General features: G+C 34.3%; 54 protein-coding genes and 4 pseudogenes (1 of these 58 running past the window's edge). 33 read left to right on the forward strand and 25 right to left on the reverse strand.

What is annotated here, in order from left to right:
• Window positions 1-85 (reverse strand): transposase (locus tag H3U96_RS11245; protein WP_072075904.1); only part of this gene is annotated, 85 nt, incomplete at its 3' end.
• A 109-nt stretch (window positions 86-194) separates the two neighbouring features.
• On the opposite strand from H3U96_RS11245, the pseudogene H3U96_RS11250 reads away from it, so the two are divergent.
• The 8 genes and pseudogenes from H3U96_RS11250 to H3U96_RS08260 all read left to right on the forward strand — a co-directional run.
• Window positions 195-432, forward strand: a pseudogene (locus H3U96_RS11250) (IS3 family transposase); the annotation flags it as partial.
• Window positions 433-791: 359 nt separating this feature from the next.
• On the forward strand, window positions 792-3,428 hold the full coding sequence (locus tag H3U96_RS08230; protein WP_065613615.1) for an ATP-binding protein: 2,637 nt from the start codon (window positions 792-794) through the stop codon (window positions 3,426-3,428).
• 4 nt (window positions 3,429-3,432) lie between these two features.
• Window positions 3,433-4,092: a hypothetical protein gene (locus tag H3U96_RS08235; RefSeq protein ID WP_065613796.1), complete on the forward strand. Its 660-nt coding sequence runs from the start codon at window positions 3,433-3,435 to the stop codon at window positions 4,090-4,092.
• Window positions 4,089-4,652 carry a hypothetical protein gene (locus H3U96_RS08240; RefSeq protein WP_065613613.1) on the forward strand — a complete coding sequence of 188 codons (564 nt, stop codon included), beginning with the start codon at window positions 4,089-4,091 and terminating at the stop codon, window positions 4,650-4,652. The genes H3U96_RS08235 and H3U96_RS08240 overlap by 4 nt, the downstream gene beginning before the upstream one ends.
• A gap of 11 nt (window positions 4,653-4,663) precedes the next feature.
• Window positions 4,664-6,517 (forward strand): class I SAM-dependent DNA methyltransferase, encoded by a 1,854-nt coding sequence (locus tag H3U96_RS08245; RefSeq protein ID WP_065613611.1) that lies wholly within the window; start codon window positions 4,664-4,666, stop codon window positions 6,515-6,517.
• 302 nt (window positions 6,518-6,819) lie between these two features.
• Window positions 6,820-7,902, forward strand: a pseudogene (locus H3U96_RS08250) (IS3 family transposase).
• Window positions 7,903-8,013: 111 nt separating this feature from the next.
• A complete protein-coding gene (locus H3U96_RS08255) occupies window positions 8,014-8,289 on the forward strand; it encodes a DUF1778 domain-containing protein (protein WP_065561594.1) in 276 nt (91 codons plus the stop codon).
• The gene (locus tag H3U96_RS08260; RefSeq protein ID WP_370545641.1) at window positions 8,286-8,756 is read left to right on the forward strand and encodes a GNAT family N-acetyltransferase; all 471 of its coding nucleotides are present in this window, start codon (window positions 8,286-8,288) and stop codon (window positions 8,754-8,756) included. Before H3U96_RS08255 ends, H3U96_RS08260 begins: the two co-directional genes overlap by 4 nt.
• A 431-nt stretch (window positions 8,757-9,187) precedes the next feature.
• Here the strand turns inward: H3U96_RS08260 and H3U96_RS11340 are convergent, their stop codons facing one another.
• The 3 genes and pseudogenes from H3U96_RS11340 to H3U96_RS08270 form a co-directional block, all read right to left on the reverse strand.
• Window positions 9,188-9,319, reverse strand: coding sequence for a hypothetical protein (locus H3U96_RS11340; RefSeq protein ID WP_255542242.1), 132 nt, complete (start codon window positions 9,317-9,319; stop codon window positions 9,188-9,190).
• A gap of 803 nt (window positions 9,320-10,122) precedes the next feature.
• The gene (locus tag H3U96_RS08265; RefSeq protein ID WP_086356988.1) at window positions 10,123-11,355 is read right to left on the reverse strand and encodes an MFS transporter; all 1,233 of its coding nucleotides are present in this window, start codon (window positions 11,353-11,355) and stop codon (window positions 10,123-10,125) included.
• A 51-nt stretch (window positions 11,356-11,406) separates the two neighbouring features.
• Window positions 11,407-11,718: pseudogene (locus H3U96_RS08270) on the reverse strand (hypothetical protein); the annotation flags it as partial.
• Between the two features lie 337 nt (window positions 11,719-12,055).
• On the opposite strand from H3U96_RS08270, the gene gap reads away from it, so the two are divergent.
• From gap to H3U96_RS11450, 4 genes and pseudogenes are all read left to right on the forward strand, one after another.
• On the forward strand, window positions 12,056-13,057 hold the full coding sequence (gene gap / locus H3U96_RS08275; protein ID WP_034901042.1) for a type I glyceraldehyde-3-phosphate dehydrogenase: 1,002 nt from the start codon (window positions 12,056-12,058) through the stop codon (window positions 13,055-13,057).
• Window positions 13,058-13,109: 52 nt separating this feature from the next.
• Window positions 13,110-13,676, forward strand: coding sequence for a TetR/AcrR family transcriptional regulator (locus H3U96_RS08280; protein WP_034901040.1), 567 nt, complete (start codon window positions 13,110-13,112; stop codon window positions 13,674-13,676).
• A gap of 429 nt (window positions 13,677-14,105) precedes the next feature.
• Complete coding sequence (locus tag H3U96_RS08285; RefSeq protein ID WP_086356990.1) at window positions 14,106-14,282, forward strand: DUF1778 domain-containing protein; 177 nt, start codon at window positions 14,106-14,108, stop codon at window positions 14,280-14,282.
• A 600-nt stretch (window positions 14,283-14,882) separates the two neighbouring features.
• Window positions 14,883-15,110: pseudogene (locus tag H3U96_RS11450) on the forward strand (HNH endonuclease); the annotation flags it as partial.
• A 66-nt stretch (window positions 15,111-15,176) separates the two neighbouring features.
• On the opposite strand, the gene H3U96_RS08295 reads toward H3U96_RS11450, so the two are convergent.
• Genes H3U96_RS08295 through H3U96_RS08305 form a run of 3 tightly spaced genes read right to left on the reverse strand, consistent with a single transcriptional unit; the run spans window position 15,177 to window position 19,337 of the window.
• The gene (locus H3U96_RS08295; RefSeq protein WP_034901038.1) at window positions 15,177-16,016 is read right to left on the reverse strand and encodes a PRD domain-containing protein; all 840 of its coding nucleotides are present in this window, start codon (window positions 16,014-16,016) and stop codon (window positions 15,177-15,179) included.
• A gap of 5 nt (window positions 16,017-16,021) precedes the next feature.
• Complete coding sequence (locus H3U96_RS08300) at window positions 16,022-17,443, reverse strand: glycoside hydrolase family 1 protein (RefSeq protein WP_065579076.1); 1,422 nt, start codon at window positions 17,441-17,443, stop codon at window positions 16,022-16,024.
• Complete coding sequence (locus tag H3U96_RS08305) at window positions 17,433-19,337, reverse strand: beta-glucoside-specific PTS transporter subunit IIABC (RefSeq protein ID WP_065579075.1); 1,905 nt, start codon at window positions 19,335-19,337, stop codon at window positions 17,433-17,435. The genes H3U96_RS08300 and H3U96_RS08305 overlap by 11 nt, the downstream gene beginning before the upstream one ends.
• 797 nt (window positions 19,338-20,134) lie before the next feature.
• Between H3U96_RS08305 and H3U96_RS08310 the strand changes: the two genes are divergently transcribed.
• The 7 genes from H3U96_RS08310 (at window position 20,135) to H3U96_RS08340 (ending at window position 28,192) form a co-directional block, all read left to right on the forward strand.
• Window positions 20,135-21,997 carry a beta-glucoside-specific PTS transporter subunit IIABC gene (locus tag H3U96_RS08310; RefSeq protein WP_086356993.1) on the forward strand — a complete coding sequence of 621 codons (1,863 nt, stop codon included), beginning with the start codon at window positions 20,135-20,137 and terminating at the stop codon, window positions 21,995-21,997.
• 12 nt (window positions 21,998-22,009) lie between these two features.
• Window positions 22,010-23,476, forward strand: a complete 1,467-nt coding sequence (locus tag H3U96_RS08315; protein ID WP_065579073.1) for a glycoside hydrolase family 1 protein — start codon at window positions 22,010-22,012, stop codon at window positions 23,474-23,476.
• Between the two features lie 14 nt (window positions 23,477-23,490).
• Complete coding sequence (locus H3U96_RS08320; protein WP_065579072.1) at window positions 23,491-24,327, forward strand: PRD domain-containing protein; 837 nt, start codon at window positions 23,491-23,493, stop codon at window positions 24,325-24,327.
• Window positions 24,328-24,490: 163 nt separating this feature from the next.
• On the forward strand, window positions 24,491-25,771 hold the full coding sequence (locus tag H3U96_RS08325) for an MFS transporter (protein ID WP_086356994.1): 1,281 nt from the start codon (window positions 24,491-24,493) through the stop codon (window positions 25,769-25,771).
• A 14-nt stretch (window positions 25,772-25,785) separates the two neighbouring features.
• Window positions 25,786-26,649, forward strand: coding sequence for a pyridoxal kinase PdxY (gene pdxY, locus H3U96_RS08330; protein ID WP_086356995.1), 864 nt, complete (start codon window positions 25,786-25,788; stop codon window positions 26,647-26,649).
• A gap of 96 nt (window positions 26,650-26,745) precedes the next feature.
• Complete coding sequence (locus tag H3U96_RS08335; RefSeq protein WP_198196272.1) at window positions 26,746-27,213, forward strand: STY0301 family protein; 468 nt, start codon at window positions 26,746-26,748, stop codon at window positions 27,211-27,213.
• A 277-nt stretch (window positions 27,214-27,490) separates the two neighbouring features.
• Window positions 27,491-28,192, forward strand: coding sequence for an IS1 family transposase (locus tag H3U96_RS08340; RefSeq protein WP_198196274.1), 702 nt, complete (start codon window positions 27,491-27,493; stop codon window positions 28,190-28,192).
• Window positions 28,193-28,477: 285 nt separating this feature from the next.
• Here the strand turns inward: H3U96_RS08340 and treC are convergent, their stop codons facing one another.
• The 4 genes from treC to H3U96_RS08360 form a co-directional block, all read right to left on the reverse strand.
• Window positions 28,478-30,154, reverse strand: coding sequence for an alpha,alpha-phosphotrehalase (gene treC, locus H3U96_RS08345; protein WP_198196276.1), 1,677 nt, complete (start codon window positions 30,152-30,154; stop codon window positions 28,478-28,480).
• 78 nt (window positions 30,155-30,232) lie between these two features.
• Complete coding sequence (gene treB, locus H3U96_RS08350) at window positions 30,233-31,660, reverse strand: PTS trehalose transporter subunit IIBC (protein WP_198196279.1); 1,428 nt, start codon at window positions 31,658-31,660, stop codon at window positions 30,233-30,235.
• A 182-nt stretch (window positions 31,661-31,842) separates the two neighbouring features.
• Window positions 31,843-32,805 carry a trehalose operon repressor TreR gene (gene treR, locus H3U96_RS08355; protein ID WP_198196281.1) on the reverse strand — a complete coding sequence of 321 codons (963 nt, stop codon included), beginning with the start codon at window positions 32,803-32,805 and terminating at the stop codon, window positions 31,843-31,845.
• Window positions 32,806-32,904: 99 nt separating this feature from the next.
• Window positions 32,905-33,234 carry a helix-turn-helix domain-containing protein gene (locus H3U96_RS08360; protein ID WP_034901015.1) on the reverse strand — a complete coding sequence of 110 codons (330 nt, stop codon included), beginning with the start codon at window positions 33,232-33,234 and terminating at the stop codon, window positions 32,905-32,907.
• Window positions 33,235-33,368: 134 nt separating this feature from the next.
• Here H3U96_RS08360 and H3U96_RS08365 point away from each other — a divergent pair, with 134 nt between their 5' ends.
• On the forward strand, window positions 33,369-34,004 hold the full coding sequence (locus tag H3U96_RS08365) for an NAD(P)-dependent oxidoreductase (protein ID WP_198196283.1): 636 nt from the start codon (window positions 33,369-33,371) through the stop codon (window positions 34,002-34,004).
• Between the two features lie 59 nt (window positions 34,005-34,063).
• Here H3U96_RS08365 and flhA read toward each other — a convergent pair whose 3' ends face one another.
• The 5 genes from flhA to flgA form a co-directional block, all read right to left on the reverse strand.
• Window positions 34,064-36,148 (reverse strand): flagellar biosynthesis protein FlhA, encoded by a 2,085-nt coding sequence (flhA, locus tag H3U96_RS08370; protein ID WP_198196331.1) that lies wholly within the window; start codon window positions 36,146-36,148, stop codon window positions 34,064-34,066.
• Window positions 36,149-36,168: 20 nt separating this feature from the next.
• On the reverse strand, window positions 36,169-37,299 hold the full coding sequence (gene flhB / locus H3U96_RS08375; protein WP_198196285.1) for a flagellar biosynthesis protein FlhB: 1,131 nt from the start codon (window positions 37,297-37,299) through the stop codon (window positions 36,169-36,171).
• A 143-nt stretch (window positions 37,300-37,442) separates the two neighbouring features.
• Window positions 37,443-37,877 carry a flagella synthesis protein FlgN gene (locus H3U96_RS08380; RefSeq protein WP_198196287.1) on the reverse strand — a complete coding sequence of 145 codons (435 nt, stop codon included), beginning with the start codon at window positions 37,875-37,877 and terminating at the stop codon, window positions 37,443-37,445.
• Between the two features lie 23 nt (window positions 37,878-37,900).
• Window positions 37,901-38,200 (reverse strand): flagellar biosynthesis anti-sigma factor FlgM, encoded by a 300-nt coding sequence (flgM, locus tag H3U96_RS08385; protein WP_034901005.1) that lies wholly within the window; start codon window positions 38,198-38,200, stop codon window positions 37,901-37,903.
• A 78-nt stretch (window positions 38,201-38,278) separates the two neighbouring features.
• Window positions 38,279-38,905 (reverse strand): flagellar basal body P-ring formation chaperone FlgA, encoded by a 627-nt coding sequence (flgA, locus tag H3U96_RS08390; protein WP_198196289.1) that lies wholly within the window; start codon window positions 38,903-38,905, stop codon window positions 38,279-38,281.
• Window positions 38,906-39,097: 192 nt separating this feature from the next.
• On the opposite strand from flgA, the gene flgB reads away from it, so the two are divergent.
• From flgB to flgJ, 9 genes are read left to right on the forward strand one after another with little or no spacing between them, the layout of a single operon-like run.
• The gene (gene flgB, locus H3U96_RS08395) at window positions 39,098-39,508 is read left to right on the forward strand and encodes a flagellar basal body rod protein FlgB (protein WP_198196291.1); all 411 of its coding nucleotides are present in this window, start codon (window positions 39,098-39,100) and stop codon (window positions 39,506-39,508) included.
• Window positions 39,509-39,510: 2 nt separating this feature from the next.
• Window positions 39,511-39,918 (forward strand): flagellar basal body rod protein FlgC, encoded by a 408-nt coding sequence (gene flgC / locus H3U96_RS08400; RefSeq protein ID WP_086353945.1) that lies wholly within the window; start codon window positions 39,511-39,513, stop codon window positions 39,916-39,918.
• Between the two features lie 13 nt (window positions 39,919-39,931).
• Window positions 39,932-40,651 (forward strand): flagellar hook assembly protein FlgD, encoded by a 720-nt coding sequence (gene flgD, locus H3U96_RS08405; protein WP_034900995.1) that lies wholly within the window; start codon window positions 39,932-39,934, stop codon window positions 40,649-40,651.
• A gap of 16 nt (window positions 40,652-40,667) precedes the next feature.
• Window positions 40,668-41,879, forward strand: coding sequence for a flagellar hook protein FlgE (gene flgE / locus H3U96_RS08410; protein WP_198196293.1), 1,212 nt, complete (start codon window positions 40,668-40,670; stop codon window positions 41,877-41,879).
• Window positions 41,880-41,893: 14 nt separating this feature from the next.
• Window positions 41,894-42,649 carry a flagellar basal body rod protein FlgF gene (locus tag H3U96_RS08415; protein ID WP_198196295.1) on the forward strand — a complete coding sequence of 252 codons (756 nt, stop codon included), beginning with the start codon at window positions 41,894-41,896 and terminating at the stop codon, window positions 42,647-42,649.
• Between the two features lie 18 nt (window positions 42,650-42,667).
• The gene (gene flgG, locus H3U96_RS08420; RefSeq protein WP_034900989.1) at window positions 42,668-43,450 is read left to right on the forward strand and encodes a flagellar basal-body rod protein FlgG; all 783 of its coding nucleotides are present in this window, start codon (window positions 42,668-42,670) and stop codon (window positions 43,448-43,450) included.
• Between the two features lie 22 nt (window positions 43,451-43,472).
• A complete protein-coding gene (locus H3U96_RS08425) occupies window positions 43,473-44,150 on the forward strand; it encodes a flagellar basal body L-ring protein FlgH (RefSeq protein ID WP_082205218.1) in 678 nt (225 codons plus the stop codon).
• Window positions 44,151-44,158: 8 nt separating this feature from the next.
• On the forward strand, window positions 44,159-45,268 hold the full coding sequence (locus H3U96_RS08430; RefSeq protein ID WP_370545642.1) for a flagellar basal body P-ring protein FlgI: 1,110 nt from the start codon (window positions 44,159-44,161) through the stop codon (window positions 45,266-45,268).
• Window positions 45,269-45,283: 15 nt separating this feature from the next.
• Window positions 45,284-46,309: a flagellar assembly peptidoglycan hydrolase FlgJ gene (flgJ, locus tag H3U96_RS08435; RefSeq protein ID WP_198196299.1), complete on the forward strand. Its 1,026-nt coding sequence runs from the start codon at window positions 45,284-45,286 to the stop codon at window positions 46,307-46,309.
• A 291-nt stretch (window positions 46,310-46,600) separates the two neighbouring features.
• Here flgJ and flgL read toward each other — a convergent pair whose 3' ends face one another.
• From flgL to H3U96_RS08475, 8 genes are all read right to left on the reverse strand, one after another.
• Window positions 46,601-47,539: a flagellar hook-associated protein FlgL gene (flgL, locus tag H3U96_RS08440; protein WP_034900980.1), complete on the reverse strand. Its 939-nt coding sequence runs from the start codon at window positions 47,537-47,539 to the stop codon at window positions 46,601-46,603.
• Window positions 47,540-47,554: 15 nt separating this feature from the next.
• Window positions 47,555-49,198 (reverse strand): flagellar hook-associated protein FlgK, encoded by a 1,644-nt coding sequence (flgK, locus tag H3U96_RS08445; protein WP_144190094.1) that lies wholly within the window; start codon window positions 49,196-49,198, stop codon window positions 47,555-47,557.
• Between the two features lie 163 nt (window positions 49,199-49,361).
• Entirely contained in the window at window positions 49,362-50,258 is an 897-nt protein-coding gene (gene motB / locus H3U96_RS08450; protein ID WP_065579048.1) for a flagellar motor protein MotB, read from the reverse strand.
• Window positions 50,258-51,145, reverse strand: a complete 888-nt coding sequence (gene motA / locus H3U96_RS08455) for a flagellar motor stator protein MotA (protein WP_034900975.1) — start codon at window positions 51,143-51,145, stop codon at window positions 50,258-50,260. The genes motB and motA overlap by 1 nt, the downstream gene beginning before the upstream one ends.
• Window positions 51,146-51,203: 58 nt before the next feature.
• Window positions 51,204-51,809 (reverse strand): flagellar transcriptional regulator FlhC, encoded by a 606-nt coding sequence (gene flhC / locus H3U96_RS08460; RefSeq protein ID WP_086358409.1) that lies wholly within the window; start codon window positions 51,807-51,809, stop codon window positions 51,204-51,206.
• 13 nt (window positions 51,810-51,822) lie between these two features.
• Window positions 51,823-52,143, reverse strand: a complete 321-nt coding sequence (gene flhD / locus H3U96_RS08465; RefSeq protein WP_065652098.1) for a flagellar transcriptional regulator FlhD — start codon at window positions 52,141-52,143, stop codon at window positions 51,823-51,825.
• A gap of 191 nt (window positions 52,144-52,334) precedes the next feature.
• Window positions 52,335-53,051: an RNA polymerase sigma factor FliA gene (locus H3U96_RS08470; protein ID WP_065651991.1), complete on the reverse strand. Its 717-nt coding sequence runs from the start codon at window positions 53,049-53,051 to the stop codon at window positions 52,335-52,337.
• Between the two features lie 186 nt (window positions 53,052-53,237).
• Window positions 53,238-54,050 carry a flagellin gene (locus H3U96_RS08475; protein WP_034900970.1) on the reverse strand — a complete coding sequence of 271 codons (813 nt, stop codon included), beginning with the start codon at window positions 54,048-54,050 and terminating at the stop codon, window positions 53,238-53,240.
• A 559-nt stretch (window positions 54,051-54,609) separates the two neighbouring features.
• Between H3U96_RS08475 and fliD the strand changes: the two genes are divergently transcribed.
• The 3 genes from fliD to fliT are packed head-to-tail and all read left to right on the forward strand — an operon-like array spanning window position 54,610 to window position 56,795.
• Window positions 54,610-56,043: a flagellar filament capping protein FliD gene (gene fliD / locus H3U96_RS08480; RefSeq protein WP_198196301.1), complete on the forward strand. Its 1,434-nt coding sequence runs from the start codon at window positions 54,610-54,612 to the stop codon at window positions 56,041-56,043.
• A gap of 9 nt (window positions 56,044-56,052) precedes the next feature.
• Window positions 56,053-56,430: a flagellar export chaperone FliS gene (gene fliS / locus H3U96_RS08485; protein WP_034900965.1), complete on the forward strand. Its 378-nt coding sequence runs from the start codon at window positions 56,053-56,055 to the stop codon at window positions 56,428-56,430.
• A gap of 17 nt (window positions 56,431-56,447) precedes the next feature.
• Window positions 56,448-56,795: a flagellar protein FliT gene (gene fliT, locus H3U96_RS08490; protein WP_165601607.1), complete on the forward strand. Its 348-nt coding sequence runs from the start codon at window positions 56,448-56,450 to the stop codon at window positions 56,793-56,795.
• Window positions 56,796-57,134: 339 nt separating this feature from the next.
• Here fliT and fliE read toward each other — a convergent pair whose 3' ends face one another.
• A complete protein-coding gene (gene fliE / locus H3U96_RS08495; protein WP_034900954.1) occupies window positions 57,135-57,437 on the reverse strand; it encodes a flagellar hook-basal body complex protein FliE in 303 nt (100 codons plus the stop codon).
• Between the two features lie 175 nt (window positions 57,438-57,612).
• On the opposite strand from fliE, the gene fliF reads away from it, so the two are divergent.
• Window positions 57,613-57,671 carry the 5' portion of a flagellar basal-body MS-ring/collar protein FliF gene (gene fliF / locus H3U96_RS08500; protein ID WP_198196302.1) on the forward strand. 1,642 nt of this gene lie beyond the right edge of the window, so the window shows 59 of its 1,701 coding nt (coding positions 1-59); its start codon is at window positions 57,613-57,615; its stop codon lies off the right edge, out of view.

A 57,671-nucleotide genomic window follows, 5' to 3' on the forward strand; every position in this document is an offset into this window, starting at 1 on the left:
CCAACGTTAAGCTGTTGAGTCGTTTTAAGTGTAATTCGGGGCAGAATTGGTAAAGAGAGTCGTGTAAAATATCGAGTTCGCACATCTTGTTGTCTGATTATTGATTTTTCGCGAAACCATTTGATCATATGACAAGATGTGTATCCACCTTAACTTAATGATTTTTACCAAAATCATTAGGGGATTCATCAGGGCAAAGCATGAGTCGAAGAGGAACTGCTTTGATAATGCGGTTGTTGAGAGTTTTTTCCATACACTCAAAACACATATTATTCATGACTTTTACTACAAAACGAGGAAACTGCTAATAAAGCACTATTTGAATATATTGAAATCTATTATAATCGGATACGCCGTCATTCAGGTAATGGCTGGATATCACCTGAACAATATGAACAACACGATAAAATAATAGAGGCGGGCAATGTCTAATATTTTGGCGAGGATCACTCCGATATAAGAAATATATACATATTAAATAAGTAAAGAATGAAATACAATTATTTTATTATTAATTTACGTACAAATCTAAGTGCATACAACTAAAAATCACTCACAATCCATACTTTTTATTTTAGGCAGTTATGCTATATTAATAAAATACCAGAGTACTCGTAAACAAAGTAAAACTCGAGAAAAGGTCAAAAAGCTTTGTAAAGTAGAAGAAATATTGATTATGACTATATCTTCTTAAGAGATATCCGAAGCATTACCGATATTATTGAAAGTAGGTTAAATATAGTGATATTTAAAAAAAACTACTAATGTGGATAATTTAACTGGTTATAAATATGATTAATATTACTAGCAAAAAGCAAATACCTTTCAAAGTCTCAGCTAGAACGGCAAGATTAATTGGTAGGGAAAATATAGCAACATCTAAAGGCGCGATCATAGAGCTAGTTAAAAATGGTTATGATGCTGATAGTAAAATTAGTATTGTCTACTTTGATAATAAATTTTCTGTATTACACAGTGAAATTTCACCATTTTATTATGAAGAGCTGAAAAATCAAATTGAGAATCATTACACAAAATTAATTAATAGCATTTCTATTAATGCTCATAGTGAAAGATTGAAGCAAGAAAAATTTGAGTTTGAACAGCTTTTTTCTCAGTCATATATTCAAAATGAAATGGGAAATTATGTATTAAATAATACAGCCAATGAAGATTCCATAAAAAAATTAAAGCAATATTTATCTATACTTGCTACTTTATATCTTATAGATAGTGGCGAAGGCATGACATTAGATATTATTGAAAAAAATTGGATGGTAATTGGCACAGATAATAAGCATGAAAATTATGTAACAAAATCGGGGAGGATAAAAGCAGGAGCAAAAGGAATAGGTCGTTTTGCTTTAGATAGATTAGGGAACCATTGTGAAATGATTACTGTTTATAATCCTTCATATCATAAAGATTTAATTAATGAGAATGAGGCCGGTTATATATGGCGTGTGAATTGGGAGGATTTTGAGGGATCATCGAAAACAATTGATAATGTCAATGCAGAAATATTTGCACTAAGAGACGCTAATCTTAAAGAATATATCGAGCAGCTATTACCTAAAAGCGTTATTGAGCAATTAGACAAAAATATAAATTTACAGTTTGGAACTATCTTAAAAATAAGTAATTTAAGGGAAACGTGGAATGATTATTATGTAGATCAAGTTTATGCTGACTTAGAAGCGTTAGTTCCTCCAGAAGAGACAGGTGGTTTTCAAATTTATTTATTCAGTTCATTAACTCCGGATAAATATGGTTTAATACCAAGTGTTCTTTGCGATGATTTTGATTACAAAATAATTGCTAAAGCTGATAATAGTCAGAATATAAAAATTAAAATTATTCGTAATGAATATGATGTTGATAGAATACCGCCTGATTTTTTTAATCGAAAAAACTTAACTAAATATCCATATAGACTCGAAGATTTCCAAAAAGGAGAATGGGAATTACAAAAAACATTCTCTCAATTAATGCCAGGATATGAAGATGTTGATAAAGATGGTATTTTTAAATTAATAGGACAATTTGAGTTTAGTTTTTATTTTCTAAAAAAACAAAAAAGTCCAGATGCTGAAAAATTTTTCCATAAAGAAAGTTCACTCGGGTTTAGAAAAAATTGGTTAGCTAAATTTGGTGGAATAAAATTATTTCGTGATAATTTTAGGGTGAGGCCATATGGAGAAGTTAAAGATGTTGCTTTCGATTGGCTAGGATTAGGAATGAGAAAGGCCGCAAGTCCTGCCGGTATAGGGAAAAAAAACGGTGGGTACCGTGTTGAGCCAGATAATATTACTGGTGCCATTAGTATTTCACGTTTAGCGAATATTGACTTTGAGGATAAATCGAGTCGAGAAGGGTTACAAGAAAATAAAACTTTTCTCATTTTTAAACAGTTAATTATTTCTCTAATTAATATTTTTGAAGAAGATAGAGCATATATCGCCAGGGAAATGGTTGACTATAATAATGAAAAATATTCAGAGCAAAGGACAAGGGAAGAAGCTGAAAAAATAGCACAGCGTATATATGAAGAGTCTAAAAAATCTCAAAAAAATGATAATCCGAACATGGCAGATGATAGCCCTGATCAAAAAGAGAAATTCATTTTAGCTGAGTTAAATGCAAAAAAAGATGATGAGATTGAGCGTTTGCGTGAAGAACAAAAATTACTTCGTGGTATGGCAAGTGGAGGAATTGTTCTAGCTGCATTTACACATGAATTAAGCCATCTTAGTAATCAATTGGAATCAAGAGTTAATAAAATTAAGAAATTATTACTAGATAAAATTCCTGAAAATGATTATAAAAATGAGGAAGAAAGAAAAAATCCTTATATTTTACTTGAACGAATGAAAAGCCAAGATTTGAAAATGCATAACTGGCTTAATTTTTCGTTAGGAGCTGCGCGTAAAGATAAAAGAAAACGGAATCAACTGTATTTATCTAGATATTTCCAAGAGTTTAAAAATGATTGGGCAACCGTTTTAAATGAACGCTCTATTGATCTTGATATTAAAGATATCGCAAATATTAATTTGAGAATGTTTGAAATTGATATGGATAGTATTTTTAATAATTTAGTTGTTAATAGCATTGATGCTTTTACTAAATCCAAAAAGTCAAGGGATAGAGTTATAATTATAAAAGCAAAAGAAACATTAAAAGAAATATGTATAGTATATCAAGACAATGGACCGGGATTATCAAAAGATATCTTCAAACATGAAGATATCTTTAAACCTTTATTTACAACAAAAAGAAATCCTGACTCAGGAGAGGAAATAGGTACGGGACTAGGAATGTGGATCATTAAATCAGTAATTGAAGAAAATGATGGTTCTGTTAAGCTTCTATATCCTAATGAAGGTTTTTCTTTGGAAGTTAAACTTCCTGTTAAATATAAAAGATAAAATTATGTATAAGATACTATTTATAGATGAAGAAAAAGAAGTTTTTGATAACTTTCTGGACTATGTTGAGGAAACTGATAGTGACAAAAAATTTCAAGTACTAACAGAATATCCTTTAGAAAGTATAGATGAAATGATTGCAAAAATTATTGATATTTCTCCAGATGTAGTCATTACGGATTTTCAATTAAACGATAAAAAAATAGATGTAACATACAATGTTCCTTACAATGGTGTTAATCTTATAGAAACATTTTTAGATATTAGAGAGGATTTTCCTTGTTTTGTTATAACATCTTTTGATGATGATGCTATTTTAATTTCTAAAGATGTTAATAAAATTTATATTAAAAAGATATTACATGAAAAGGAACAATCAAAAGCTAATTTTCTAGATCGAGTTGAAAAACAAATTCAACACTATAAGTCTAGAATTAAAAAATCAGAACAGCGTCTAGAAGAGCTATTTAATTTACGGAAACAAGAAAAGACTACACTAAAAGAAGAGGAAGAGATTATTGCCTTGGATAGTTTTCTTGAGCACTCTATTAATAAAAAGTATGCTATACCACAACAACTTAAAAATGCTCGAAATAAAGATTATTTGCAGAAAATATTAGAAAAAGCCGATTTATTAATCAGTAGGCTCGAGGGTGATAAATGATTAAATTTAGGACAATAACCCCTATACGAACTTATCAGAAAAAACATAATAATTATAGAGATTATAAGCCATATTTGGCGGATGATTTCCATGGTCGTTGCGGTTATACAGATTGTGTTGACTCTTGGTTTGGAGGTAAACGTAATTTTCATATTGATCATTTCTTACCCAAGAAAAAGTATCCGCACTTAGAAACTGAGTATAGTAATCTAGTTTATGCTTGCTCATATGTTAATATATTAAAATCAGATGATGACGGAAATTATCTAGATCCATGTAATGAAGACTTTAATCTCTATTTTTATAGAGATAATATGGGATGTATTTATCCACAGCAAGAATGTGAGCAAGCTATTTATATGTATAAAAAACTGAAATTATACTTAGCTAGATACTCTATTATCTGGATTCTTGAACAACTTGAGTTGAAATTACAAAAATTATTCTCTTTAAAAGAAAATATCAAAAAAAAAGAAAATATAGATGAAATTAATTCTGTAATCGCTGACTTATCATCCTCATTCTTTGAGTATAAACAATATTTAAATAATAATTTTTGAGCTCAGCGATAGTGAAAAAAGATATTCTAGCATTCTTTAAAAAAAATAAATTGTTTGCTCCTGACGATGTTAATAGTTTAATTGTATCATCTTTTTTAATTTACAATAATTTAACAGTCAAATTTAATCAACTACTAATACAATGTATTCATCATCAAGTTCCACAAAAAAATGAGCTATTAAAAGGCTTGTTAGATATAATTTCGTCCCACCAAAAGCATTTTGATCTTGAGGATCTTATCCAATTATTTGAATTCGTTATTTCTCCTGTTAATCGTATCACAAACGGGGCAGTTTATACGCCACAATTAATTAGACAGTTTATTATCAAAGAAACACTTGCAAAAAAGAATAATAAACTAAATACTCAAACTAAAACTGCAGATATTGCATGTGGATGTGGAGCGTTTTTAATTGACGTCGCTCAACATATGAAGCGCAGCTTTCAATTAACTTATAAAGAAATATACTTTAGAAATATATATGGTATTGATGTAGAAGATTATGCAATCATTAGAGCAAAACTATTATTATCGTTATTGGCATTGACACAGGGCGAAGATGATAATTTTTCTTTTAATCTTTTTATTGGTAATACCCTCTCATTTAATTGGCATGTAAACTTATGTGATTTTCAAGGATTTGATTTTATCTTAGGAAATCCTCCTTATGTTGCTGCTCGACACCTAAGTCAGACAACTAAAAATCTTTTATCAAAGTTTAAAACCTGTCAAGCGGGTAATCCTGACTTATATATACCTTTTTTTCAGATCGGTATTGAAAGCCTCTCACCTTCTGGTGTATTAGGGTTTATTACGATGAATAGTTTCTTTAAGAGTTTAAATGCTAGAGGAATAAGGCAATTTTTTACTGAGAAATTACTAGATTTAAAGATATACGATTTCGGAGCTGAACAAGTTTTTAAATCTCGAAATACATATACTTGTATTTGTATTATTAAGAATAAAATTCACAAGAAAATTAGATATACAAGACTTAGCCCGACTCTTCTTAGCTGCAAGAATATAGCGTTATCTAGTATTGAATATAATAAATTAGACTCATATAAAGGTTGGAATCTAAAAAGTCATAAGTTAATTGAAAAAATTGAAAAAACAGGTAGGCCATTAGGCGAGTTATTTAGAACAAGTCACGGATTGGCTACTTTAAGGAATAATATTTATATATTTAAGTCTATCAAAGAAGATAGCGATTTTTTTTACTTAGAAATGGACAAAACAATCTACCCCATCGAAAAAACAATTTGTTGTGAAGTTATTAATTCGAATAAGTTAAGTAGAACCGTTTCACTAAACCAATTAAAAGAACTGCTTATATTTCCGTATACAAACGAAAAAAAGCCTAAGCTGATCAGTGAAAATGATTTTAAAAAAAATTTCCCTAAAGCCTATGCTTATTTAGAGGCTAACAAAATTGTTTTATCTGAAAGAGATAAAGGTAAAGGAGAATATCCAACGTGGTATGCTTATGGCCGATCTCAAGGATTAGAGCAAGTAGCTTATAAAATGTTTTTTCCTAAATATTCAGATATTACACCTCATTTTCTAATTAACTCTGATAAGCGGCTTTATTTTTATAACGGATTAGCTTTTTTCGGAAAATCAATCAGAGAATTAGCTATTTTGAAAAAAATACTTGAATCGAAAGTTTTTTGGTTTTATATACAGAATACAAGCAAACCATATTCTTCAAATTATTATTCATTGAATGGTACATATATAAAAAATTTTGGGATTTGCACTTTAACTGAAAAAGAAGAAAACTTCATTTTAAAACAAGAAACTAATACCATTTTGAATGAGTTCATAGCAAAAAAATATGATATCAATTTAAATGATTTATAGTCTAAATAAGTTATTTTATATATCTGCTCTCATGCTAAGTCAATTGAGGGGGATCCTCGCCAAAAAAGTGGACAAAAGTCGCCTCTATGATATAAACAAAAATCATAGGAGACAAATATTGTAAATACCCCAAACTCAGTACACAACTAACGTAGAAGGTTCCCCATCCTATTTTAATAATTTATATTCAATAACGTTTATGCTATTTATTTCTTCGATATTTAAACACTGTAACTATCACCTAAAATAGTACAGCAAAAAAGTAGAAAATTCTCTATGATAAAAGTAAAGGGGATTTAATTATGAAAAAAATGACTGAACATCAAATAGTAGCTATTTTAAAAGAAGCTGAAGCCGGTATTCCTGTCAAGGAGCTCTGTCGTAAATATGGCATGGGTAGTTCAACTTTCTATAAATGGCGAGAAAAATACGGCGGAATGGAAACTTCGGACATCAAACGCTTAAAGGAGCTGGAGGCTGAAAACCGTAAGCTTAAACAGATGTTTGCCGAACTGAGCTTAAAATCCCAGCTTCAGGAAGAAATCATAAAAAAGCTTTAGTGCCCACAAAGGCACGTAAAACGTGGGCACAGCAACTACAACAAAATCATTCTATTACTATTGGTATGAGTTGTGCCATTGTTGGCTTAAGCCGTTGTGCTTACTATTATCAACCTAAGTTACTGGATGATACGGTGATTGTTTCGGTGTTGAATGCTATCACAGACCGGCATTTACGGCTGGGGCTTTCCTAAATGCTTTAATCGTATCAGAAAGCTCGGCTATAAATGGAATCATAAACGGGTGTATCGGGTGTATTGTGAATTAAAGCTTAATCTCAGGGTAAAGCGTAAAAAACGTGTCCCCCCACGAACACCAGAAAAGCTATTGGTTCCTAATAAACAAGGTGAAAGCTGGTCAATGGAATTTATGAGTGACAGTAGTCGTAATCAACGTCGCTTTAGGACCTTCAATGTCATCGATGACTTTAATCGTGAGGCGCTAGGCATTGATATTGCAGTAAGCTTACCGGCAGGGAGAATTACCCGTTATTTAGATAAACTGGCCGAATATCATGGGTATCCATTAAAAATACGAGTCGATAATGGACTAGAATTTACAGGAAAAACCTTTATAAACTAGGCTAAATCCCATGATATAGCCATTGATTATATCCAGCCCAGTAGTCCTTATCAAAATGGCTATATTGAACGATTTAATCGTACCTATCGTACTGAAGTACTCGATTTATATCTTTTTAACAACTTAGCACAAGCAAGGAGAATAACCGAAGAATGGTTAACGATTTATAATACCGAAAGACCGCATGAGGCATTAAATAACATGACACCGATTGAGTATAAAACACTAAAACAAACAGCATGATTTTCTACTTGAATCTTGTACTAAGTTTGGGGTATTTACAACACCACTTCACCTGTATATCAATTTGCTATACAATGCATATTCATACTAAATTAAAAAACGGCAATTAAAATGAGAACTGAAACCAAAGAATCGCCTATTAATATTAGAGCTAAGGCATCCCAAAAAGAATTGATTGATATTGCAGCGCATTTACTATCTAAATCACGCACTGATTTTATTTTAGAAGCGGCCTGCTCAAAGGCTGAAGATGTTTTGCTTGATCAGCGTCTTTTTTTAATCGACGATGAACAGATAAATGCCTTCAATCATGCAATCGAAGCCTCTTTTGATAGTAATGAAAAAATTCAAGCTTTGTTGTCACGGAAGTCACCATGGGAAAAATAGAAGCGCCACATTTATTGAATGAACATCATGATTTTACGTCATTTAATTGTGAAGAGTTGTCTTTGAATGAATGGTTGAAGAAAAAATTCTTAAAAAATCAAAAAAGTGGTGCTTCCCGTACATTTGTGATTTGTGACAATAACAAAGTAATCGGCTTTTATTGTTTATCAACTGGAAGTATCCAACATCGACAACTAACATTGAGTAGATTTAAGCGCAATATGCCCGATCCTATTCCGGTTATTATCTTAGGCCGTTTAGCTATTGATAAAAATTACAAAGCAAAAGGATTAGGTGCGGCATTATTAAAAGATGCTATATTACGCTCGAAAGAAGTCTCTAAACAAGTTGGTTCTAGAGCACTATTGGTACATAGCTTAACAGATGAAGCCAATGCGTTTTATATTAAATTTGGCTTTGTTGATTCAGGGATTCAGGAAAGAACAATGCTAATCTCTTTATGGTAATAAAATTGAGCTTAATTGTACATTTTTAAAGCAGCTAAATTTAGGGATACAAATACGGGTACATTTTTCATCTAAATTTTTCAAATCCAGTAACCACAAGAATTCAACCCACATCTTCGATTCCGCGTCCGGGCACCAATCACCAAATCTTAAGACCTGCTTCTAGCAGGTTTTTTTATGTCTAAAGCCTTTTCCAAACTACCTTTCAAGGAATTTTCTTTGTCCACTGACGTCAACTGAGATTACCCCATATCAAGTGCAAAATCGGATACAAACCCGGATACATTTGGTTCGATAATGACGTGTATCCATAAAATAGCTTTAAAGCCTTTATTGGCAAGGGTTATAGAGAATTGCTTGTAAAATTCACGTTTCTTTATTTAATTAGAATTGAGGTTATTATTACGTTTTATGGCAGCAATCACCAAATTTTAAGATTCGATAAATTCGAGTGGATAACCATGATGTTCAGCCAGTTTATCCAGATAACGGGTAACTCTACCAGCCGACAAGCTGACTGCAATATCAATGCCTAATGCCTTACGATTAAAGCCATCTATCACATTATTGAAGTTCTAAATCGGCGTTGATTGCGACTGCTGTCACTCATAAAATTCATTGCTCAGCATTCAACTTGTTTATTGGGTGCTAATAGTTTTTCAGGGCTTCGCGGAGCGAGCAATACACTGTTTATGCTTTATCCTAAGATTAAACCTTAATTCACAATACACCCGTTTATGGTTCCATTTATAACTCAGCTTTCTGATGCGATTAAAACATTTGGCAAAGCCCCAGCGTAAATGCTTATTAGTCATCGTACTGAGTACCGATACAATCACCAAGTTTTCCTATAGCTCAAGTTGATAATAGTAAGCAAAGCAGCTTAAGCCAACGATATTGCAGCTCATGGCAATATTAATAGAATGACTTTCTTACAATTGCACTACCCAAACTTTACGTTTCTTAGTAGGCACTAGAGCTTTTTTGTAATTTCCTTCTGGAGCTGAGCTTTTAAACTGAGTTCAACAACCATCTGCTTAAGCTTAAGATTTTCAACTTCTTTTAAGATAGATATAATTTGATGTTCAGTCATTTTTTCATGGTTAAATCCTCTGTGGATTAATAAAGAGAATGTTCTACTCTTTTATTGTAATATTTTAGGGAGTAGTTACAGATTTTTTTAATATCAATAGTAAAGATTGATAATGTTTGAGTCTATGAACCTTTATACCTTTTTCTTTTAATCCATCAAATGTAGGTGGAGTATTAATTTCATGAAGAAGATGTAAATCTATATAGATAAGGACTTCGCTCCCACCTAAGGAATCAACAATATGTGATCACCAAATTTTCTAAAAAATTTATTTTAGGATTCATCGATATCACCAATAGACGTTAAAGGTTCTTTCTTTTTAGAGAAAGAAACAAAACACAATAAAGATGCAAATGTTAAAATAGCTACAACCGCCCAAACTGCTCCCCATCCATAGCCATGTGCAATACTAGATACTAGAATAGGTGTTAAAAAATATGCAAAAAATACTGTGGCACCAACCATACCCAATGCAGTTCCTGCTCTTTCAACACCAGCTTTTACAGCTGCTTCAGTATAAGCAAGACCGTGCCATGCATGTCCAAATAAACCCGTTAATACAAGAAAAGCAACACCTGAGTAAGTGTTATTCACCATTAAACAAAGTATAAAAGAAGCAATTCCACTTAGTACGGCATAATACTTCAATAAAGAAATACGATTCTTTTTCCGATCAGTATAATAACCTGACCAAATTCTGAGAATTCCACCACCTATTTGAACACCAATGAGAATGATAGAGATCAAAGTTAAATTCATATCGAGAACATCTCTCATATAAACACCTCCAAAGGTAAGTACTGCCATTTGCGGTACAGTTAGAAAGCCTGCGGCGATAACAACTTTCCAAACGTCAGCACTTCTCAGTGGTGACACGGTAAGAGTAGATGTTTTTTCTTGTTTGAATTCATTTTGTTTAGAGTTAATAAAAAACAAAACAGCAAAGCCGACAGTTAAACCTATTACAGCTAAGGCTAAAAAAGTCACTTCAAAACCATATGAATATGCTAGCCAAGGAAGTAAACCAGTACCAATTGCCCCACCTACTGGAATTGCAGTTTGGCGAACACTCATAGCAAAGCCTCGCTCACTATCATCAAACCATTGCATTACTGTTCGACCTGATGACGAGTTAATACTACCGCCACAAGCTCCAGCCATTGCCAAAGCAGCTCCTAAATGTAAATATTTAATTCCACTATTTGAATTTCCTGGTGTAAACCATAATGCTATAACGACAAATACCAGTGTTGATGACCATAGCCCTAAAATTAGAACTGTCTTATCGCCTAACTTATCCGTGATGATTCCCCAAACTATCTCAGAAGCTGCAACACCAAGTCCCATTGAACCTAAAACAAAACCAAGTTCATGCAATGAAAAATTGTAAGATTCTCGCATTAAAATTCCAGTTATAGGAATGCCAGCAAACCCCATTGCGAATGTTGCTTGTGCCAACACTCCGATTCCAAGCACAAACCAACGATAATTATTTTTTTTATTCATATATTTGTATTTCCTTAATTAAGAGTTTAAATTTAGTGTTTTAGATTCTGTTTATAGGTGACGCAAATTTTTTACTCGACTCGCTGTGCCTTTTAGCTCAAGTAGAAAAATCACAATTTTGATTAATGAAATGAACTGTTTAGTCATTTCATCAATAGATTTTGAGCAAGTGATGTTATATTTATTTGCTAGGCAAATATCATTATCTGTAGCCACGATCTCTATAGTGTGATTTTTACTTCCAACAATAGCATTAAATACAAGCTCAACATCTTTATTCAATGCCCTAGAAAATCTTGTAATTTCAGACCAAGTAATACTCCGACAAATCAATTTTATTGCTTCAAAATCAAATGTAGATGAAGCTGGAAATCCTTATTCGATATGATTAACTCCAAATGACTTTAACTTTAGAGTTATTTGGAGTTTATGTATTGGATTCATCACGTTTTGTGATGTTTGTTCCTTGTCATTTGACGTTGTATCTAAAATTGATATTTTTTTCATTTTACAATTTCCTTTTTTTCTTTATAATGAAAATACATACTATTACGTATGTTAATAAATTTACTAAGACTTGTACACTATTAAATTAAACTAGTTTTAACAAATTGATTAATAAATGTAATTTAATTTGATTATGGTTAAATAATTTAATTAATAACATACCAATAAGTATGTTTTAATTTAAAAGGAGATAATGATGACAAATGTAGCTATTAATGGTTTTGGTCGTATTGGACGAAGTTTTATACGTGCATTGCAAGAGAGTTCGAATGATATCAACGTCGTTGCAATCAATGATTTAGGCTCAATTGAGCAACTAGCTCATCTTTTAAAATATGACACAGCTTTTGGACGTTTTACTAAAAGTATCGAAGTAAAAAAAGATTATTTAGTTATTGATGGTTACGAAATTGCTGTTTACCAAGAACGTTATCCTGAAAATCTTCCATGGGCTAAACATAAAATTGATGTTGTTCTTGAATCAACAGGAATATTCAATGATGGAAAAAAAGCACAAGCACACATAAAAGCTGGGGCTAAAAAGGTTCTGATTTCCGCACCAGCCTCAAATGTTGATTTGACTATTGTACAAGGTGTGAATAACCATATGTACAATAGGAATGAACATCACATCATTTCAAATGCTTCATGTACTACAAATTGTTTAGCACCTTTAGTAAAAGTAATACATGAAAATTTTGTTATTAAATCAGGATTTATGACTACTATTCATGCTTATACTCAAGATCAGAATCTTCAGGATGGCCCACATCGAGATATGAGGCGAGCACGTAGTGCAGCTCAAAATATCGTCCCGACGTCAACTGGTGCAGCACAATCAATTGGTATAGTTATACCTGAATTAAATGGAAAACTGGATGGTGGTTCGATACGAGTTCCAGTTATCACCGGTTCAATGATAGATCTGACAGTAGAACTAGAGAAAGAAGTGACAGCACAATTAGTAAATAATACCATTAAGGACGCAGTTAAATCCGAAGAAATGGAGGGTATTCTTGTTTACACCGAAGATGAAATTGTTTCATCTGATATTATTCAAAATCCAGCTTCCTCTATTTTTGACTCTAAACTGACTAAAGTTATAGATGGTAAATTACTCAAAGTTGTTAGTTGGTATGATAATGAATGGGGGTTTTCAAATCGTTTAGTGGATACAATATTGCAAATGAAATAATTATTTAATAAGATCATACCATCTTAGGATGGTATGACGTTCTGTCGCAAAAATGAATACAAAACGAAATTCAAAAGAAAAACTAATCAAAGCTATGGCTGTTCTTTTGTTAGAGAAAGGTCTAGCCAATACAAGCCCAAATGATATTTTGACTCGTGCAGAAGTTGGTCAAGGTAGCCTGTATCATTATTTTCAGGGTAAAGAAGATTTATCACTAGCAGCAATAAAATATAATGTAGAGCAATTAGTAAATTTCAATACGTTAGTTTTAAGTTCTGATAAAAATGCATATGATAAACTTTCAGATCTTCTATTAAAATCCCGTAATATAGATAGAGGGTGTTTAGTTGGTCAACTTGCTCGAGATAGATCGATTATGGAAAATAAAGGTTTAGCTGCGGAAGTTAATCGTGGATTTGAGTCAATGAAACAAACTTTAGAAAGTATCATAAAAGTTGGGATTTCTGAAGGTACTATCTCTAATATTCTCGCTCCGTTAGAAGCCGTAACACTTATTATGTCTACTTCGCAAGGTGCTTATATTATAGCAAAAGGATTGCAAGATGATTCCTATTTCCACTTAGCTATTAATACCCTATTGAAAATATTTACTCCGTAACATAATTTTTACAGTTTCGTTTGTTTTTTTGCTTTTCATTTATCAATTTCACAAATTGCTGGTCGTGGATAAGATAAACGATCCTCGCCCGAAAAGTAGACAAAAGTCACCTCTATGATATAAACAAAAATCATAGGAGACACATATCATAGTCAAAAAATTTAGTGTCTAATTCAAACAACAATCTTTTGATTATGCGTTATATCATGCACACATTCCTATAAGTGAACTTACCAATCACTTAAGAATAGGCAAATCAACCCTAGATAAGTAGAAAATTATGCAGCTTGTTTTAATGGTTAATATTCACTGACGTTTATGCTTTTAAGTTATTTCTTTTATTTTTAAATAACACTTCAATTGTATCGCAATTTTATATACAACATATACTACATGTACTTTCATACTAAATTAAAAACAATAATTAAAATGAGAACTGAAACCAAAGAATCTCTTATTAATATTAGAGCTAAAGTATTCCCAAAAGAATTGATTGATATTGCAACATATTTAATATCTAAATCACGTACTGATTTTATTTTAGAAGCGACCAGCTTAAAGGCTGAAGATATTTTGCTTAATCAGTGTTTTTTTAATCGACGATAAACAGATAAATCCCTTCAATCATGCAATTGAAGTTTTTTTGATAGTAATAAAAAAATCCAAGCTTTATTACCTCGGAAGTCACCATGGTAAAAATAGAAGCACCACACATTATTCAATGTACATCATGATGTTACATCATTTAATTATGAAGAGTTGTCTTTGAATGAATGATTGAAGAAAAACCTATAAAAAATTAGAAAAGTAATGTTTCGGTACATTTATGGTATGTAACAATAACAAAATAATTGGCTTTTATTGTTTATCAACTGGTAGTATCTAACATTGAGTAGATTTAAGCGCAATATGCACGATCCTATTTTAGGCACCAATCACAAATTTTAAGATCTGCTTCTAGCAGTTTTTTTATATCTATAGCCTTTTCCAAGCTACCTTTCAAAGGATTTTCTTTGTCAACCGATGTCAACTGAGATTACCCCATATCAAGTACAAAATCGGATACAAACCCGGATACATTTGGTTCGATAATGACGTGTATCCATAAAATAGCTTTAAAGCCTTTATTTGTAATGCTTAAGAGAAATTGCTTGAGCGCTACCTTTTATGATCAGTATTTTTTCACACTAACTCAAATTTTTGTGAGCAGATCACGTAAAATGGAAACAACATGGCGGACCATGCATTGTAAATAATGGCTTAGCACTTTGTTCACTACATCATTCCGCTTTCGATATGGGCGCTATCGGGGTTGATTGTAATCTAAAAATCAAAGTATCAAGTGGGGTAAATGGAAACCACATAGTTGAAAAACTATTTTGGGATTTCGATGGCAAAAACATCTTATTATCTCGAATAAAAAGAGATTATTAGCAATAATCTTCTATTTTGGTATTAATTATCGATATAAACATCAGTGCTGACTTTTGTTTGCTTGATTTAATGTACAATACGAATGATATGTAGTATTAAATAGAGGATTTCTTCATTTGAAATCGTGATATTAAGCTGATTGATTAAATATTTTTTAATGACATTTGCACATTTAAACTCATCTGGATATTGCCTAATCACCTGTTGAAAAACAAAATCATTATCAGATTGTAGCTGCTTCTGCTCAAAAATACGCTGAATAAAAAACTGCATATGAGTTAAAAAGCGTGAATAATGTAACGATTGTTTATCTATTCGAATTGCAAAATTAAATTGAATAATATTGAATATATCCTTCAACATTTTAACGGACAATAACGTGTGCTGCATAGTTTGTTGATGTGATTGGCCATTAACTAAATGAAAGGCTATGTTACCTGCTTCCTCCTCAGGTAAACTAATATTAAGACGTTGGTTTATATAGGTTATGCCGTACTTTGCAACTTCAAACTCTTTAGGATAAAAGCTTTTCACTTCGTATAACAAGCGATTTTGAATAACCACTCCTGAATAATATCTTTCAATAGCATAATTGAGGTGATCTAATAAGGTAAAAAATAGCGTTTCTCTAAAGGTAGTTTGTAATGTTTTGCTCGCATAATCTAACAAAAATCTCGTTAACTCGATGTAATCATCAGGTAATGATTCAATTAAGTTAAGATAACCTTGAATATCTGTTATTTGTTGTAAAACAAAACATTTCTCAATCTGCTCAGCATCAAGCAGATCACCAACTTTAGCATTAAAACCGATCCCTTTTCCCATCAGGATCACCTCGTTATTATCACTATTTTTGGATAATACTAGGCTGTTATTTAAAATTTTATCGACTTTAAATGTTATCATAACTATTACGTCAATTTATCCAACTGACCATTAGCCTTAATTAATTTCTGATACCAAAAATAACTCTTTTTCTTGATACGTTTCATATCTTTTAAATCAAATTCGCCTCGATTAACATAGATAAAACCATAACGCTTACCATAACCTTGATGAGTACTTACCACATCAATAACAGACCATGGGCAGTAACCAATAAGTTCAACACCATCGGTGATAGCCAATTGCATTTGGGTTATATGTTGGCTAATAAAGTCGATGCGATAATCATCGTTAACAGTATTATCTGCATTAAGTTTATCTGGAGCACCAATGCCATTTTCAGTAATTAGAATTGGTAAATTGTAACGTTCATAAACTTTTCTTAAGGTTAATCTTAACCCAATAGGATCAATTACCCATCCATAAGCCGTTTTATCGACAAAAGGATTTTCTGCCGCACGATAAACGCCCTGTTCACCCAGCATGATTTGTTGATCGCCAGCTCTGGCTGATATATCGGAAGCATTTCCTTTACTGGCGGCAATTGTTGCTGTTGAATAATAATTCATGGCAATAAAATCAGGTTGAGCATTTTTTAATACAACGAGATCCTCTGCCAAAATTGTTGGGCAAAGCCCTCTATCCTGTAAATAACTTAAAAATAACGCATTATAGCGCCCCAAAATAGCGGTATCGAGGAAACTCCAACATCGAATAGTTTCCCAATTATGAGCTGCTATAGCATCTTCAGGTCGGCAAGTTTCAGCATACATTGAAGTGATATTTAATGCTGGCCCAATTTTAGCATTGGGACAAAGAGTGTGGCATAGCTGCATAGCTTTAGCCTGAGCGATAAACATATGGTGATTTTGTTGATAGAGTGTTTTCTTATCTGGTAATTTACCATTTTCAGGAACACCAATTGCACCAGGATGAAGAATCATGGTGTTTTGTTCATTAATTGTTAGCCAATATTTAACTTTTTCACCAAAATTTTGGAATAGAACTTCAGTATATCGGACAAAAGCATCAATGGTTGATCGTTCACTCCATCCCCCTTGTTTGTCCAATTTATAGGGTAAATCAAAATGATATAGAGTTACTATTGGTTCAATATCATAACGTTTAAGTTCATCAATTAAGTTGTGATAAAAAGCTAACCCTTGTTGATTAACGTCACCAATACCATCTGGAATAATACGCGTCCAAGCAATAGAAAAACGATAGGCTTTTAAGCCTAATTCAGCAAAAAGCCGTACATCTTCTTTATAATGATGATAGTGATCACTTGCTACTTTAAAATCGGCTACATCTTCAGGATGACAATACATATCGACAATTGACGGAGACTTTCCATCTTCATCCCATGCCCCTTCAAACTGATAAGCCGATGTTGATCCTCCCCATAAAAAATTTTGAGGAAACGGTTTTAATGTTTTATAGAGCATGATTATCACCTTGATTTGATTTTTTAACTAATATCAGATCATCACCTATTGCCACCATATTTTTCTTAAAATTTTCAACAAAATACTGATCTGAATGTAAAATAATTATTGGGGTGGTTGTCATATAACCAGCTTGATTAATAGCAGCTAAATCAAATTCAATTAACTCATCACCAACATTAACCCGCTGACCTTGTTCAACTTTAGCTGTAAAAAATTGGCCACCTAACTTAACGGTATCCAGTCCTATATGGATCAAAACTTCAATACCCTGATCACTTTTTATACCGATCGCATGTTTTGATTCAAGTAAACTGACAACCTTACCACTAATTGGTGCAACAACTTTACCTTGATTAGGCTCAATGGCTATACCATCACCTATCAAATTTTTCGAAAAAACATCATCTTTTACTTCTGATAGTGGTATTACTTTTCCTGTTAAAGGACTGCTTAAGATAACATTACTCAAATCAGCAGCGACAGGGTTATTTGTTGAAGATAATGTTGATTCTGTATCAATAGTTTTAGCCAAATCATCCTCATCAATTGGATCATCAAATCCCATAAACCATGTCAATACAAATGTTACGACTATCGCAATACAACATGTCACCAGAGCATGAATAATATTCATCGGGTTATCGCCTATAAAAGCAGGTAAACCAGCTAATCCTGGTGATACAAAAGCATAACGTAATAATCCAGATACCCCTGCATAAACGCCAGCAACTCCACCACCTATCATTGAAGCAATTAATGGGCGTTTTAGCTTTAAGGTTACGCCATACAATGATGGTTCAGTAATACCTAATAATGCGGTGAAACCAGCAGAATACCCAAGTTGTTTTAGATTTTTATTTTTAGTTTTGATTGCTACACATAATGTAGCTGCACCTTGTGCTATATTTGAGGCTAGCATACCAGGGCCATTAATCATTTCAGAACCATTACGGCTTAATTGTCCTGTTGCAATTGGTGTCATTGCCCAAGCTGTACCGGTAATAATTAAAAATGGCTGTAATCCGCCCATTAACATTGGAATTAACCAACTAGCTTTACTATTTATATAACCCGCCCCTTGTGCAACTAAATCATTTAGTAAGATGCCAAATGGACCAATAATCACTAATGCTAATGGCCCTGCTATCAATAGAATAATCATTGGTTTGATAAAAAATTTTATCATTGATGGAGTCACTTTTTCAGCAAAGCGCTCAATATAAGACATTGCCCATACGGTAATAATTATAGGTAATACAGAACCTGCATAATCGGCTAATTTAACCGGGATACCAATAAAAGAAACATCTTGACCCAACGCCATTAATTTTCCTAAATTGGGGTGTAACATTGCACCTGCAATAGTCATAGCTAAAATAGGATTACACGAAAATTTACTTGCAGCACCATAGGCTAACAAAATAGGCATAAAGAAAAATGCCGCATCAGCCAACATGTCCAACAAATAATAGGTATGGCTATCTGGCGATAACACCCCCATTAATTTACATATAGCTAATAACGCTTTAATCATCCCCGCACCAGTTAATGCAGGAATTACAGGCGTAAATGAAGTGGATATAATGCCAATAATATATGAAAGTATCCCTTCTTTCTTTTTGCTTCTTACCTTGCCATGTTCTTGGTTAGATAAATTTTGACTAATAGCTTGATACACTTGTTGGACTTCGTTACCAATCACTACTTGGAACTGCCCTCCACTATCTACAATACTAATAACACCAGTCAATTTCATGATTGCATCACAATCAACGATATTTTTATCAAAAAGATCAAACCGTAAACGAGTTGCACAATGAGTCAAGGAATTAACATTATCTTTTCCCCCAACTAACCGCAAAATTTGTATTCCTAACTGTTGATAATCCATATATACACTCACTCTAAAAGATCCAAAAAAAAAGACCAAAACAAAAACTCACCTTCTAGATAAGTTTTTGTTTTGGTCCTGCCTGAATTAAATCAGTAACATGCCTTAATGGATCCGATAGTATATATAACTAATATTGATTTCAAATTAAAATTCAAGAAATGTGATCTATATCTTATTTTTATATAACTTAGATAATTACATTGCTATGCGTTAATTAACCGCGAACTTTAATATTTATGCTAATTTTTAAGGAGCCTTCAATTTCAGCTTTGTGCAATCAATTGAACTCTTTATTTAATAAAATAACCCAAATAATCCACTGTGAATAATCACTAATCATCTTTAGGGGAATGTGTTGAAGAAATTACTGAATCAACAAAAAGGCAATATATATTATAATGGTGTTGAATACCCTTTACCGGAACCAGTATATTAATATCTAAGTAACCAAGATCCTCTACTCCAATCAAAACCTAAAATGGACAGATTCTATCTTTAATCTTCTGTCCTTTATTTTTAACTTCGTAAATGATTCTTTTATAGTTTATTTACTTCATATCTTAATAAATTAAAACAATTAGTTAACTTAACAGTTATTCTGCGGTAGCGATTGAGATCTAGTTCACAGTTCTTCTAAATCAAAATTGACTCAACGCCAATTGTATGTTTGTATGCTATTAAACAGGCATGTGACTGGTAGAGCAGGCAGGACCTTAATAAATTGCGTAGGTAAAACAGCATTTTATTAGGTTCTGCTTTTTTTTTACCACTAACAAAAGCAATAGGAGATAGTAATGGATTATCAAAAAATAGCCGTAACCATTCTAGATAATATTGGTGGCAAAAGTAACGTCGCGCATTTAGAACATTGTGCAACAAGGCTAAGATTTACCTTAAAAGATGATAACCTAATTAATATTGCGGCTTTAGAAAAAATTGAGGGTGTTATAGGCGTACGGCAAAACGTTCAATGCCAAATAATTATTGGTAATGAAGTGGTTGAAGTTTATAACGAAATAATTAAATTAATTGGCAACATTAACGAAAATAGCGTTAACCATCAGCCTAATAGCAAGAAAAAAATAAGTGCTATTTTACTCGATTTTCTTGTTTCAATTTTTCAACCATTAATTCCAGCAATTGCTGGCGGCGGTCTGTTGAAATCTTTTGTAATACTGTTTGCCATGCTCGGATTGATTGATGAGAATGGATCGAACTATAAAATTTTGCAATTAATTGGTAGTGCGCCCTTATATTTTTTACCGATACTGGTCGCATTTACCACCGCGAATAAATTAAAAGCGAATCCATTAGTAGCGGCATCCGCGGTAAGTGCGTTAATCCTTCCTGATATGGTGGCTCTACTACAAAAGGACAGCACCCTCTTCTCTTTGCCTTTAGAGAATATCAATTATGCGTTTCAAATATTTCCAGCCATTTTAACCATCCTTTTTTATTCTGTTGTTGAAAAATTTTTCACGAAATATTCATTTAAAGTTATTCGTCTGTTCTTTGTGCCAATGATGAGTTTAATCATTACCGTACCGGTCTCGTTACTGTTACTTGGTCCCCTTGGCTACAACGCCGGTGTGATATTTTCTAAATTTATTATATTTTTTTATACCCATTTTTCATGGATTACCACCGGATTATTAGCCGCGGTACTTCCATTTATGGTTTTTGCCGGCATGCATAAAGCAATGCTGCCTTATGCCATTGATGCAATGGGTAAAACTGGATGTGAAATGTTATATATGCCAGCTTCTTTGGCACACAATATTGCTGAGTCAGGTGCTTGTTTTGGTGTAAGTATTAAAACTAAAAATAGTAAATTAAAATCGATTGCTTTATCTGCCGGATTATCCGCCCTTTTTGGTATTACCGAACCTGCGTTATATGGTGTGACAATTGTAAATAAAAAAATTCTTTATAGCGTGATGGCTGCTGGATTAATTGGTGGCGCTTTTGCTGGCATTATTTTACTAAAAGCATTTGTTCTTGTTGGTCCCGGTTTAGCCAGTATGACCATGTATATTGATAAAGACAATGCGATGAACATAGTCTGGGCTTTTGTCACTTTTGGAATATCCTTTTTAGTCGCATTCATTCTTTCCGCCATACTATTCAAAGATAGTATTGAGATTGATGATGAAAAGATAAATAACAACACTAAAAATATAACTAAAGATGAAGTTATCCAAATTAGAAGCCCGATTAAGGGTAAAGTGATACCAATGACGGAAATTAACGATAATGTTTTCTCTACTGGTATTGTTGGTCAAGGTATCGGTATTATTCCCAATGATGGCGTTTTAAAATCACCCTGTAAGGGGGTTATCGCTATGATATTCCATACTAAACATGCTCTAAGTATTAAATTAAATAATGGCGCTGATCTGCTTTTCCATATAGGAATCGATACGGTACAACTCAATGGTAATGGTTTTGAGACACTGGTTAATGTTGGCGATATTGTCGATATTGGTGATGATTTAATTAAATTTGATATCAACATCATTAAAAATAAACAACTAGATCCTACTGTAATATTTTTAGTCACCAATCCAGAAGACTATACTATTTCTACTTTTAATGAAAATAAACAAGTCACTAACGACGATACTATTTTAGAAATTAAGCCAAAGATATTAAGCTAAGGAGAGTAACCAATGAAAAATTTAGCATTTCCAGATAATTTCTTATGGGGCGGAGCGATAGCCGCCAATCAAATCGAAGGCGCATGGAATATTGACGGCAAAGGAATTTCTGTTGCAGATATAGCAACCTATAAACCAAATCTCGATGTCAAAGATTATGTTGCCCATATGGCGGTAACTAGTGAAGGTGTAATGGCGGCGATAAACGATCTTTCTGATAAAAATTATCCGAAACGACGAGGTATTGATTTTTATCATCGCTATAAAGAAGATTTAGCACTTTTTGCTGAAATGGGATTTAAGACATTACGCTTATCCATTGCTTGGACAAGGCTGTTTCCGACTGGTGAGGAACTTACGCCTAATCCTAAAGGAATTGAATTTTATAAAAATGTCTTTAAAGAGATGAAACGACTTGCAATAGAACCTATTGTGACCTTATCGCATTATGAAATGCCAATAGCATTAAGTATTAAATATAATGGTTGGGTAAAACGTTCAGTGATTGATGATTTTGTCCGTTTTTCAACAGCTTGTTTTGACCATTTTGGGGATTATGTAAAATATTGGTTAACCTTTAATGAAATAGACAGTATTTATCGACACCCATTTACCACAGCCGGAATTATTCCGGATAAATGTAAAGACGGGCAGCTTGAACAAGATATCTATCAAGCTTTACATCATCAATTTGTAGCAAGTGCACTGGTTACCAAAATCGCCCATGAAAAAATCCCAGATTGTAAAATAGGCTGTATGCTCACTAAATTAACCACTTATCCATTGACGTGTAAGCCAGAGGATGTGGAATTGACGTTGCAAAAAACCTTAGACAATTACTTTTATACAGATGTGCAAATTAAAGGCGAATATCCAAAACTGATATTGACCAATTTAAAACAAAAAGGAATTGATATTAAGTTTGAAGAGGGTGATCAAGAAATACTTAAACAAAATACCGTCGATTTCTTATCTTTTAGTTACTATATGTCAAAAGCTGAATCGACAAATCCTGATGCTGATCGTATACCCGGTAATACAATTATCGGCGTTAAAAATCCTTACTTAAAATCCACTGAATGGGGCTGGCAAATCGATCCTAAAGGGTTAAAAATTTCACTAATTGAACTCTATGACCGCTATAATATTCCAATGATGATCGTCGAAAATGGGATTGGCGCAATTGATAAGTTAGAGGGCGATACCGTTCATGACCATTATCGAATCGAATACTTTAAAGAACATTTTAAACAAATGAAAGAAGCCATTGATGAGGGCGTGGAGTTAATTGCTTATACCAGTTGGGCACCAATAGATTTAATCAGCGCCAGTACTTCGCAGATGTCCAAACGTTATGGTTTTATCTACGTAGATCAAGATGATGAAGGTAATGGCACCTTAACTAGATATAAAAAGGAATCATTTTATTGGTATAAAAAAGTGATTGAAACCAATGGTAAAGCTATTTACGACAAATAGCTGGAGTGTGAATAATGATTTTGGTGGTAAAAGTATTAAATTCTAGTGTCGTTTTAGTTGAAGAAGAGGGTATCGAAAAAATCGTATTAGGGAAAGGCATTGGTTTTGGTAAAAAGCCCGGTGATACCATTGATGATGAGCGAGTGGATAAAATATTTTTAGAAAAAAATATTAAACTTTCCTATATCACCGATTTAGCGAAAGAAGTCCCTTTTCAATTTTTTCAGATAACCAAAGAAATCATCACATTAGCTGAAAATGACTTAAACAGAAAACTGAATAATAATATTTATTTAACACTGACAGATCATATTTACTTTGCGGTTGAACGAGTTAAAAAAGGTCTGTTTATACCCAATAAATTATATTGGGAAATAAAAAATTATTATCCGCAAGAGTTTAATATCGCTAAGCAAGCTATTGAGTTACTCAATGCAAGATATAATCTCACTTTTCCTGAAGAAGAAGCGAGTAATATTGCATTTCATCTCATTAACGCTCAAACCACGACCACGCAAAATCTTAACGCATTTCAATATGCCAAAATGATAAATTCAATAGTGAATTTGGTGAAGTATTCTGTCGGCGTGCCAATAGATACCTCATCAATTCACTATAGCCGTTTTATTACCCATATTAAATTTTTTGTAGAACGATTTTATGCCAATAATCAATTACAAGAAGATAATAACGATCTTTATCAACAAATATCCTCGCTTTATCCTTATGCGATGCATATTGCAGAAAAAGTAAAACAGTACATCGATCAAACTTATCATAGCTCAATATCTGATGATGAGGTGGTCTATTTGGGGATTCACATTAATAGACTAATACGCAATACCAAATGAATAGTCTTTGATTTTTATCTAAACAGGTTACGCTAAAGTAAGCAATCCTTTTTAGATAATTTTTCTTCTCTTATCAGATAACAAATTGTGATATTAATGGTTTTGTGTTAGTTTCTTTGTCTCAACTAACTACATTCATTATTGGCTTTGCCAAGGTCTAACTATGCCCAATTCATCTGCTAAAAAAGTTGCTTTTGCTGCTTTTATTGGTACTACCATTGAATGGTATGATTTTTATATCTATGCGTTAGCATCAGTCTTAATTTTTGGTCAACTTTTCTTTCCTTCTGATAATCAATTTGTGCAAGTTTTAGGGGCGTTTGCCTCATTTGCAGTTGGTTTTTTATCTCGACCATTAGGCGCAATAATTTTTGGTCATATTGGCGATCGATTAGGGCGGAAAAAATCACTAATTATTACCTTGCTATTAATGGGCATTGCTACAACGTGTGTTGGTTTGTTACCCTCTTATCAACAAGCAGGAATCATCGCACCGATACTGTTAGTTGGATTACGTATTTTACAAGGTATTGCTGTCGGTGGTGAATGGGGTGGCGCAGTATTAATGGCTAATGAACATGCTCCCAAAGGCTTAAAAAACTTCTTCTCATCGTTTGCTCAGTGGGGTAGTCCGGCTGGTAATATCCTCGCATTATTGGTTTTTTCTTATATCATTAGTTTGCCTACCGATAAACTTATAGATAGCGGTTATTGGCGCATTCCGTTTTTAGTCAGCTTTGTTTTATTAATTGTTGGTATTATTGCCAGAATTACCTTAACTGAGTCACCCGTATTTATCGAATCAGCTAAAAAGCAAGCTAGCCTGAAACAAAAAGAGTCTGTGCCAATTATTGAAGTGTTTAAACGGGCAACGCCAATACTGATATTAGCCATATGCGCCAATGTACTATCATTTAGTGGTATTTTTTCTAATACGCTAATGATTGGTTATACCACAATGGCACTAGGGGTTGAGAAGAAGATCATCGTTGATGCACTATTTTGGATTGCAATAGTACACTTTATAGCGCAACCGTTTATCTCTTATTTTTCAGAAAAGTTTTCAGCAACACGCTTTTTAATTATTTCAGCAATATTAGCGATGGCATCCGTATTTTTGTTATTCCCAATTATTCAAGCAGGAACAAAAACCAGTTTTATTATTGGTATTTCATTAAATGTGATCTGTTACAGTGGTTTCTATGGCGTGATAGCGGGTTATTTAAGCCGAATTTTTCCAGCTAGAATTCGCTATACTGGACTATCCATGAGTTATCAAGGTTGCGCAGCTATTTTTGGTAGCCTCATTCCATTGATTGGTGGTTATATTATCTTTACCTACCAAACTTATTGGTTACCATTAGCGCTATTTTATTGTGGATTAGCAGTGCTATCCATTATCAGCATCTATCTTTTAAGCCATTACCACTATTATGATGAATAAAAAGGCAACTACTTATGAAAACCGTTTTATCAATTCAATCTAATGTTGTTTATGGCTATGCAGGCAACAAAGTTGCCACATTAGCCATGCAATTACAAGGCGTTGAAGTCATGCCAATCCACACAGTGCAACTATCGAGTAATACGGTCTATCCCGATTATGATGGTATTGTACTTGGGGCTCAGCAAATTACACGGATCGTAAATAGTCTCGAAAAAATTGGCGTTTTAAAATCAATTGATGCCGTCATATCAGGTTACATTGGCCTTGCCGAACAAGGTGAAGAAATTATCGAAGCAGTAAAAAAGATAAAATATTATAACCCTAACGCCATTTATGTGTGCGATCCGGTTATGGGCGGAGATATTAATAAAGGCAGTTCGCTACCGCAAAATATTATTGATTTTTTCACTAAGCAAGCGATTAAACATGCAGACTATATTACGCCGAATTTATTAGAATTACAGATATTATCGAATATCGAAATTAAAACCTTTAGCGATGTACAAACGGCAATTAAAAAACTGCAAAATCAACCTATCCAAGCAATTTTAGTTAAAAATTTAGTCCATGCCGGTAAAACCACAGAATTGTTTGAAATGATATTAGCCACACCATCGCAAAGTTATCACCTTGCCCGTCCATTATATGATTTTCCTTATCGTCCATTGGGCGTTGGCGATTTAATCTGTAGTTTGTTCACTGCTCATTTAATTAATGGCAAATCACAATTAAATGCATTTGAACTAGCCGCCAATGCAGCGAATCACGTATTAGCTGTTACCAAACAAAAAGAGGCTAGAGAACTAGCGATTATTGATTCACAAGACTGGCTAAAAAAACCTGATTTACAGTATCGAGCAACACCATTATTATAAAAACAGCATTTTAAAATAATTTGATTTAGATTATTGGCATAATTAATTAACAGCGCTAATAATAGATTAATATGCCATATAAACAGGATGGATGAGATGAAAGGTTACCGAATAAATATTAGTTTGATTGTAATAGCGTGGTTGACAACTATTGGAGTAGCTACTGCTTATGAACTTGATTGCCCAACCCGAATCAATATTAAATCCGATCATCCCGAACTTGAAGCAACTCCTGAGGGTTGGCAAGTTTCAATGAAAAAAAACCGTAGTTTACTACTCAGTGGTATTGGTGTTTATTCCGATGAGCCAGTTAAATTATTTCAATTAAAACCTGAAATTGGCATTATTGATGGCAAAAAACATGACCTCACTTGGCAAATCAATTCAGCCTATGATGAAAATGGAAACTACGTTAGTTGTAGCTATAATGGCGATGAAGTCCAATTAGTAAAAAAAATCGATCCATCGATGAAAAGTTGCTGGGCGGATTATTCAAATGATAAAAACCAAGCCATAAAAGCCAAACTTATCTGTAGTGCTAGTGAATGGCAAACAGTGGAATAAATCTGGTTTTTTAATTTTAAATGCTTTGAATTTAAGTATCTTTAATAGTGTTTGTTATGCTTAGTCGGTTTGATAATTATCTCATCGACTTATCAAATTTGGCATATTTTAATCTATGCTTAGATGTCATTAATTGAACTAATAAGAAACATATCAAGATTTGTAACAAGAAAATAAGATATTTGTGGTTTTACACAATGAAAAAATTATGCCTTTTCCTGTATTCATTATGTGTAAAAATAATTAAGGAGTCTATACCATAAAAAGGTCAACGATAATGTATCATTCTCTATTACCGATTGAGCAACATCTTGCCGCTGAGCGTTTTTTGCTGGCGTTGCCGGATTTGGTGACGACAACGCCTTTATGTCGACGTTTTAAACCAGCTTCATTGTTCATAAATATTGCGCCAATGACGTTAAGCAATCAACCACATAGCTTTATTGCAGATAAGTTTAACCTTTCAGCGCGAGCAGCACGGCGGTGGGATAATGTTATCCGTCAGTTGTTAGCACAATATGAACCGGATCTTTATCAAGCGATTCTTAACCTTGCTCAAGCAAAACCAACAGAAGTTTTTCAGCAAGCTAAGGCTTTTAAATCGTGGCTTACTGGACTACTTAAGACGTCTGTCATGCCTTGCGATTATTGCCACTCTTTGAATACTATTCGCATTGGCCATCGGCTTAATTTTCGTTGTAAAACCTGTCGACGAACCTTTAATCCACTGAAAAAATATCAACTTAATAAGTTATCTCACCATGAACGATGGTTACCGTTTATTGATTTATTGCTGCAAGGTGAAACATATAAAACCATTCAGCAACAATTAGGCATTAATGCCAATACCGCAGCTAAATGGCAGCGCTATTTTTTTACATTAATGGAAGAACAAGGATTTACACTTTTGGTTAACTATTGCCGAGCAAAGCGACGCCAGCGTTATCGTCAAACCTGGTTAGATATTAATGCAAAATAATATTAATATAATTGTAAAAAATATTGAGAAGTCTATACCGTATTAATTTTTCTTAATAAGAAAATAGATGCTATAAAACACAATAATTCCATGTTGAGAATTTTTAGTTACTTTTTATAATCATATAGTTATGAAAAAGTCCATCCTCAAGATAAGGTTTGGATTAAACCGGCATTTTCTTGTGCTTGAATGACTGGCGTAATCACTTATATCAATCATGATTATTAATAAAAAAGCGCTCATTTTAATAACGGCGCTTTTTACATTCAATTTTACTAAAGATTATTATTTATCATCACCAGCCAATAAATATAATGCTTCGTATGGTCTTAATTGGATTTCAGAGTCGAATGTTGTTGCTTGCTGATAATTACTCAATAATATTTGCCAATTAGTACCTTGTAAGGTTGTTGGTAACTGCCAGTTAACGGGTTGTTCAGTTAGATTAATGATGACTAATAATTGTTGATTGTTCCAACGGCGTAGGTAGCACCAATAATCAGCAACATTGGCGGTTAAATCCTGATAATCACCTAAAATAAATATCGGGTATTCTTGGCGTAATTTTATTAACGTTTGATAGCAGTAAAAGATAGAATTAGGGTCTTCAAGTGCGGCTTTGACATTGATTTGTTGATAATTACCTGCCACTTCGATCCATGGTTTACCTTTAGTGAAACCTGCATTTAAGCTATCATCCCATTGCATAGGTGTTCGGCTATTGTCGCGCGATTTGCTCGCTAATATGGCTAAGATTTCCGCTTTATCCATACCTTCGGCTATTTTTTCGTGGTAGATATTTAGGCTTTCAACATCACGATACTGGTCAATATTATCAAAATGTGGATTGGTCATGCCGATCTCTTCGCCTTGATAAAGGTATGGCGTACCCTGTAATCCATATAGCAACATGGCAAGCATTTTAGCCGATTCTGTGTGATATTGGCTTTCATTGCCTAAGCGCGACACAATTCGCGGTTGATCGTGATTACACCAGAAAATAGCATTCCAAGCTTTATTATGCATCTCGGTTTGCCACTCGCCGATGATATTTTTTAACTGGAGTAGATCAGGTTTGGCTAATGCCCATTTATAGCCATTTGGATAATCGACTTTTAAATGGTGGAAATTAAATGTCATAGTTAGCTCTTTTCCGTCTAACGAGGCATATTTTAAGCAGTTTTCTAACGTGGTCGAAGACATTTCCCCCACCGTTTTTAGATCATTGGGTTGAAAAGCATCTCGGCTCATTTCTTGTAAAAACTCGTGGATTTTAGGTCCATCCGTGTAAAAGCAGCGACCATCCCCGTTTTTATCATCAGCAAAATCTTGTTGTTTGGAGACTAAATTAATCACATCTAACCTTAAGGCATCCACGCCTTTGTCTGACCAAAACTGACACACTTTTTTAATTTCAAAGCGAACTTGCGGATTTTCCCAATTAAGGTCCGCCTGCTCTTTGGCAAATAAGTGTAAGTAATACTGTCCTGACTGTTCATGCCATTGCCACGCTTTACCGCCGAATTTGGAGCGCCAGTTATTGGGTTCACTGCCGTCGGCTTTAGCATCTTTCCAGATATAAAATGAGCGATAAGGGCTAGATTTATCTAAGGCTGATTTAAACCATGGATGCTCGGTTGAGGTATGGTTAAACACCATATCCATCATAATGCGGATCCCTCGTTCATGTGCCTGTTTAATCAGTAATTCAAAATCCGCCATTGAACCATAAGCCGGATCGATATCGTAATAATCGGCAACATCATAACCATTATCAATTTGCGGTGATGGATAAATTGGCGTTAACCAAATGGCACTAATACCAAGTTTTTTTAGATAATCTAAGCGACTGATAATACCTAACAAATCACCGGTTGCCTGATCTTGACTGGCTTGAAAACTTTTTGGGTAGATTTGGTAAATGGTACCGTTTTGCCACCATGGGATAGCTATTTTATTCATTGCTCGCTCTTTATTTTTAATCAGTAGATTCAAATTCACCAGCGGTAAAAACCGTGGTGAATCCCCTATTTATAACCGTTATCGGATATTTAACGTGCCTTTTTTCTGTTTTATTTTGTAAACAATGGCGGTTAATACGATTGGCACCACAATCGCCACCAACATAGCCAAGGCATAAATCGCCCAGAAGACAGGTTTTATCGATAGGATACCGGGTAATCCACCGACGCCGATACCATTGGATAACACCCCATATAAGCCACAGATTAATCCGGCACAAGCTGCACCAATCATGGCGCAAAACATCGGGAATTTATAGCGTAAATTGATACCATACATCGCTGGCTCTGTCACACCTAGATAGCCAGATATTGCTGCAGGAATGGATACTTCACGTTCATTATGTTTTTTACTTATTAAGATGATACCTACTACCGCTGATGCTTGGGCGATATTGGATAAGGCGATAATTGGCCAAATAGGTGTGCCACCCATGCTTTCGGTCATCTGCATATCGATGGCTAATGTGGTGTGGTGAATACCTGTAATAACCAAAGGAGCATAAAAGAAGCCAAAAATAGCAGAGCCAATAAAGGCATAATCACCGCTCATTAAATACTTAACCACATAAGCAATACCATCGCCGAGCATGCGCCCAATTGGTCCTAAAACGAAGTGAGCTAAGACGACTGATACCATTAAGGCAACAATTGGCACGATAACTAAATTTAAGTAATCAGGAATAATTTTACGAAGCCGTGTTTCAATCCATCCTAACGCTAAACCGGCAAAAATTGACGGGATAACTTGTGCTTGATAGCCAACTTTAGCAATGGTAAACCAACCAAAATCCCATACCTTGGGAATGGCCTTACCCAAATCATAAGCATTCATCAGTTGCGGTGAAACTAATGTGATGCCTAATACAATGCCCAAAACGGGTGATCCGCCCATTTTTTTCACCGTAGACCAGCAAATAGCTACCGGTAAGAAGTGAAAGATAGCTTCACACGGTAACCATAGGAAATCGTTAATTGGTATCAGCCAACTAAAAGTGTGTATTAGCGGTTTATTGTCAATGGTTGGCATTTCACCAATCACATTACGTAAGCCAAGTAGTAAACCACCCGCAATGAGTGCAGGTAATAATGGCACGAAGATTTCCGCTAAATTAGAGATTAACCGTTCAAACCATGACATATTTTGTTTAGCTGCGGCTTTGGTTTGTTCTTTGGTTGCTTCATCAATATTTAACTGTTCAGTGAGTAATTTGTAATAACGGTCAACATCCGTGCCAATAATAACTTGAAATTGCCCAGCGTTATTAAAGCAACCTTTGACAAAAGGTAATTCTTCAATAGCTTCAACATTGGCTATTTTCGGATCAACAAGCGCAAATCTTAATCTGGTTAAACAATGGGTGACACTGGCAATATTTTCTTTTCCGCCAACCAGCTCAATTAGTTGCATAATTGATGTGGTTGATACTTTAGGTGCTTTCGCCATTGTTAAATCTCCTTATTTTCAATTTAAGCCAATATTTTGGTTTTTAGTTAAATCATTTCGCTCCTAATTTGATAGAGATTAAGCATAAATGGAATGACTATTTAAATAAATGGGAACGTTCCCTTTTTGTGATAAACCTCACAATTTTCAGATAATCACAGCTAAATGCGATACACAGAGAGTTATCTCAGTAATTGGGATGGAACAGTAATAATTTTAGCGTTTACTTGTTTTTCTAACATCAGTAATAGCTCGTTTGCTGCATAGATGCCAGCTTTATCAAAACCAAGATCAACCGTTATCGTTTGAGAAAATAAGAAATTTAGCAACTCACTACTACCGATACTAATAACAACAATATTATTTATATTTTTTTCCGATAAAAATTTATTTAAGCCTAAAGCAATCGAATCAGTAGCACAAACTATTGCTGTTGGTGAATGAACTAACACCGATTCGGCAAGCTCATAACCAGAATAATAACTTAAATTACCAAGTACGGCATTGGCTTGAATTTTATAGGTAGTACAAAAATCAATATAGGCCTGATAACGTAAACCACCGGTAGTTTGATCTTGTTTATCAACACCAATAAAACCTATTTTTTTATGTTTTTCTGATTGATATAAGTAAGTTAGTGCTTTATTTACTGCACCAATATCATCATAACAAATACAAGAATAAGCCGGAAATGGCCTAGCAATTACCACACATTTATGTTGCCAAACCGTTAACAATGAACTGTCTAATCCCGTAAAAGCAAACACAATAATACCATCAGCTTGTTTTTCTCTTAACATCATCAGATGTTCGGCGACTTTTGCGGCACTAAATTGACTCTCGATAATTATGGGATCATAGCCATTAGCATAAAAAATCGGCAACATACTTTGCACTGCATGATTTTCAGATATTGAATCAAGGCGTGTGACAATAATACCGATAACCTTATTACCATAACCGCGCATTGCTCTTGCTGATTTTGAAGGAGTGAATTGATATTGTTCAACAATTGCCATCACTTTATTACGAGTTGATTCCTTCACCATAGGATCGTGATTAATCACTCGTGAAACCGTCGATTTACTGACGCCACTTAATTTAGCTATATCTTTAATGGTTAAATTAGTTGATGATTTACTCATAATCAATTTGTTGAATGAATATCAATTAAATCATAGTAATACAGATTAAAGAAAATAGCGATAATCATATCAATGATAAGATTATCGCTAATTCTGATCTTATTTGCTGTATTTTAATTTGTAGATGCTACCCCAATCTAACATAGCATCGTGTACTTGCTTTAAACTTTCTCCGACTTCAGTTAAGGTATATTCCACTTTAGGGGGCACTTGGGCATACACTTTGCGGGTAATTAAACCATTTTTTTCCATAGTACGTAGATGAGAAGTAAGCACTTTTTGTGAGATGCCGTTGAGTGATTTTTTCAGTTCACCAAAACGTTTGGTGCCAGAAAGTAAGTCTCGAACAATTAGCACTTTCCATTTGTCACCCATTAATAATAGGGTGGTTTCAACAGGACATGGAGGTAAATTTTCAATTGCCTGCATAATAAAATTCCTTTAATTTCAACAATAGTATCTAAACGGTAACTATATTACCATTTGGTACCTACTTTACAATAGAAACTTTGGCTATTAAGCTAAAAAAATTAATTTATCTAAGTTGTAATAAGGAGAACAAGATGAAAATTGCAGTAATTGGTGCAAATGGTAAATCAGGACAACTATTGGTTAAAGAAGCATTATCACGAGGACATGATGTCACAGCTATCGTACGTAAACCAAGTTCAAATAGCGACGCAAAAGCGAAAGTATTAGTTAAAGATCTATTTCAATTAACTTATGACGATTTAAAACCATTTGATGTGATTATTGATGCATTTGGTACTTGGACACCTGAATCACTACCATTACATCAAACTAGCCTTAAACATTTAACCGATATTTTAAGCGGTAAACCTAACCGTTTATTAGTTGTTGGTGGTGCCGGCAGTTTATACGTCAACCCAAAGCATACCGTTCGTTTAGCCGATTCACCAGATTTCCCTGATGAATTTAAACCATTAGCCAACAATATGGCGAAAGCTTTAGATCAACTAAGAACCTGTGATGATGTGCAATGGACCTATTTAAGCCCAGCAATTGAGTTTATTGCTGATGGAGCAAGAACTGGTCATTATACTATTGGTGGCGAGCAATTCTTAGTTAACAGCCAAGGTAAAAGTCAAATCAGCTACGCTGACTATGCGATCGCTATGATTGATGAAGCAGAAAAAGCCCAACATATCAAACAACGTTTCACTGTTGTCGCTGAATAATCAAATTATCCAAAAGTCTTGCCAATTTAATAGGTAAGACTTTTTGGTTTATCTCTTATCTATTCACTACCAATTTGACAGGTCACTTTGATTTCACGATTATCACTAATTTCTAAATTTGATAATACCGCTAATTGTGGAAAGTTAGGTCTTAAAAACTGCGCCAACATAGCCCGCAAGGTATGATTAACTAATAAAACTGGCGGTGCACCAATTGCATCTTGTTGATTAAGGGCTTGCTGAAGCTGTTGGAGTATATGTTCCGCCAAACCTGGCTCAACATTACTGGTATTTTGTAACGCTTGCAGTAATATTCGCTCTAAACTGATACTTAATCCAATCACTTTTACCGGCTCTGTTCCCGGAAACCACTGCTGAGTAATCACTCTACCCAATGCTATTCTAACAATACTAAGTAACTGGTAAGCATCATTTTGGTTAGGTGCTTGTTCACAAATTGTCTCAATAATCGTGCGCATATCTCGAATAGAGACTTTTTCGGCCAACAAGTTTTGTAAAATTTTATGAAACGTGGTTAATGGTACGACACCAGGAATAAAATCCTCGACTAATTTAGGAATATCTTGTTTGATGCGCTCCAGTAATTCTTGCGTTTCTAAACGCCCTAATAGATCACTGGCAAATTGATGCAATAAATGATTAAAGTGAGTTGCAATCATAGTACTGGTATCAACCACGGTATAACCTAATATTTGGGCAGCTTCTTTATTATTGGCATCTATCCAAACCGCAGGTAAACCAAATGCGGGTTCAGTTGTAGCAATTCCATCAATTTGTTCGGTCACTGTGCCAGGATTAATCGCTAACCACTTGTTATTCATAATTTCACCTTGACCTATTTCACCACCCTTTATAAAAATTTTATATTGATAAGGTGATAATGAGAGGTTATCGCGAATATGTACTTGCGGTGGTAAAAAACCTAATGTTTGGGCAAACTTTTTGCGTAAACTGCGAATTCGGCCTAATAATTCACCATTTTGGTTTTGATCGACCATAGGGATTAAGCCATATCCGACTTCCATCGCTAAAATATCTTCAATATTGACATCAGACCATGAAGCGTCAACATTTGACGGTTTAGTTGCTGCTACATTTTTTTGCGGAGTAGAGACTGACTTTTCAAGTTTCTTTTGTTTGCTTAACCACCACGAAATGAGCGATAAAATAGCCGTAAACATTAAAAATACTAAATTTGGCATACCCGGAATAAGACCAAGTAACCCAATTACAACCGCAGTTAAGATTAATACTTGTGGATTATTAAATAACTGCTTTAACATTTGGTCACTGATGTTTTCTTGTGAAGTGACCCGCGTCACAATAACACCAGCAGCAGTGGAAATAATTAGGGAAGGAATTTGCGCAACTAATCCATCACCAATAGTTAATAGCACATAGGTTGTACTGGCATCGGATAATGTCATACCATGCTGCATCACCCCAACTAATAAGCCACCGACAATGGTAATCGCCATAATCAATAAACCAGCGATAGCGTCACCACGCACAAATTTACTTGCCCCGTCCATAGAACCATAAAAATCGGCTTCTTGAGTAACTTCTGCACGCCGAGCTTTAGCTTCATCCTCACCGATTAATCCTGCATTAAGGTCGGCATCAATAGCCATTTGCTTACCCGGCATACCATCTAATGCAAAGCGAGCACCTACTTCAGCTATCCGACCCGCGCCTTTAGTGATTACCATAAAGTTAATAATAACTAAAATGATAAACACAACAATACCAATGGCAAAATTACCACCAACTAAAAAGTGGCCAAAAGCTTCAATTACTCGACCAGCCGCATCACTACCAGTATGGCCTTTTAGTAACACCACTCTAGTTGAGGCAACATTAAGGGATAAGCGTAATAAAGTTGCAAACAATAAAACGGTGGGAAAAGCGGCAAAATCAAGAACTCGCTTAGTAAACAGTGCCACAATCAAAATGATAATGGATAAGGCAATATTAAAAGTAAAAAAGAGATCTAAAATAAATGCTGGTAAAGGTAATACCATCATCGAAAGAATCAATAAAATCAGCATTGGTCCAGTTAAAATTCGATAATGACCGTTTTTTAAGCTATTTATTGATAATAGATTAGTTAATTTTGATTTCATCATAACAATTGCAATTACCTTTATTTATTCACAGATAAAGATTCTGGGATTGATAAATTGGTTGGTTTGAGTGGTTTTTCACCACCATATCTATGCCATCTTTTTAATTGATAAACCCAAGCGAGAATTTGTGCTACCGCAGCATAGAGCTCTGCTGGTATTGATTTACCTATCTCACCATGGCGATATAATGCTCGAGCTAAAGGTGGCGCTTCTAATTGTGGGATCTGATGCTCTTGAGCAATTTGTTTGATTTTGCTCGCTATATTATCGGTACCTTTAGCCAATATCTTGGGAGCGCTCATGGTTTTTTCATCATATTGCAGAGCAACCGCATAATGGGTTGGGTTAGTAACAATAACATTAGCTTTTGGGACATCTTTCATCATCCTACGCCTTGCTATTGCCTGCTGCATTTGTCGAATACGCCCTTTAATTTGCGGATTACCTTCTTGCTCTTTAAACTCATCTTTCACTTCTTGCTTCGACATTTTTAACTTTTTCAAATTGCTCCATATTTGGTAAAAAATATCAAAACCTACCATTGGTATTAAGGCTAATACAATCAATAAACTAGCATAAATCAGCAATTGCATTACCTGAGATAACGCATTATTTAAATACATACTGGGTAGTGCCAGCATATTAGGAAATTGATGTATCAAAAATAGGGCAGCAGCAAAAGCGATTAAAACCACTTTAAGAATACTTTTAAACAGTTCTGAAAAAATTCGCAGACTAAATAACCGTTTAAATCCACTAATAGGATTCAATTTGCCTAAATTAGGTTTAATCGATTGTAGGCTAAACAGCAAACCACCAACACTAAGCGGAGCAATGATAGCGACAATAACTAATCCCACAAAAATAGGTAAAATCGCCCAAAATCCAGTGGTTAATAAATTAATTAAATTGAAAATAATCTGTTTATCATCATCGGTTCGGTGGGCAACTAACATGGCTTGTTGAATAATTGCTTTTAATTTGCTAACAAAATGTGTTCCCATTATCCAAAACAACATAATGCCAACTAATAATATAATTAGCGATGTTAACTCACGAGATCGAGGAATTTGCCCCTTTTCCTTAGCTTTTTTTAATTTACTATCGGTGGGTTGTTCACTTTTATCTAGATCACTATCATCAGCCATATATCAGTTAAACCAATTTTACTGTCTAATTACACTTTACTTTGATAGCACAGTATGAACGTAACTTATTAAAGTTATTGGCTTAATAAGACCCTAAATTACTGGTTATTTAGCTCGTTTAGCTTTAAATAGTATTAAAATGATTAAACTTTAGCACGTTTAGATGAAATAGTTTCAGGCTGTTGATAACCGTGATAAGTGTAAACCGCGGGGTTATTAATACTTTTCAAATAATCAATCGATTGTTGTGTCATATTCATACGATTTTGAATAAGTATACCGTTATCCCGATTGATTTGAGCTAATCGTTGAGTGGTATTAGTGATGGCTTGCCATTTCAACGCTAGCTCTGGGTTTTCACTATAAGGTGATTGAATATTATAGCGTGCACTTACTTTTAGCCGTTTTTCATCAAGTAACTTTAACTCGATAAGTAATTGGCTTTTTTGATTTATAACGTCATTTAATTGGCAAATTGTATTAGTCCCAATTAGGATTTGCTGTTCAGACTCTAGAATATCTGAAAGTGATTGCAACATGACTGTTACATTATTAAAAATGTTATCTAACTCTAACATTATGATATTCCTTCAAAAATTAATTAGCTTTCAATCTCTTCAAGAGTTTGCTTAATAATTTCGTCTGCAATTTTATTTGGATTGATGACTAAGTTACCATTAGTAATGGCCTGTTTTATTTTCTCAATTTTACTAATATCAATATCATTTTCTGTCGAATGTAATAATGCGATAGTGTTTTGGCTCAATTTGACATTGCTACTCAAATTTAAGCTATTTGACGTTTGCACAGATGCTTTAGTTTCTTTATTTTGTCCATTTATTAAATCACGATTCAGCAATCCCGATACTGCTGTAACCAATTTTGTTGCATCTATACTCATAAAATTCCTTTAATTCAAGTCAAGGTTTATAGGGTTGGTTTAGTCTAATTATCGGCAAAAATCAAAAAATCATTAATTTTATTTATTAATAATAATGATAGCTTTTTCACTAACAACACCTTCAACAACATTACCCGTATTAAGTTTAATATTAATCGATTCTCCCAATGCCCCATTACTTAATGTCTTGCCATGCGTTGCAATTGAGTAACCTTCGCCATTAATAATGACCTTTACGGTTTGACCGACCTTAACATGCCAGTTGTTCTGCAGCATTGAATTTTTTATTACTTCACCATCATTAATATTACGTAAAGCAAGATGATTGATAACTTCAGATTGATTTAAAATTACTGTTGCTGGTAATTTATCTAGCTGACCAGACTGCATTTTTACCAGTTGTTCAGTAATTAATGTTCCTGCACTAATGGCTTGTTTAGCAATAACATAATGGCCACTCACAGCGACGTATATCTGGATATATTTAGTGGTATTTTCGCATCTGGCGGTAATGGTTAAATTGCCCCATTGTTTATTTTTGTTCAATATTGCCAATGTTGGTGAGTCACAACTTAATTGTGGTTTTACAGTTGGATAATTAATGACAACTTTATCAACCTTCACATCAATAAGTTGTTGATGGATCAGATCACTAATTTGTTTTTCAAGAGCAGTGGCACAAACTATTTTTGAGCTACCTAACATACAAAAAAGAAACAACAATCTAATAATCTGAGGCATATTTGTTGGGGTTCATGTAATTATTGATAACTAAATTGTACTTTATAAACCCATCTATCGAATGTTGAAATAAGGGCAATTTTTATCGTTATTTATACGATGATTTTTTTTTGATTTGCTTAAAATTCTTTTTATCTATCAGGATGAGATGATTTTATGCTAAATAAATTAGATACTTTCGTTAATTTTCACCAACAAGCACTCAATGTTCGTGAAAAACGTCAAAATATACTTGCAACCAATATTGCTAATAGTGATACGCCTAATTACCAAGCGAGGGACATTGATTTTAATACTGAATTAAACAGAGCCATCAATAATCAATCGACCCACAATAATATAAAACTAACTATTACTTCTACAAAACATATTCAAATAACTAGCGCTGATTTCACTAATTATAATCTTCTTTATCGTATTCCTTATCAATCATCTGCTGATGGCAACACTGTTGAGATGGATCAAGAACGAACTGCTTTTATGGATAACAGTATCCACTATCAAAGTAATTTAACCTTTTTAGGTGAACAGTTTAAAAATGTCATTTCGGTATTACAGCAAGGATAATCATCATGAGCTTCTCTATTTTTTCGGTTTCTGGTTCAGCCTTAATGGCACAAACACAACGAATGAATGTCAGTGCCAGTAATTTAGCTAATGCTGATAGTGTTACCAGTACTTCTGGTCAAGCTTATCGAGCCAAACAAGTTATCTTTCAAGTCGATGACAATGGTTATTCCAATAGTGTTGCTGGAGTAAAAGTAGCACAAGTTATTGAAGATCCTGCACCAATGAATTTAGTTTATGAACCTAATCATCCTTTGGCTGATGAACAAGGCTACATTCAAAAACCTAACGTTGATGTAGTAGCAGAGATGGTTAATACCATTTCTGCATCTCGTAGCTACCAAGCAAATGTAGAAGTGATTAACACCGCAAAAAGTTTAATGCTAAAAACACTGACTCTAGGACAATAAAAGGGCGTAATTGATGGGTATTTCGAATGTAGCAGTTTCAGAATCAACTAATATGGCCAGTCCGCAAGCGCTAAAGAAAGGTTCGTCTGATGGTAACTCAAGTCAGGAACTACAAGATAATTTCTTAACATTACTTATTGCCCAAATGAAAAATCAAGATCCTACCAATCCAATGGATAACAGTCAGTTAACCTCGCAATTAGCTCAAATCAATACGTTAGCAGGTATCGAACGACTGAATACCACATTAGGTATGGTTTCAGGCCAAATTGACGATAGCTTATCGGTCAATGCCAGCAACATGATTGGTAAAGGTGTCATGGTTCCAGGTAATAAAATTTTGGTTGCTACATCAGAAGTGGAAGGTTCGGAAAGCGAAAAGGAAACTATTACCACACCATTTGGCTTTGAACTTATGCGTGATGCTGAGTCAGTGGTCATTACCATCAAAGATGAAAATGGCAATGTTGTACGTGAGGTCGATTTAGGTTCGATTCCTGCTGGGGTTAGCTCTTTTACTTGGGATGGTGAACTGAATGATGGAACACTAGCGCCAGATGGTAGTTATACGTTTTCGGTTAATGCCACTTATGACGGGCAAAAAGTATCATCCACACCACTATCTTACTCGGTTGTGTACGGCGTAATTAATAGCAAAGTTAATAATAAAGTATTACTTGATTTAGGGATACTTGGTTCAATTAGTATTGACGAAGTACGTCAAATTCTTTAAAGGGGAATAAGTTAATATGGGATTTTCTCAAGCAATTAGTGGTATGAATGCCGCATCAAAACAATTAGATGTTATTGGTAATAATATTGCCAATTCTGCAACAGTTGGCTTTAAAAGTGCTAGCATTTCATTTGCTGATATCTATGCGGGTTCAAAAGTAGGAATGGGCGTCAAAGTGGCTGCGGTTATGCAAAATTTTAATGATGGCACCACAACCTCAACCAATAATAGTCTAGATGTTGCTATCTCTGGTAATGGCTTCTTCCGCTTAGTTGATAGTAGCGGTCAAATCTATTATACCCGTAATGGCCAGTTTCAATTAGACGCTGATCGCAATATTATCTCAGCGGATGGTTTTCAATTAACCGGTTATCTTGCCACAGGCACACCACCACAGATCCAACAAGGTTCAGCACCAGGCCCATTAAAGATTTCACAAGAGATGTTAAATGCATCAGCAACCAATAAAGCCTCTTTGCAAACAAATTTAAATTCAAATAGCAAAGTACCTGAAAAACAACCAATTAATGCCACCGATGCTGATACCTTTAATTATTCAACCACGATCACCACTTATGATTCTTTAGGTAATCAACGTAATGTTCAACTTTTTTATGTTAAAACGTCTGATAATCAATGGGATGTTCATTATCTTGATAGTAGTGATCCTAACGCAAGCCTACAAGCATTAGGGCAAATGGAGTTTGATTCATCAGGCAAATTAATTAGTGATCCAGAAATGACGATTAATATTAATGGGCTTAATGGTTCAGCCGCCAATAGCTTCACGCTGTCATTAGCAAACAGTACTCAACAAAATATGGGTAAAGAAGTCGGTAGCATTAAAACCCCTGTCGTTGATGGTTATGCTGCTGGTGATCTAGTTGGCTATAGTATCAGTGATGATGGCTCAATTTATGGAGTCTATTCTAACCAACAAACGATGTTATTAGGTCAAATTGCCATGGCTGATTTTGCCAATGTTAATGGCTTAGAATCAGCCGGTAACAATAACTGGCGGGCGACCCTTAAATCAGGTGGTGAAGTATTAGGCTCAGCTAATACCGGTACTTTTGGTTTACTAACCAGTGGTGCAGTTGAATCATCCAATGTCGATATGAGCCAAGAATTAGTTAATATGATTGTTGCCCAACGTAATTATCAATCTAATTCACAAACCATTAAAACTCAGGATCAAATCCTTAATACATTGGTTAATTTAAGATAATTTAAGGAGTATTTATGGATCGCGTTATTTATACGGCTATGTCTGGCGCAAGCCAAACATTAAATCAACAGTCCATAACTAGTCATAATTTAGCTAATGTATCGACAGTTGGCTTTCGGGCGCAATTAACAGCAATGAAAGCCGTTCCCATTGTCGGTAGTAGTATGCCGACAAGAACCATGGTGACGGCAACTACGCCAACCTATGATTCAACAATCGGTGCCTTTAATTACACTGGCCGCAATTTAGATGTTGCTTTATCCCAAAACGATTGGTTAGCAGTACAATTAGCTGATGGCAGTGAAGGATATACCCGTAATGGTGCGATTCAAATCGATGAAAACGGCACACTTAACATTCAAGGCTTTCCGTTACTTGGTGATAATGGCGTATTAACAGTACCTCAGCGTTCACAAGTTAGTGTCAGTACTGATGGGACTTTATCAGCTTTAGGTGCTGGCGATAAACGCACCACCATTGCCCAAGTAGGAAAAATAAAAAAAGTTCACCTTGAACGCAATGAATTGGTACGTGGTGATGATGGATTTTTCCATGCAACTGAGGCAACCATAAATAATCGTGGTGCCGTGTTACAAGATAACCCAAATGCAAAATTGATGTCTGGAGTACTCGAAGGAAGTAATGTTAATCCGGTTACAGCAATGGTGAATCTAATTAGCCATTCTCGTCAATTTGAAATGCAGATGAAACAAATTACTACTGCCGACGAAAATGCCCAAAAAGCCAACCAAATATTATCGTTAACTTAACTAAAATAGGAAACAGCAATGATTAAATCATTATGGATTGCAAAAACCGGTTTAACTGCGCAACAAATGAATATGGATATTATTTCCAATAATTTAGCCAACGTTAGCACTGGTGGTTTTAAACGCCAACGCGCCGTTTTTGAAGATCTGTTATACCAAACAGTTCGCCAACCTGGAGCACAATCTTCAGAACAAACAACATTACCTTCAGGATTACAAATTGGTACCGGGGTAAGACCAGTTGCAACCGAACGAATTCATAGCCAAGGTAATTTAGAATTAACCGATAACAGTAGTGATATTGCCATTAATGGACAAGGATTTTTCCAAGTTCTTATGCCAGATGGAACACAAGCCTATACCCGCAGTGGCGCTTTTCAAGTTAATCAAAATGGTCAGTTAGTAACAGCTGCCGGTTATGAAATTCAACCAACAATCAACATTCCATCCAATGCTATAAAAATGACCGTAGCACGTGATGGCGTTGTCAATGTCACCTTAGCTAATCAATCAACTCAAGTACAAGTTGGTCAATTAACATTACACACTTTTATCAATGACACCGGATTAGAAAGCGTTGGTGAAAATCTATATCTAGAAACCGAAAGTTCTGGTGCACCAACTGAAAATACACCGGGGCTCAATGGTGCTGGACTGCTATACCAAGGTTATATTGAAACGTCAAATGTGAATGTGGCCGAAGAGCTGGTTAATATGATTCAAGTACAACGTGCTTACGAAATTAATAGTAAAGCAATATCGGCATCTGACCAAATGTTGCAACGTTTAAATCAATTATAAATCTAACAAAATGATAGCGGTAATGAGATATCTTTATATTTTAATAACTTTGTCGTTAGTTGGTTGTAGTCAATTACCTAAAAAGGCATTAGTTGAAGGCGACACCAGTATTGTTCCAAAAATGCCAGAAATTGTGAACAGCAGTGGCTCTATTTATCAAGCCTCACAACCAAGTAGTTTTGGTTATCAACCGATGTTTGAAGATCGTCGACCACGCAATATTGGTGATGTATTAACGATTGTTTTACAAGAAAACGTTAGCGCAAGTAAAAGTTCATCCATTAATGCCGGCCGTAATGGTGGGGTCAATTTAGGGGTAAAAACCATACCGCACTTTTTAGATGGGCTGGTAGGTCGTGGCAAAGTCGATACAGATATCTCAGGCAGCAATGATTTTAAAGGTTCTGGTGGTGCTAATGCTAAAAATACCTTTAGCGGTACCATTACCGTCACCGTTCAAGATGTCATGATTAATGGTAATTTAAAAGTGATTGGTGAAAAACAAATTGCAATAAATCAGGGCACAGAATTTATTCGATTTTCAGGTGTTGTTAACCCTCGGACAATAAGTGGTAGTAATACCGTTATATCAACTCAGGTCGCTGATGCTCGTATTGAATATGTAGGTAATGGCTACATCGATGAAGCACAAACAATGGGTTGGTTACAGCGCCTATTTTTTAATCTTTCGCCATTTTAATGAGTATCATTATGCTAAATAAATTACGTACTTTTATCTGTTTTGTTTTGCTAATAGTGATTGTCCCTTCTAGTTATGCCGAGCGAATAAGAGATTTGGTGACAATACAAGGCGTTCGCGAAAATGCCTTAGTCGGCTATGGTATCGTGGTAGGGCTTGACGGTACCGGTGACCAAACTTCACAGACACCATTTACGATACAAAGTATCACCAATATGCTCTCACAATTAGGTATTACCGTGCCATCAGGAAGCAACATGCAGTTAAAAAATGTGGCTGCGGTAATGGTAACGGCTAAATTACCGTCTTATGCCCGTGTTGGCCAACAAATTGATGTGGTTGTTTCGTCATTAGGCAACGCCAAAAGCTTGCGTGGTGGTACATTGATTATGACACCATTAAAAGGCGCCGATAACCAAGTTTATGCGATTGCGCAAGGTAATCTTTTTGTTGGTGGTATGGGGGCAAGCAGTAGAAGCAGTAGTGTAACGGTTAACCAAATGGCTGGTGCCACCATTCCTAGCGGAGCAACCATCGAAAGAGAATTAGTTACACGCTTAGATGAAAACAGCACTATTCATTTACATCTTAACCATTTTGACTTCACTGTGGCTACAAAAATTGCTGATGCCATTAACAAAGTGCAAAAAAATATCGCCATTGCTCTAGATGGCATGACCGTAAAATTGACCATGCCACAAGACAGTCAAGCAAGAGTTAAATTATTATCTAAAATTCAAAATATCCAAATTAGTGCTAGCCCTATTTCCGCTAAAGTGGTGATTAATACACGTACTGGTGTCGTGGTCATGAATCAAAAAGTACAATTAGACAATTGTGCCGTTGCGCATGGTAATTTATCCGTGGTGGTAAATAACAAATTGAAAGTTAGCCAACCCAATACGCCACTCGCCGGTGGCAACACAGCAGTAGTTCCAGATGATGAGGTCACTGTCGAACAAGATGGTGGTGCACTGCAGAATTTAGCGTCTGGCGTCGATCTAAATCGAGTTATTCATTCACTTAACTTATTAGGTGCCAATCCTACAGAATTAATGTCGATACTAGAAGCATTAAAAACCGCAGGTTGTTTGCATGCCGCATTGGAAACTATATAAAGCAGAACTATTGAAATGAAAAACCTAATAAATCAGTCCATGAATCGTTTTGCTTATGATTTTTCTAGCATTAATCAATTAAAACGTAATGCCGTTAGTGGATCAACTGACAGCATCAAACAAGTTGCCGATCAGTTTGAGACACTATTTGTAAATATGATGATGCAATCTATGCGCAAAGCGGTACCCAATGGCGGTTTATTTAATCAATCAGCAATGCAACTATTTACCTCTATGTTTGATCAACAAATTGCTCAACAAACGGCAGGTAAAGGTTTAGGGTTATCTAATGTTATTGTTAAACAATTAACTAATCAGCCACATTCTACGCTTAATATTCATTCACAAGCTCAAGCGAATAATAATCAAACCAATATGCAATTGGCACAATCTTTATTTAGTGATAATTCATCCAATTTATCGCCAGCAGCATTAGGGCAAATGCTTTATCAACAGCATAAAGCCAACAATTTAACCAAAGCAAATGTTAATGAATCAAGCTTGCCAACATCGCTCAACAAAGTTGATAAAGACCATATTAGCCAATTTGTCGTCGAATGGTTTGAGCCAGCAAAGCAGGCATCGAAAATATCTGGCATTCCTTATGAAGTCATTATTGCTCAAGCAGCTTTAGAAACCGGTTGGGGTAAAAAACAGATAAAAACGGCTGATAATAAGCCGAGTTATAACTATTTCGGTATAAAAGCAACCTCATCATGGCAAGGTGATTCAACTCGGTTAACTACCCAAGAATTCTTAAATAACAATATGGTTAAAATTAAAGATGAATTTAGGGTATACAACAGTAAACAACATGCATTAACTGATTACCTTAATTTATTAACCAAAAGCCCACGTTATCGTGCAGTGGTTAATGCTCCAGATGCTAGAACAGCAGCCAAAGCACTACAAGACGCACACTATGCAACTGATCCTAACTATAGCGAGAAACTGATCCAAATTATTGGACGAATCGAGCAAATTGCCAAAAATACACCGCAAAAATCAATATCTGGATTTAGACAAATTGCCTTTAAATAGTGCTTAAATAAATATAACTGTTAAATAAATTGCATTATTATCACAGCCAAAAAGTAGACCAAACTCTGCTCTATAGTCAATAAATAACCAATAATGCGTTAGTTACATATATCGAGATCACCTATAATCGTATTTCTCACCCTTTGGCAAATAGCTGGTCATCAGCATAGCAATATAAAAAACAGTATGACTATAAAATGATAACCGTAAGCAAATCGATAATCAGGAGGTTGCACCCCCTGTTTGTTAGATGAATAGTAATGTTTAGGACGTAAGAAAATTAATAATAGATTATTTCATTTGAAATAATGACATGTTTTGCATGTTCATAAATGTATATTGTGCTGCTTGTAAATTTGCTTGTAGCATCACATAATCTGAAATCGCTTCATACCAATCAACATCTTCAATTTGACTAATTTGCGTTTCAAAATCAATATCTAAGGTTTTACCTAGTGCGGTTAATCTTTCGACTTCAGCCAATACATTTCCGCCTGCAGCTCTAACAGTCGAGATGTTTTCAAATGAGTTATCAACACCTTGACTGGCTTTAGATAAACCTAATCGAAACTGTTCAATAGCTTCAGGGTCATTATCATCTAAACCAATTTGCAATGCCGCTATGGCATAATCGATACTCGCAAAGACATCACTTTCTACTTCTGTATTGGCGCCTGTCATAAAAATCTGTTGGCCAGTAAAACTTAGCGATACTTCACGGGTATCATCGATGAAAACATTAATCGTGGTTGCACCACCGACATAATTCACTTTACCGCTTTCATCGACCACAAAAGGAGGGGTATCATTTTTATTACCAGCAAACAGATAATTACCATTGGTATCTTTAGCATTGGCTAACGAAATTAACTGATCTTTTAATCCTTGTAGCTTATTAGCTAAATCTTGTCTGTTTTCATCATTTAACGTCTCATTACCGGCATAAACTAAAGTTTCTTGGATTGATTGAATCACAGTATTCGCTTCTTTTAATACTGTATCTTGCCGACTTAATGATTTATCAACACTATCTCGCGCTGCTTGAAATTGGTTATTTCTTGATTGAGCTTGCTTTAAAATTAATGTTTGTGAAGCACCCATCGGATCATCTGAAGGTGATAATATTTTCTTGCCGGTTGCCAAATGTAATCCTGACTTTTGCCATTTGGTATTGGTATTTAAAATACTATTTAGATTTTTTTGATACATTGAATGAGTACTAAGTCGCATGTCTAAATCCTTTTATTATTTGGCCAAACCTAAAATGGTATCAAATATTGTCGTTGCCGCATCAATAACCTTGGCATTTGCTTGGTAATATTGCATATAAACTTGCATAGAAATATATTCTTCTTCGATATTCACACCAGAGATAGATTGATTCTGCTCATAAATTTCTTGAGTGATATTTTGACTCGATTGTGCTGAAATTTTAGCGGTCTGCGTCTCACTACCTACATAACTAACTAATGATGTATACGCACTATTTAAGGTTTTAGTACCATTAACTAGTTTTTCATTTTGTATATCAAGTAGTTTAGCCACATTTCGATTATCACCACTACCATTTTCATCATCGTTAATACCGGTCGCGAGTTTATTTACATCTTTAACCAGTAACTGTAATGATGAGGCTACATCGGCAACAGGTTTAAGTAAAAAGCTATCACCAGCAACAGCATTGCCAGTAATTTCAATCGATAAGCCGTCAAACACTAACTTACCATCGCTAACTTGTGGGGTAATTTGTTGATTATCAGATAATCTGGTTACTACCCAATCGTTGCCATTGAACTCTATTTTATAATCAGAAGCTTTGACTTCAGTTACTGAGTTATAATCCATTTTAACGGTAGCATTACCTTGGTTTTTGCTATTAGCAATACTAGTCGGTTTGTGATAATCAAATAGTTTTTCGCCAGGATCGCCATTAACATCAACGCCAGACGTATGTACTTCATTAAAGCGCTCAGCTAAATTTAACGCCAGCAACCCTAATTGATTACGAGCTTCAAGGAGTGGTCCATCACGAAAAGCTAATAGTCCATTTAATCGGCCTGATGCGATATTTTGACTTGTCAGTTCTTGTGTCGCACCAGAATTATGGGTGTAAATAATCGTATTTAAGGCTGGATCAGAGGCCGAAGGCTGCACCGATAACTGATTTGTCGATGCGCCTTGTACTAAGCTTAAACCATTGCTAAGCGAAATATTATATTGGCCATTTTGCTCGGTAACAGTTATACCAATCAGTTCACTTAATTCAGTTACCAGTTGATCTCGTTCATCTAGTAAAGAATTAGGTTCATGACCACCACTGACAGCCTGTAATTTGGCAATTTTTTGATTGAGATCGGCAATTTGTTGGGTATAAGTATTAACTTTATCTATGTTATTCGTCAGTTCAGTATTGATATTGGCAATTTGATTTTTTAAATTCAATTCCGTTTTATTGAACTGGCTGACTAAAGAGGTAAGATCGCTAATCACTGTCTGTTTTGTTGCAGCATCACCCGCATTGGAAGAGAGCTTATTTAAGCTAGCAAACAGATTATTTAATTGTGAAGAAATGCTGTTTTCGTTTTCAGCTAGTAAATTATCGACTTTTGATAATTCATTGTAATAGGCTTTTATCGAACCATTTTGCGATTGTGATTGGCGTAATTGACCAACCACAAAACTGTTATATGCACGGTTAACTGATGATACCGCAACACCATTACCTACAAAGCCAAAATTATACTTAGTACCGTTTGCTTGACGCAAAATTTGCTGCTGGCGGTTATAACCAACTGTATGTGCATTACTAATATTATTACTAATCACATTAAGCATATTTTGTGCTGTATTTAATCCACTAATACCGGTATTCATCAATGAATTTGACATAAAGGCTCCTAAATATAATCTCAGTTAATAATAAAATTATTAAACTAAAGTGTTATTATTTATATCGGCCTTCAATTTAAAAACTTTAATTATTTTTAGATAAAAATGGATTTTTTTTGATTTTAATTTTTTAACCAGCTTAATCTGAGTATTTATGTTGATATTATTCTGATTTAATTTGTTTAGCCTGTTTTAAAAAATCGATGCCAGTCATGGTATTTTCATCTTCAATATATTGCTGTGCTGATTTGTTCAAAATTAATATACTAATACGACGATTGGCATCTTTGCTGTAATTTGGGTTATTTAATCCCACCGTATCGGCTAAACCAATAATACGAATGATTTTATTGGAATCTAATCCACCAGCGATCAGCTCTCTTCTTGATGAGTTTGCTCTATCTGCGGATAACTCCCAGTTACTATAACCACGATCACCGGTTATATACTGACGCTCATCAGTATGACCAGATAACGTCATTTTATTAGGTAACGAATTTATGATTGGCGCTAAAGCATACAAAATTTCTTGCATATTAGGATGAATAACCGCACTACCAACATCAAACATCGGTTTATCATCGGTGGCTAAAATCTGAATTCTTAACCCCATTTCTGTTAGTTCAACGATAAGATTAGCGGCTAATTTTTGTAGTCGAGGATCAAGTTCAAATACTTCATATATTTTATTCGCTGTATCAATTAATTGATGTTTCTCATCTTGATTCAAATCAGATTCGACAGGATGATCATTCAATATGGTATTTTTATCTTCACCTACATTTTTAGATACATCATCGCCACCACCCGGTATCGGACTTTCACTATCACTGATATTTTTGCCACCATTTTGACCTAAAATCAATGGTGTTCTAAAGTATTCAGCAATGCCTTGTAACTCTTGTGGACTGGACTTAGCAATTAACCACATGACGAGAAATAGCGCCATCATCGCCGTCATAAAGTCAGCATAAGCAATCTTCCATGATCCACCATGATGGCCACCGCCATGACCGGATTTCTTTTTAGAAATAACTATTCTTACTGACTTCTTTTTCATTATTCATTATTTTCTGTTGGGTTAGCGTTTTTATCTTTCACTTCTTGAATATATTTTTCTAATTCAAAAAAAGATGGCCGTTCGTGGGAAAAAATTGTTTTGCGACCAAACTCAATACAAATTTGCGGCGCATAATCATGCATACTGGCAATAAGAATCACTTTAGTACATTCTAAAATTTTTACTGTATCGGCATTTTTTTGCCTTAATAAGGCTGCTAAAGGCGACACAAAACCATAAGCCAGTAAAATACCTAAAAAGGTACCAACCATAGCATGGGCAATAAGCTCACCCAATTCGCTAGCTGGCCGGTCTGCTTGTGCTAAGGTGTTAATTACCCCCATAACTGCCGCTACAATACCAAAAGCAGGTAAACCATCACCAACGCTAGCAATGGCATCGGCTGGTTTTTCAAGTTCATGAGTATAGGTTTCTATTTCCTCATTCATTAGTGCTTCGATTTCATATACTTCCATATTGCCACTGATCATCAAACGTAAATAATCAGTGATAAAATCACAAACTTGCGGATTGGCTAAAATAAGTGGGTATTTTTTAAATAACTCACTCTCCTTGGGATTATCGATATCTTCTTCAATCGATAAGCCACCACTTTGACGCACTTTAGTTAATATGGTGTACATTAAATTGATTAATGTTAAATAAAGTGTTTTATTATATTTTGAGGTTTTAAATAAATTACCTAGTGATTTAAGTGTCGCTTTGATAACTTTCTTTTCGTTACTTACAATGAAGGCCCCAATAGCTGTCCCACCAATAATGAGAAACTCTAATGGTTGAAAAAGTACCGCCAAATACCCGCCACTTAGCACATAGCCGACTAAGGCTGAAGCGATAACCACAATATATCCTATAATTATTAGCATTGGCTTTCCTTTATCTCCATAAAATATAACTAACTCTGTTGTACTGCTTAATATTTACTTAAATTGTTACCTGATTTGCTGTGACTAAATTAAATGCATTTGGTATTGATAAAACTTGTAAACATTTGGCATGACTCTCTTTATGTGTTTTATTATTTTTTTCTGCTCTTGATGGTGGCTGGCATAAACTGCACACAAAGCTATTATGCGGTTGATAAGCATGGGTAATAAATCGCCCTTTGCACTCCTTGCAACTTGACTGCTGCATAACATTACTTTCAACAAATTTAACTAAAATCCATGCTCGGGTTAATCCTAAAATAGGCTCTTCATCTTGAGGAAAGGAACACTGCTCTAAATAGAGTTGATAGGCTTTTAAAATGGCCTGAACACCAGGTTTAATGCCATGTTTAACTAAAAAATGGTAAGCATTATAAAACATACTTGAGTGAATATTGGGCTCCCAAGTCATAAACCACGTAGTTGAAAAGGGAAGCAAACCTTTAGGAGGAGGACATCCTTGAATTTCTTTATATAATTTAATTAATTTACCACGGCTTAAATTGGTTTCACTTTCCAACATTTGGATTCTAGCGCCGAGTGAAATTAATCGAATAGCTAATTGAACTTCTTTATACTTTTGAATAATGCTTGTGCTACTCATCTTTATTATCTACCTACTTATTAATTGAATCTAAAAGTAAGCTTGATAGAAGGATCCCTGTATGCATCTGCTTTATATCACTAATGCGAGATTCCTCAGTTAATTTTTCCATCATTGCTGAATTTTTAAATCTAAATTGAAATGTTAATTGATTGGTTTCAGATAGAACCAACATTTGAGAAGCACTTAAATTACTCAAGATATCAGCTGTTTTTTCATCAATTCCTAATCGATACATCGCCATCACTTTATCTTTTTCAAGCATCTTTTGACTTAATAAAAGCGTTGAAAGATTTAAATGATGAATACATTTCAAAATATCGTCATCTTGTATATTTCCCAATTTAACCACCACAATCCATATCTGCTTGCGTTCGTATAAAAAAACGCAAAATTAATAAAATACAACTAACACCACTTTTTTAAACTTAAAGTTACATTTTTAAATTCGAAAGGTCAATAAAAAAATCATTTCAATTTATTTTCGATTTATTTTTCCATGTTTTACTGTTTTAATTCTTTTTTTTATAAAACAATTTTACTTTGTATTCGTTTAATTGCTTGGCTATGTAATTGACTTACTCGAGATTCGCTAATATCCAACACTTTTCCAATCTCTTTTAAATTTAATTCCTCTTGATAATAGAGAGCTAAAACCATTTTTTCTTTTTCTGGTAAGTTACCAATTTGTTGAACAATAATATTGCGAATTTCATCATTAATAATGGAAGCGAAAGGATTGTTATCGGCGTCAGGCTCAATTAACGCATCCAAATTATCGCCGAGTTTTTTGTGAATCTCATCATAAGAACAGATTTGGCTATAATTTGAATCTAATAATACTTTGTGATATTCAGTCAGAGATAATTGCAGATGAGCAGCTATCTGCTGATCATTGGGAGGTATGCCTAATTTTTGTTCTAATTCATTAATAGCTTTAGTGACATCTTTAATTTTTTTCCGTGTTTGCCGTGGTAACCAATCTCGACTACGCAATTCATCTAGCATAGCCCCTTTTATTCTTGGAATAGCAAAGGTAGTAAAAGTATATCCTTGAGATGCATCATAGCGTTTTATAGACTCTAATAAACCTATATAACCAACTTGCAGTAAGTCATCAAGTTCAATCGTGGTTGGCAATCGAACTGCTAATTTCAACGCTTCATTACGAACTAAATACAGATATTGTTGCCAATCGATTTGATTCACTACACCTTGAGAGTTATACAGGCTATCACTCATTTTTCTGAACCAATGTAAAAAAATGCTAATGATTATTATGACGATAATTGATTGAGTTAATGGCAAGAATAAGATATTAAAAAATAGGTAATTAACATTATTAACAATAGTGGTATTAAAAAATACCACTATTGTTATCGTACAAAATTAGAGTGACCGAAATTCTATCTATGTACTTGTATGGTTTTATTGTAATAAAGACAATACTGATTGTGGTACTTGGTTAGCTTGTGCTAATACTGAAGTACCAGCTTGTTGTAAGATTTGACCACGTGTCATATTAGATACTTCTTCAGCATAATCTGCATCTTCAATACGGCTACGTGCTGAACTTAAGTTATTTACAGTATTGTTGATGTTAGTTACAGTTGACTCAAAACGATTTTGTACCGCACCAAGCTCACCACGTAATTCATCAATTTTTGATAATGCCGCATCAATTGTTTTTAATGGATCTGCGGTTGGTGCATCTGATACATTAAAACTAGCTAAACCTAATTTGTCGCTGTCAATTTGTTTTAAATTGATAGCAATGATTTCACCATCATTTGCACCAACTTGAATGTTAAGGGTTTTGTCTTCTGATAATACTTTAGTACCATTGAAGTCAGTTTGTGCTGATACACGGTCGATCTCTTGTAAACGTTGGTCGATTTCATTTTGGATTGATACAAGATCGCTTTCAGAGTTAGTACCGTTTGCTGCTTGAACAGTTAATTCACGAATACGTTGTACGTTATTATTGATTTCGTTTAACGCACCTTCTGTAGTTTGTGCAATTGAAATACCGTCATTGGCATTACGTGCAGCTTGAGTTAGACCACGAATACTAGAAGAAAAACGGTTAGCGATTGCTTGACCAGCCGCATCGTCTTTAGCACTGTTGATACGCATACCAGATGATAGACGCTCAATTGCAGTTCCAAGCACGCTTTGAGAATGATTAAGGTTGTTTCTTGCCATTAAAGACATAGTATTAGTATTAATTACTTGTGCCATTTTTATCTCCTTTAATATGATTAGTTAGATCAACGAGATATTGAAAAATAATTCAATATATATGCTGATGGTTTAGTTATCGGTATTAAAAAAAGAAACTTTAATATTTTTTTGAATTTTTATTTGTTGGTATTAAATAAAGCTGAATAACTAAGTAGTTTGATGAACATGATTAAAGGGCATCATACATGTTTATATGTGTAGTAATCGAAGTTATGTATCGTTGAATCGACTGGTTAATATAGCCTTAATTTGTGGCAACAAAACTTAAGCTTGTCCCAATTTAATTCATTGCAATATATTTTCTAATCAATCAATAGTAATGATATTGGAAGTTTCACTACACAATTTTAATGTTAGGCAACATAAAGGACAGCTAACATTACTATTGATTAAGATAACTAACTCGTTTTTTAATAGATAAAACTGATTATCAATATTCTCATTGCCAAAACCGACTTATTTATTAGTAAAGATAAAAAACTAAAAACAGCTAAACTTTTTACGGCATTGGTCGATAAAACAAGGGATGAAAGAATTTATATTAGGATAATCAATCATGGCAATGAGTATATTAGGAATTGGTTCTGGTATTGATTTAAATGAAGTATTAGATCAATTAGAAGCCGTTGAAAAAAATCGTCTTACACCGATAAAGGCCCAACAAAAAGCAGTTAATAACAAAATAAGCGGTTTTGGTAAATTAAAAAGTGCATTATCAACATTCAACAGCGCAACAGCAAAACTGCAAAAAAAAGAGCTGTTTCAAGCGCGTTTTGCATCTGGTAATGACAACTATTTTACCACTAATGTAAATAGCAAGGCCCAATTAGGTAATTATGCGGTTAGCGTCGAACAACTTGCCACTGCCCATAGTGTTGCTACTAATGCTATTAACGATAAAACATCAGCGTTAGGTAATAATAATGAAACCCGTACCCTCACAATAGAACAAGCTAATGGCCAAAAATTAAATATCACGTTAGGCAAAGATGACACATCGCTCGAATCGATAGCCAATGCAATCAATCAAGCTAAGGTGATTAATGAAGATGGTTCAACCAGTGAAACAACGGTAAACGCCACTATTGTCCGTTCTGGAACTGATAGCTATCAACTGATTATCACATCAAAAGAAACCGGTGAACAACAAGCCATTACCTCAATTTCATCCGATGATGATAAGCTTAATTCACTAATTGGTTTTAATGCTAATCAAGCTAATTCATCAGCTATGAGTGAAGTGGCTAAAGCGCAAGATGCTAAATTTAGCTTTAATGGTATAACGATTAATAGCTCATCAAATACCGTTAAAGAGGTTATTCCTGGTGTCGATATCACATTAAAAGCAGTCACTACAACAGCGCAAAATTTAACCATCAGCGCTGACAATGACAAAGCTCAAGAAGCCCTTAAAGAGTGGGTTGATGCCTTTAATCAATTACAATCAACTATATCAAGCTTAACGCAATTTACCGCTGGTGATGCCAATTCAGATGAATTAAATAATAGTAATGGCCCACTGATTGGTGATTCAACACTCCGTAATATTGATCAAAGTATTCGCTCTATATTTTCTAAAGGTCAAACAGGAGAATTATCGGTATTAGCACAAATTGGTATCAATATGGATAGTAATGGCAAGCTGGTAATTAAAGAAAACGAATTAGAAAAAGCCCTTAAAGAAAACAGTGAAGCAGTCGCCATTTTATTTACTGGTGATGGTGAAACAACTGGCATTGCCAACGAAGTCTTTGCCAAAGTAAGTAGCTTTATTGATAGCGACGGCATGATTGATACGGCAACTAACGGTTTAAATTCTACCTTAAAATCATTAGATAAACGCTATGACCAAGTCAATAACTCTATTGACCAAACTATCGAGCGTTATCGGGTACAATTCACAAAACTAGATATCTTAATCAATGAATTAAATGGTATGAGCAATTACCTTACCACCCAATTTGAAATGATGGCGAATTTAAAAAAATAAGGCATAACAATGTATAAAATGGGATCTCAAGCTTATAAACAAGTTAATTTAGAAACTAGCGTTAGTCAGGCTTCACCTCATCAGCTTATTGTTTTGTTATTTGATGGCGCATTAAATGCTATTCGCTTAGCTGAGTTATATATACAAAAGGGTAATATTGCTGGTAAAGGAAAAGCCATTTCTAAAGCTATCAATATCATTGATAATGGGCTTAAAAGTTGCCTTGATTTAGATCAAGGCGGTGAAATTGCTGAAAATTTAGATCAGTTATATCAATATATCAGTCAACAACTGGTTTTCGCTAATCTACATAATGATACGCAAATACTGCAAACTTGTTTTGATCTGCTTAATAATATTGCCCAAGCTTGGCGTGAGATAGCATAGTTATGGATGTAGCAGAATTGAATACGAATCTAGTATTAGAACAATACGAGCAACTTAATTATGTTGTTGAGCAAATGCTAATTAATGCACAACAAGAAAATTGGGAATTATTAATTAGTTGGCAAACTAAATATCAGCAGTTAGCACGTGATATTCAACTCAAAAATGGGTTAACTACTATTGATAATATACCATTATCACAACAAGATATGATTCAAATGTATATCAATAATATTCTTAGTTATCATGAGCAATTAAAGCAATTAATCCATCTGCGACATAATGAATTAAGCCAATTAATTGGTGAACAGGTTGATTATCAAGCAAAAATAGATAGCTACCAAACAATCGCCAATTTAGTTTAAATTATTCACAGAGTAGTCAAAAAAATAGTACAAAAATAATTGAGGAACGGGGTTTTTTTAGCTAGTTTTATCTGCCAAAAACCCCACTCCGCAAACTTTTTTTGATTAATTTTACATCGTCAATGTATATACTTTGCTTGTACTGGTGACTAGCTTACTTCACAATAACTAATGCATTTTTAACTTGAAAAATAATCTTATAGCGAGTATCTCGATAGTCGTTGTAACAACAATAGTGGTGAGTTTAAGCCAATTTAGGATAAAAATTGGCGATTAATTAATACTATTTTTTAAACCAAAATATATCATCTAGTCGATAAGTAACCATCCGATAATGGTTTAAACATTCATATTCATGATTTCTTGATATGCTGCGACTAATTTATTGCGAACTTGAATACCAAATTGTAAAGAAACTGAAGACTTTTGCATGCTAACCATCACCTCATTTAATGCGATATTGGCTTCACCCATCTCAAATGCTTTAGCTTGCTGGCTAGCGTCTATTTGTGTTTGACTGATTTTATCTAATGCCATTTTTAATTCAGCCATAAAATTTTGTTCACTGTGATTAATAGATTGCTTATGTGAAAAATCAAGTTGGGTTAATGTTGTGCTATTAAAGGCATCAATACTATTCATAATAAAGGTCACGGTTATTCGTCTTAATCAAGTTATAGCGTAAATTATCATAAAGATAACAATCTAAAAGCGATAACTAAAGGGTAAAGCATATGCTTTTTTAGCTATTGATTTTTTTAAATACACAGATAATAAACCCTAGAATTAATCTAGTCAGTTTAGTGTTAGGATACATATGGATAGCCAGGCAGTTGGTAACAAAGGCGAATCAATATTGAGTAAGTTACCTTTTAT

This window comes from Gilliamella sp. M0364 (genome assembly GCF_016100565.1).
Taxonomy (GTDB): domain Bacteria; phylum Pseudomonadota; class Gammaproteobacteria; order Enterobacterales; family Orbaceae; genus Gilliamella; species Gilliamella apis.

What these genes read in the sequence shown, in the direction of transcription:
- treB (WP_198196279.1), bottom strand. Translation starts at nt 31,660, where the DNA reads ATGGCGAAAGCACCTAAAGTATCAACCACATCAATTATGCAACTAATT.
- H3U96_RS08470 (WP_065651991.1), bottom strand. Translation starts at nt 53,051, where the DNA reads ATGAGTGATAGCCTGTATAACTCTCAAGGTGTAGTGAATCAAATCGAT.
- flhC (WP_086358409.1), bottom strand. Translation starts at nt 51,809, where the DNA reads ATGAGTAGCACAAGCATTATTCAAAAGTATAAAGAAGTTCAATTAGCT.
- flhB (WP_198196285.1), bottom strand. Translation starts at nt 37,299, where the DNA reads ATGGCTGATGATAGTGATCTAGATAAAAGTGAACAACCCACCGATAGT.
- H3U96_RS08340 (WP_198196274.1), top strand. Translation starts at nt 27,491, where the DNA reads ATGTATCATTCTCTATTACCGATTGAGCAACATCTTGCCGCTGAGCGT.
- H3U96_RS08255 (WP_065561594.1), top strand. Translation starts at nt 8,014, where the DNA reads ATGAGAACTGAAACCAAAGAATCGCCTATTAATATTAGAGCTAAGGCA.
- H3U96_RS08285 (WP_086356990.1), top strand. Translation starts at nt 14,106, where the DNA reads ATGAGAACTGAAACCAAAGAATCTCTTATTAATATTAGAGCTAAAGTA.
- flgE (WP_198196293.1), top strand. Translation starts at nt 40,668, where the DNA reads ATGGGATTTTCTCAAGCAATTAGTGGTATGAATGCCGCATCAAAACAA.
- H3U96_RS08235 (WP_065613796.1), top strand. Translation starts at nt 3,433, where the DNA reads ATGTATAAGATACTATTTATAGATGAAGAAAAAGAAGTTTTTGATAAC.
- flhA (WP_198196331.1), bottom strand. Translation starts at nt 36,148, where the DNA reads ATGAAATCAAAATTAACTAATCTATTATCAATAAATAGCTTAAAAAAC.
- H3U96_RS08325 (WP_086356994.1), top strand. Translation starts at nt 24,491, where the DNA reads ATGCCCAATTCATCTGCTAAAAAAGTTGCTTTTGCTGCTTTTATTGGT.
- H3U96_RS08300 (WP_065579076.1), bottom strand. Translation starts at nt 17,443, where the DNA reads ATGCTCTATAAAACATTAAAACCGTTTCCTCAAAATTTTTTATGGGGA.
- H3U96_RS08415 (WP_198196295.1), top strand. Translation starts at nt 41,894, where the DNA reads ATGGATCGCGTTATTTATACGGCTATGTCTGGCGCAAGCCAAACATTA.
- H3U96_RS08265 (WP_086356988.1), bottom strand. Translation starts at nt 11,355, where the DNA reads ATGAATAAAAAAAATAATTATCGTTGGTTTGTGCTTGGAATCGGAGTG.
- flgA (WP_198196289.1), bottom strand. Translation starts at nt 38,905, where the DNA reads ATGTTAGGTAGCTCAAAAATAGTTTGTGCCACTGCTCTTGAAAAACAA.
- flgG (WP_034900989.1), top strand. Translation starts at nt 42,668, where the DNA reads ATGATTAAATCATTATGGATTGCAAAAACCGGTTTAACTGCGCAACAA.
- H3U96_RS08280 (WP_034901040.1), top strand. Translation starts at nt 13,110, where the DNA reads ATGAATACAAAACGAAATTCAAAAGAAAAACTAATCAAAGCTATGGCT.
- H3U96_RS08295 (WP_034901038.1), bottom strand. Translation starts at nt 16,016, where the DNA reads ATGATAACATTTAAAGTCGATAAAATTTTAAATAACAGCCTAGTATTA.
- fliS (WP_034900965.1), top strand. Translation starts at nt 56,053, where the DNA reads ATGTATAAAATGGGATCTCAAGCTTATAAACAAGTTAATTTAGAAACT.
- H3U96_RS08475 (WP_034900970.1), bottom strand. Translation starts at nt 54,050, where the DNA reads ATGGCACAAGTAATTAATACTAATACTATGTCTTTAATGGCAAGAAAC.
- H3U96_RS08310 (WP_086356993.1), top strand. Translation starts at nt 20,135, where the DNA reads ATGGATTATCAAAAAATAGCCGTAACCATTCTAGATAATATTGGTGGC.
- flgL (WP_034900980.1), bottom strand. Translation starts at nt 47,539, where the DNA reads ATGCGACTTAGTACTCATTCAATGTATCAAAAAAATCTAAATAGTATT.
- fliE (WP_034900954.1), bottom strand. Translation starts at nt 57,437, where the DNA reads ATGAATAGTATTGATGCCTTTAATAGCACAACATTAACCCAACTTGAT.
- motA (WP_034900975.1), bottom strand. Translation starts at nt 51,145, where the DNA reads ATGCTAATAATTATAGGATATATTGTGGTTATCGCTTCAGCCTTAGTC.
- H3U96_RS08360 (WP_034901015.1), bottom strand. Translation starts at nt 33,234, where the DNA reads ATGCAGGCAATTGAAAATTTACCTCCATGTCCTGTTGAAACCACCCTA.
- pdxY (WP_086356995.1), top strand. Translation starts at nt 25,786, where the DNA reads ATGAAAACCGTTTTATCAATTCAATCTAATGTTGTTTATGGCTATGCA.
- H3U96_RS08305 (WP_065579075.1), bottom strand. Translation starts at nt 19,337, where the DNA reads ATGGATTATCAACAGTTAGGAATACAAATTTTGCGGTTAGTTGGGGGA.
- H3U96_RS08315 (WP_065579073.1), top strand. Translation starts at nt 22,010, where the DNA reads ATGAAAAATTTAGCATTTCCAGATAATTTCTTATGGGGCGGAGCGATA.
- H3U96_RS08230 (WP_065613615.1), top strand. Translation starts at nt 792, where the DNA reads ATGATTAATATTACTAGCAAAAAGCAAATACCTTTCAAAGTCTCAGCT.
- motB (WP_065579048.1), bottom strand. Translation starts at nt 50,258, where the DNA reads ATGAAAAAGAAGTCAGTAAGAATAGTTATTTCTAAAAAGAAATCCGGT.
- flgM (WP_034901005.1), bottom strand. Translation starts at nt 38,200, where the DNA reads ATGAGTATAGATGCAACAAAATTGGTTACAGCAGTATCGGGATTGCTG.
- flgD (WP_034900995.1), top strand. Translation starts at nt 39,932, where the DNA reads ATGGGTATTTCGAATGTAGCAGTTTCAGAATCAACTAATATGGCCAGT.
- H3U96_RS08425 (WP_082205218.1), top strand. Translation starts at nt 43,473, where the DNA reads ATGAGATATCTTTATATTTTAATAACTTTGTCGTTAGTTGGTTGTAGT.
- H3U96_RS08380 (WP_198196287.1), bottom strand. Translation starts at nt 37,877, where the DNA reads ATGTTAGAGTTAGATAACATTTTTAATAATGTAACAGTCATGTTGCAA.
- flgK (WP_144190094.1), bottom strand. Translation starts at nt 49,198, where the DNA reads ATGTCAAATTCATTGATGAATACCGGTATTAGTGGATTAAATACAGCA.
- flgB (WP_198196291.1), top strand. Translation starts at nt 39,098, where the DNA reads ATGCTAAATAAATTAGATACTTTCGTTAATTTTCACCAACAAGCACTC.
- gap (WP_034901042.1), top strand. Translation starts at nt 12,056, where the DNA reads ATGATGACAAATGTAGCTATTAATGGTTTTGGTCGTATTGGACGAAGT.
- flgJ (WP_198196299.1), top strand. Translation starts at nt 45,284, where the DNA reads ATGAAAAACCTAATAAATCAGTCCATGAATCGTTTTGCTTATGATTTT.
- treC (WP_198196276.1), bottom strand. Translation starts at nt 30,154, where the DNA reads ATGAATAAAATAGCTATCCCATGGTGGCAAAACGGTACCATTTACCAA.
- H3U96_RS08240 (WP_065613613.1), top strand. Translation starts at nt 4,089, where the DNA reads ATGATTAAATTTAGGACAATAACCCCTATACGAACTTATCAGAAAAAA.
- H3U96_RS08320 (WP_065579072.1), top strand. Translation starts at nt 23,491, where the DNA reads ATGATTTTGGTGGTAAAAGTATTAAATTCTAGTGTCGTTTTAGTTGAA.
- H3U96_RS08335 (WP_198196272.1), top strand. Translation starts at nt 26,746, where the DNA reads ATGAAAGGTTACCGAATAAATATTAGTTTGATTGTAATAGCGTGGTTG.
- H3U96_RS08365 (WP_198196283.1), top strand. Translation starts at nt 33,369, where the DNA reads ATGAAAATTGCAGTAATTGGTGCAAATGGTAAATCAGGACAACTATTG.
- treR (WP_198196281.1), bottom strand. Translation starts at nt 32,805, where the DNA reads ATGAGTAAATCATCAACTAATTTAACCATTAAAGATATAGCTAAATTA.
- fliD (WP_198196301.1), top strand. Translation starts at nt 54,610, where the DNA reads ATGGCAATGAGTATATTAGGAATTGGTTCTGGTATTGATTTAAATGAA.